The 41,137-nt window shown below is 39.8% G+C and carries 30 protein-coding genes; 11 read left to right on the top strand and 19 right to left on the bottom strand.

Going from position 1 to position 41,137, the window contains the following annotated elements:
- The 11 genes from AC23ME_RS20910 to AC23ME_RS20960 form a co-directional block, all read right to left on the bottom strand.
- Positions 1 to 3,356, bottom strand: a 3,356-nt coding sequence (locus AC23ME_RS20910; protein ID WP_487729670.1) for a hypothetical protein, incomplete at its 3' end; no start/stop codon positions are given.
- A gap of 429 nt (positions 3,357 to 3,785) precedes the next feature.
- Positions 3,786 to 4,403 carry a phage tail protein gene (locus AC23ME_RS20915; RefSeq protein ID WP_487729671.1) on the bottom strand — a complete coding sequence of 206 codons (618 nt, stop codon included), beginning with the start codon at positions 4,401 to 4,403 and terminating at the stop codon, positions 3,786 to 3,788.
- 29 nt (positions 4,404 to 4,432) lie between these two features.
- Positions 4,433 to 5,047, bottom strand: coding sequence for a phage tail protein (locus AC23ME_RS20920; protein WP_487729672.1), 615 nt, complete (start codon positions 5,045 to 5,047; stop codon positions 4,433 to 4,435).
- Positions 5,048 to 5,069: 22 nt separating this feature from the next.
- A complete protein-coding gene (locus AC23ME_RS20925) occupies positions 5,070 to 5,678 on the bottom strand; it encodes a phage tail protein (protein WP_487729673.1) in 609 nt (202 codons plus the stop codon).
- 18 nt (positions 5,679 to 5,696) lie between these two features.
- On the bottom strand, positions 5,697 to 6,626 hold the full coding sequence (locus tag AC23ME_RS20930) for a formyltransferase family protein (RefSeq protein ID WP_487729674.1): 930 nt from the start codon (positions 6,624 to 6,626) through the stop codon (positions 5,697 to 5,699).
- 1 nt (position 6,627) lies between these two features.
- The gene (locus AC23ME_RS20935; RefSeq protein WP_487729675.1) at positions 6,628 to 7,749 is read right to left on the bottom strand and encodes an ABC transporter substrate-binding protein; all 1,122 of its coding nucleotides are present in this window, start codon (positions 7,747 to 7,749) and stop codon (positions 6,628 to 6,630) included.
- Between the two features lie 10 nt (positions 7,750 to 7,759).
- Positions 7,760 to 8,434, bottom strand: coding sequence for a Fe2+-dependent dioxygenase (locus AC23ME_RS20940; protein ID WP_487729676.1), 675 nt, complete (start codon positions 8,432 to 8,434; stop codon positions 7,760 to 7,762).
- A 74-nt stretch (positions 8,435 to 8,508) separates the two neighbouring features.
- Positions 8,509 to 9,525 carry a phytanoyl-CoA dioxygenase family protein gene (locus AC23ME_RS20945; RefSeq protein WP_487729677.1) on the bottom strand — a complete coding sequence of 339 codons (1,017 nt, stop codon included), beginning with the start codon at positions 9,523 to 9,525 and terminating at the stop codon, positions 8,509 to 8,511.
- Positions 9,526 to 9,536: 11 nt separating this feature from the next.
- On the bottom strand, positions 9,537 to 10,736 hold the full coding sequence (locus tag AC23ME_RS20950) for an aspartyl/asparaginyl beta-hydroxylase domain-containing protein (RefSeq protein ID WP_487729678.1): 1,200 nt from the start codon (positions 10,734 to 10,736) through the stop codon (positions 9,537 to 9,539).
- 1,263 nt (positions 10,737 to 11,999) lie between these two features.
- The gene (locus AC23ME_RS20955; RefSeq protein WP_487729679.1) at positions 12,000 to 14,642 is read right to left on the bottom strand and encodes a carboxypeptidase-like regulatory domain-containing protein; all 2,643 of its coding nucleotides are present in this window, start codon (positions 14,640 to 14,642) and stop codon (positions 12,000 to 12,002) included.
- A 3-nt stretch (positions 14,643 to 14,645) separates the two neighbouring features.
- A complete protein-coding gene (locus AC23ME_RS20960; RefSeq protein ID WP_487729680.1) occupies positions 14,646 to 15,473 on the bottom strand; it encodes a GLPGLI family protein in 828 nt (275 codons plus the stop codon).
- Positions 15,474 to 15,727: 254 nt separating this feature from the next.
- On the opposite strand from AC23ME_RS20960, the gene AC23ME_RS20965 reads away from it, so the two are divergent.
- Positions 15,728 to 16,030 carry a hypothetical protein gene (locus AC23ME_RS20965; RefSeq protein ID WP_487729681.1) on the top strand — a complete coding sequence of 101 codons (303 nt, stop codon included), beginning with the start codon at positions 15,728 to 15,730 and terminating at the stop codon, positions 16,028 to 16,030.
- 103 nt (positions 16,031 to 16,133) lie between these two features.
- On the opposite strand, the gene AC23ME_RS20970 is transcribed toward AC23ME_RS20965, so the two are convergent.
- Entirely contained in the window at positions 16,134 to 17,435 is a 1,302-nt protein-coding gene (locus tag AC23ME_RS20970; protein WP_487729682.1) for a sensor histidine kinase, read from the bottom strand.
- Positions 17,436 to 17,603: 168 nt separating this feature from the next.
- Between AC23ME_RS20970 and AC23ME_RS20975 the strand changes: the two genes are divergently transcribed.
- The 5 genes from AC23ME_RS20975 to AC23ME_RS20995 all read left to right on the top strand — a co-directional run bounded on the left by AC23ME_RS20975 (position 17,604) and on the right by AC23ME_RS20995 (position 21,217).
- A complete protein-coding gene (locus AC23ME_RS20975) occupies positions 17,604 to 18,278 on the top strand; it encodes a response regulator (RefSeq protein WP_487729683.1) in 675 nt (224 codons plus the stop codon).
- A gap of 142 nt (positions 18,279 to 18,420) precedes the next feature.
- Complete coding sequence (locus AC23ME_RS20980) at positions 18,421 to 19,905, top strand: alpha-amylase (RefSeq protein WP_487729684.1); 1,485 nt, start codon at positions 18,421 to 18,423, stop codon at positions 19,903 to 19,905.
- A 70-nt stretch (positions 19,906 to 19,975) separates the two neighbouring features.
- Positions 19,976 to 20,116 (top strand): hypothetical protein, encoded by a 141-nt coding sequence (locus AC23ME_RS20985; protein WP_487729685.1) that lies wholly within the window; start codon positions 19,976 to 19,978, stop codon positions 20,114 to 20,116.
- Positions 20,117 to 20,369: 253 nt separating this feature from the next.
- A complete protein-coding gene (locus tag AC23ME_RS20990; RefSeq protein ID WP_487729686.1) occupies positions 20,370 to 20,627 on the top strand; it encodes a hypothetical protein in 258 nt (85 codons plus the stop codon).
- A gap of 77 nt (positions 20,628 to 20,704) precedes the next feature.
- Positions 20,705 to 21,217 (top strand): DUF892 family protein, encoded by a 513-nt coding sequence (locus AC23ME_RS20995; protein ID WP_487729687.1) that lies wholly within the window; start codon positions 20,705 to 20,707, stop codon positions 21,215 to 21,217.
- 247 nt (positions 21,218 to 21,464) lie between these two features.
- On the opposite strand, the gene AC23ME_RS21000 is transcribed toward AC23ME_RS20995, so the two are convergent.
- Positions 21,465 to 24,470: a glycosyltransferase family 117 protein gene (locus AC23ME_RS21000; protein WP_487729688.1), complete on the bottom strand. Its 3,006-nt coding sequence runs from the start codon at positions 24,468 to 24,470 to the stop codon at positions 21,465 to 21,467.
- A 314-nt stretch (positions 24,471 to 24,784) separates the two neighbouring features.
- On the opposite strand from AC23ME_RS21000, the gene AC23ME_RS21005 reads away from it, so the two are divergent.
- The 4 genes from AC23ME_RS21005 to AC23ME_RS21020 all read left to right on the top strand — a co-directional run bounded on the left by AC23ME_RS21005 (position 24,785) and on the right by AC23ME_RS21020 (position 31,933).
- On the top strand, positions 24,785 to 27,883 hold the full coding sequence (locus AC23ME_RS21005; RefSeq protein WP_487729689.1) for a DUF6493 family protein: 3,099 nt from the start codon (positions 24,785 to 24,787) through the stop codon (positions 27,881 to 27,883).
- Positions 27,884 to 27,887: 4 nt separating this feature from the next.
- On the top strand, positions 27,888 to 29,225 hold the full coding sequence (locus AC23ME_RS21010; RefSeq protein ID WP_487729690.1) for an SWIM zinc finger family protein: 1,338 nt from the start codon (positions 27,888 to 27,890) through the stop codon (positions 29,223 to 29,225).
- Positions 29,226 to 29,442: 217 nt separating this feature from the next.
- On the top strand, positions 29,443 to 31,098 hold the full coding sequence (locus AC23ME_RS21015) for an O-antigen ligase family protein (RefSeq protein WP_487729691.1): 1,656 nt from the start codon (positions 29,443 to 29,445) through the stop codon (positions 31,096 to 31,098).
- 70 nt (positions 31,099 to 31,168) lie between these two features.
- Entirely contained in the window at positions 31,169 to 31,933 is a 765-nt protein-coding gene (locus AC23ME_RS21020; protein WP_487729692.1) for a hypothetical protein, read from the top strand.
- Between the two features lie 99 nt (positions 31,934 to 32,032).
- Here AC23ME_RS21020 and AC23ME_RS21025 read toward each other — a convergent pair whose 3' ends face one another.
- From AC23ME_RS21025 to AC23ME_RS21040, 4 genes are all read right to left on the bottom strand, one after another.
- Complete coding sequence (locus tag AC23ME_RS21025) at positions 32,033 to 32,320, bottom strand: hypothetical protein (RefSeq protein WP_487729693.1); 288 nt, start codon at positions 32,318 to 32,320, stop codon at positions 32,033 to 32,035.
- An 81-nt stretch (positions 32,321 to 32,401) separates the two neighbouring features.
- Complete coding sequence (locus AC23ME_RS21030; protein WP_487729694.1) at positions 32,402 to 33,319, bottom strand: hypothetical protein; 918 nt, start codon at positions 33,317 to 33,319, stop codon at positions 32,402 to 32,404.
- The gene (locus tag AC23ME_RS21035; RefSeq protein WP_487729695.1) at positions 33,316 to 35,322 is read right to left on the bottom strand and encodes a KAP family P-loop NTPase fold protein; all 2,007 of its coding nucleotides are present in this window, start codon (positions 35,320 to 35,322) and stop codon (positions 33,316 to 33,318) included. The genes AC23ME_RS21030 and AC23ME_RS21035 overlap by 4 nt, the downstream gene beginning before the upstream one ends.
- Before the next feature lie 25 nt (positions 35,323 to 35,347).
- Positions 35,348 to 36,289 (bottom strand): HNH endonuclease, encoded by a 942-nt coding sequence (locus tag AC23ME_RS21040; protein ID WP_487729696.1) that lies wholly within the window; start codon positions 36,287 to 36,289, stop codon positions 35,348 to 35,350.
- Between the two features lie 192 nt (positions 36,290 to 36,481).
- On the opposite strand from AC23ME_RS21040, the gene AC23ME_RS21045 reads away from it, so the two are divergent.
- Positions 36,482 to 37,807 carry a hypothetical protein gene (locus AC23ME_RS21045; protein ID WP_487729697.1) on the top strand — a complete coding sequence of 442 codons (1,326 nt, stop codon included), beginning with the start codon at positions 36,482 to 36,484 and terminating at the stop codon, positions 37,805 to 37,807.
- A gap of 22 nt (positions 37,808 to 37,829) precedes the next feature.
- Here the strand turns inward: AC23ME_RS21045 and AC23ME_RS21050 are convergent, their stop codons facing one another.
- Entirely contained in the window at positions 37,830 to 38,249 is a 420-nt protein-coding gene (locus tag AC23ME_RS21050; RefSeq protein ID WP_487729698.1) for a hypothetical protein, read from the bottom strand.
- 422 nt (positions 38,250 to 38,671) lie between these two features.
- Positions 38,672 to 40,711 (bottom strand): sensor histidine kinase, encoded by a 2,040-nt coding sequence (locus tag AC23ME_RS21055; RefSeq protein WP_487729699.1) that lies wholly within the window; start codon positions 40,709 to 40,711, stop codon positions 38,672 to 38,674.
- Positions 40,712 to 41,137: the final 426 nt, after the last annotated feature.

Here is a 41,137-nt window from a genome sequence, read left to right on the forward strand (position 1 = left end):
CTGTTGCTGCCGGGCGCAGGTGTAGCAGGCGTGGCGTTCACCGTCACCGAGGTTGAGCCAGCAGCACTTGTACAGCCATTAACTGTCACCGTAACACTGTAGGTGCCGCCAGCAGCCAATGGTGCATTCGTTATCGTAGGGTTCTGGACACTAGACGTGAAGCCGTTCGGGCCTGTCCAGCTATAGGTAGCGCCCGCTACTGAAGCGGTGCTCAGGTTAATGGTATTCCCACTGCATACCGGACTGTTGCTGCCGGGCGCAGGTGTAGCAGGCGTGGCGTTCACCGTCACCGAGGTTGAGCCAGCAGCACTTGTACAGCCATTAACTGTCACCGTAACACTGTAGGTGCCGCCAGCAGCCAATGGTGCATTCGTTATCGTAGGGTTCTGGACATTCGACGTGAAGCCGTTCGGGCCTGTCCAGCTATAGGTAGCGCCCGCTACTGAAGCGGTGCTCAGGTTAATGGTATTCCCACTGCATACCGGACTGTTGCTGCCGGGCGCAGGTGTAGCAGGCGTGGCGTTCACCGTCACCGAGGTTGAGCCAGCAGCACTTGTACAGCCGTTGGTCGTTATCGTAACACTGTAGGTTCCGCCAGCAGCCAATGGTGCATTCGTTATCGTAGGGTTCTGAAGACTCGACGTGAAGCCGTTCGGCCCCGTCCAGCTATAGGTAGCGCCCGCTACTGAAGCGGTGCTCAGGTTAATGGTATTCCCACTGCATACCGGACTGTTGCTGCCGGGCGCAGGTGTAGCAGGCGTGGCGTTCACCGTCACCGAGGTTGAGCCAGCAGCACTTGTACAGCCGTTGGTCGTTACCGTAACACTGTAGGTTCCGCCAGCAGCCAATGGTGCATTCGTTATCGTAGGGTTCTGGACACTCGACGTGAAGCCGTTCGGGCCTGTCCAGCTATAGGTAGCGCCCGCTACTGAAGCAGTGCTCAGGTTAATGGTATTCCCACTGCATACCGGACTGTTGCTGCCGGGCGCAGGTGTAGCAGGCGTGGCGTTCACCGTCACCGAGGTTGAGCCAGCAGCACTTGTACAGCCATTGGTCGTTACCGTAACACTGTAGGTTCCGCCAGCGGCAAGTGCCACATTCGTGATCGTCGGGTTCTGGACACTCGACGTAAAGCCGTTCGGCCCCGTCCAGCTATAGGTAGCCCCCGCTACTGAAGCCGTACTCAGGTTAATGGTATTGCCAGCACACACCGGACTATTACTGCTAGGCGCAGGTGTCGCAGGCGTGGCGTTTACCGTCACCGACGTTGAGCCGGCAGCACTTGTACAGCCATTGGTCGTTATCGTAACACTGTAGGTTCCGCCAGCAGCAAGTGCCGCATTCGTGATCGTCGGGTTCTGGACACTCGAGGTGAAGCCGTTCGGACCCGTCCAGCTATAGGTAGCTCCCGCTACCGAAGCGGTGCTCAGGTTAATCGTATTGCCAGCACATACAGGACTATTACTGCTCGGCGCAGGTGTCGCAGGCGTGGCATTCACCGTCACCGACGTTGAGCCAACAGCACTTGTACAGCCATTGGTCGTTACCGTAACACTGTAGGTTCCGCCAGCAGCCAGTGCCACATTCGTTATCGTAGGATTTTGAACACTCGACGTGAAGCCGTTCGGCCCTGTCCAGCTATAGGTAGCACCAGCTACCGCAGCCGTACTCAGGTTAATGGTATTGCCAGTACACACCGGACTATTACTGCTCGGTGAAGGTGTTGCAGGCGTGGCGTTCACCACCACAGAGGTTGAGCCGGCAGCACTTGTACAGCCGTTGGTCGTTACCGTGACACTATAGGTTCCGCCAGCAGCCAGTGCCACATTCGTTATCGTAGGATTTTGAACACTCGACGTGAAGCCGTTCGGCCCTGTCCAGCTATAGGTAGCACCAGCTACCGCAGCCGTACTCAGGTTAATGGTATTGCCAGTACACACCGGACTATTACTGCTCGGTGAAGGTGTTGCAGGCGTGGCGTTCACCACCACAGAGGTTGAGCCGGCAGCACTTGTACAGCCGTTGGTCGTTACCGTAACACTGTAGGTTCCGCCAGCGGCAAGTGCCGCATTCGTTATCGTAGGGTTCTGGACACTCGACGTAAAGCCATTCGGACCCGTCCAGCTATAGGTTGCACCCGCTACAGCAGCCGTGCTCAGGTTAATGGTATTACCACTGCACACCGGACTGTTGCTGCTCGGCGAAGGTGTTGCAGGCGTGGCGTTTACCACCACGTTGACCGATCCTGCAGCGCTCGTAAGACCAGCAACCGTCACTGTTACACTGTAGCTACCAGCATTAGCCGAAGTGGCATTGGTTATTGTTGGGTTTTGTAAGGCAGAAGTAAAACTATCGGGACCAGTCCAGGCGTAGGTAGCACCAGCTACTGCAGCAGTAGATAAATTAATTGTATTACCGCTACATACAGGACTATTGCTTGATGGTGTTGGTGTAGCGGGTGGTGAACCGATTGTAAAACCCTGCATTGGGCTCGTAGGGGAACCAAAACCGTCTACAAAATTATAGCGTTCAGCGCCACTGCTCATTCCGGTGGTCGCCTTCCATCTTGAAGGATTGAGGATATTTGCTAACCAATCTGATTTAGTACCGGAAGTAATGTTAGGTACATATATCCTATTTGGATAAGTATTGGCAATTACTGGATCCGGGTCATTAGGATTGGTTATAAAACCAATCGAATAATTTTCTAGCCCTGGTGGCAATAAGCTGTACAAAACATTACCTACCATCTGCATGACTCCGGATGGGCCTGGCGTAGGGGTATACCATCCATTCACCGCATTAGATGTTGCTGTAGACCTCACATTATTAAATGCGAATATGAAGCTAGGTGCACTAGCGCTGCCCTGGTAGATGATCAATTGATCACCGGAGGAAGGATTCCAGGGGGCGGCAATACCTCCATTACCCCAGCCTACGGCGGTCAGCGTGGTTGTTGCCAATGGGCTCCCATCACCTTTGGTTACCGTTACATTCTTAACAGCAGTAGTCGGCGTGCTCAGCTTGAAAATCATAACCGTTCCGGCGGTAATGGTATTGGTAGGCACGAATGTAATCACACCGTCAAGCGCTTGTGTATTGAAAGCATCAGTCGGCCGTGCAGGTGTTGCGTTGGGGTCTGCCTGGACCCAACCACGATCTGTGATATAGATAACTTCCCCGGCAGCAATATTAGCGAGCGCCAAGATGGCGAACTGTCTGTCCGTAGTACCTTGGTCCGGGTCACCATTCATGCCGATTACAGCGAGATCACCCTTGGCCAACTGCGCTTTGGTCGACAAACCAATTAGGGCCAGAAAGGCGATCATTAAAAAATTAGTGTAAAATTGCTTCATAGAAACTCGTTTAAAAAATTGACGATAAATACTTTTCAAGAATTGAAATAAGTGGATGAGAGGAAATAGAGCGTTCGTCATTGATGACTATAATTTATAAAAAGTGTAATTTCAAGATCAATTAAATTGGGCACACGATTTGCCCGCAATACCATTTAAAGTTCGGAAGTATGCAGTATAGGTAGACTGGTACTTGGAACCCATATATCAAGGAATCAACAGAGTGGTGCCAATCGTCGAAACTTCTTGTGGAAGTCCTTAACATCGGCATGTTTGTTTAGTTTTTTGGTTCCAGCTTCAAACCTAACCAAATAATCTAATACGCAACAAATTATTTCATAATACCGTATTTATCGGGTAAAGGTGAATTTTATTTTTTGTTGTGATAGTGATCAGCCCAATAGAATTAATGGGCTGATCAACTTTTCATTAATTCCTAGTAGGAAAAACCCCTCTCATACAAATGATGTAATTGAGTACAAGGGACGGCTGCCTGTTATCGTGGGGCGAAGGTCCGCTGCCTGCGATACCCAATTGCAAGCCTGTCAATTGTGGCCCTGCGACATTGTTGACAACTAGCGAACCACCGGCCATAGAAACTGGTTGCAAAGCACTGCCATTAACATTATAGATGGACTGACCCAACCCATTTGGCGCCCCCATGAGATTTCCTCCAGGACCCTGAACGCCACTCTGGTCTGCTGACGCCTTGATGCTGATATCTGCAGTAACTGCACCAGGCACGACCGTAACTGGGTGAATGTGAGCGGGCATCGTGGAGTTATCGATCGTTACAGTTTCAACACCGCCCTTACTCCCTAATGCTTGTGCAGTCAGGCCCGCACCTTGGCCCGTTCCTATCATGGCACGTCCTTGCAAATCCGGTAGTCCAAACGTAGTCCTACCATCACCGCCAAAGTTATTTCCCAAAATAGAAAATAGTGTAGTATTTGAACTGATCGGCAAAGTTGCTCCATTGCAATATGCCCAGTACATGGGTGCAAAATTTGCAGCGAAAATTCTGATTTCGCCTATTGTACCTTCCATATGTTATTAGTTTAATCGTTAGTAAATAATTAGTTTCTAGAAGGAAAAATCCCTTCTAAACAAATGATGTAATTAAGAGCCAAATAAGGTTGCCTATTTTCGTGCGCTTGGCTCCCTCCTGCTACTCCAACCTGAACCATAGGCTGTGGCACAGTCAAACTATTCAATTTCGCCGAACCACTATTCAATGTTACCAAATTTGTCGATGTTGACGGATCTGCATATATACTTTCACCATTTTGTTCTTGCGCCAAATAATTACCAGCTGGTGAAGGTTGATCTGCAGCTGCATTGACACCATTTAGTGAAATAGTTGCGGCTGGCACTGTATTATTGAAAGTTGCATTTGGCATGTGTGTATGCGCAGGCATTTGTGAGCTCATCAGACTTACTGATTCCGTACCAATCATTTCACCTAGAACATAATTACTCAAACCAGGTCCTTGTCCAGTACCAACTACAATTCTACTTGCGGTATTGGGCAGTGCAAATGTAGTTTGTCCGTCTCCACCATAGTAATTGCCGATGATGGCATATAATGGCGTGTATTCGGCGATTGATAATAACTGCCCTTGGCAGAACATCCAACTCTGAGGTGCAAATGTACCCGCAAAACCGCGGATTTCTCCTATATAACCTTCCATGTTTTTTTTAGATTTTGATTGATTAATTTCTCGATGGATAAATACCCCTTAAACAGATAATATAGTTCAGTGCAATGGTAGGCATGATGTTATTATGGGGTACATTCCCTCCACTATTCCCTACCACCACTGTGGGATTAGCCATACTTAAATTACTCACTTCTACCGACTTATTGCTCATGGCTACTGGGGTACCAGCCGACACAAAATGTTGAGTCTGTTGGGTATCGTCCTCGCTGATAAATGCGTTCTGTCCGTTCCCACTATCACCCCCAATTGGTAAACCGTTCAGAGTGGCATTACCAGTGCCACTTGCAGAGTTTGGAGTCAAAGTCGTTTGGTGAGTATGTGCCGGAATTTGGTTCATGGTCAACGTCACCCCTTCTGTCCCAACAAATTGACCAATACTGTAAGCAGATAAACCAGCTCCCTGACCAGCTCCGATTACCGTTTTGCTCCTTAAGTCAGGAAGATTAAAAGTTGTTACACCATTGCCACCATAATAAGTACCTAATAATGAGTACAAGGCTTGATTAGTGCTGATTGGCATTAGCTGACCTGCGCAGTAAGCCCAGTTTTTTGGCTCGAACGGGCCGGCGAAGAGCCTGATTTCTGAAACTGTTCCTTCCATAGTTTATATTAATTTACGTTAAAAAAATTTTTCATTTAATTGTACGCCCATACTGAATAGTTTTATCCCAGAGAAATAGCCCTCTCGCATATGAACTAGATTGATCCTTAAAAATTGATTATCTTTGCAAGCAACGATAATCCCATAGATTGCATCGGCATAGGCTATTGTGCCGGGCGTTGCCACGACTCCTTCTGACAACTTCAATTCGATAGGCGAAACCTCCAAGATTCTCAACTCCGTTTGCCGATACCAAGTTGTTGCACCACCGTATTTTGGGTTGGTTGCATTTACCAACGATTCTATCTGCTTGGCCGAAGCGGTAGACCATTCAATTGTCAGTTTGTCTGTTCGAGGTCGTTTGGACCAACTGGCGTCACCATGATTACCAAACTGTTCCGTTATAATCTTTTGTTCCTCATGTAATAAATCTGGTAAAGATTCTTCAATTGATAAGCCAAGTCTTTGACATGCCATCCCATAATTTTCGCCCTGTATTGCGGGAACTTGTTTGCTTAACACCATCGGGCCGCTGTCCAGCTCATCTGTCATTACATGTACGGTAACTGTAAATTGCTTCTCCCCATTAACCATCTGCCAGAAGATAGGATCAGCTCCACGATATCTCGGCAGCTCTCCGAAATGAAAATTCAAAAAACCTTTCGGCAACGTTGAAATCAACTTACCAGGTATCATCCAAGGGAAGCCAAATACCCAAACCTGCTCTGCCTTTATCTGAAATAACCATTCCTCTAGTTGAACTTGCCAGCCATCCTTTTTCAAAGCGATTATGTTTTTTGTACCGATGCCCAATGTTGACAAGAATCCAGAGAACTGTTCTTTATGACGGTCCAGCATAGCTACGCCCGCTAAAAGATGCCTTTTTTGCAAAGACTGTATTGTCGGAAAAACAAGTGTGTCCGAGTTAGCTATAATGGCAATCTTCATTTTAAATTCCTAAATAGGGGTTCATCCAAAACGATGAGGGTTGGCTCGCAAGTTCTGTAACTACTTTATCATCGATATTTACTGTCGGAACTTCATCAATAAATGTCCGTCTCACGGCATTATTGTTTCCCATATAAATGTTTTTTAAGACGTACACCTTATTGTCATTGCCACTGGTCTTTGGCTCAATGCTGATCAGACCTCGATCTGATCTTATTTTAGCTTGTGCTAAGCCGTGTTTGAATGACCGACCACCAGTTTGCTGTAGTGCCTCCCCTATGAGCAAACCACTTTCGTAGCCGAACTGAGTATATGGATTCATCATCTGTTTGCATAAAGAGTCCATCTCTTCAACCTCTAGTCGGTGGTTAGCTGCTAGAGATGTATAAATTTCGATTGCTTCTGTTCCACTATAAGATTCCATAAGTGATGGAAGTCCGAGCAACGGAATCTTTCCATTTAAACCCTGATGGATATACTCTTCCAAAAAAATTCTTGCTTCTTTTCCGCAGAAGGTTGCCATGACGAAATCTGGCTGATATTTATGGATATGTTCGAAAACCGAACTTATGTCCGCCAAACCTTTGAGGTTTTCCGATTGGGCTATTGCAAATGGCATAGTTGCATCATTGGCGGCAGAAACCATGCCGGCGCTCAACATTCCCTGAAAGGAATAGCCACAATCGTAAAGTGAGGAAACATACATTCCGCGTTTCCCAAACCTTTTTACTGCCCATTTCCCCATAGACCAAAGCTGTTGCCAGGTGTGTGTTGAATTGAGAAAAACATGTTGTCCAAATTTGTTCATGTCCGGGAGATGTTCCCCAATATTGTTAATGAGCATAGGCCGCTCACTCTCATCCATTTTATCCGCCAAGTCCATGGCAACCTTGCTTGATAAGATGCCGGTAATAATATCGGAATCATCAAATCCTATTAGTTTATTAATTGCTTGTTCAGCCTGCTCGATAGAGCCCTGACCTATAAATTCAGTAACTACCTCCAACGCTACTCCTGTTTGCCTTATCTTTTCCAACCCTTGATTTAAACCCGTATTAAAGCTTTTGGCCATCGGGATGATAGTTGAATTCGTCAATATTACTCCTATAGTTAATTTTTCCATTTTAAACGTTTTAATTTGCCCACATTCGCATCAGGTTACTATAATTTTGTTGTAGCAAACCGTGCTCCTCTCCAAGGTTGTTGGTTTCATTAATTTTTTCATTGATTTGGTAAAGGTCAAAAAGAATCTTTCTGTGTTCCTGACTTTTTACGATGGATTCAATCCACGTTACGGCTACCTGACGTGTACCGTTTTCAACTTTTTTAACACGATGCAAGAAAGTGCAGGGATAGCAGATGGCGTCGCCCTTAGGCAATTTATACCTAACATCGCCCAAATCGGTACGTAATTCCAATTCCCCTCCATCATATTCGTCCGGTTCGTTCAAAAAGATAGTCATTGCGATATCAGTTCTCAACATATTACCCATGATTGGACTATCCACATGCCAACCATACTGCATATCCTTTTGATATTTGCTGATCAAAAAGGGATGAATCTGTTTCGGCAGAATGGCATTGCGAAAAATTTGGTTACGGTTCAATGCTGCAAGGATGATCTGTTGGATGGTAAAATGTTCCTGACTTTGATTCTCAACCTGAAGGTTTTCTTTTACCGCTTTTGCCGAGCTTGAAGCCGTCAGCTTACCGTTATCATAGCTTGCAGTTGCCATCAGGACTTTAATCTGTTTAGTTTCTTCTGAAGTGAGCAATTCTTTTATATGTAGGAAACTTCCCTGGATCATGATCTAATAGATATGTGATTATTAATTTATTTTGTTTAAGGGTACCAACATCCCGACATTTTTTCTGAAGTAGGTTAGATCCAAGTGGAGCTAACTTTCACGTCTGCTGGCTGATAGTTGATATATTGGACGAACCGTGGTTTCTCGGAGGTGTTCGCCTTGCTTCCGTGTGGTAAGGCTTGATGCCATATGATAAAATCGCCCGCTTCTCCTGCAATAGAATGGCTTCCGAGTTGGTGAAGATCGAGGTTTCGGGGATTGACATCTTCACCAATATTTTTCAACCACCTATCGATACGATGGTGAAATCCGGGCACAAGGGTAAATGCTCCCTGGTCCACTGTGGTATCCGCTAAATAGAGGATACCCTGAAGACCAAATGGTATTGGAGTATCCAGGCTGCAGTCCCAATGCAAATCTGGACCCGGAAATTTCCAATTGGGAGTTTCCGGTGGATTAAACCCTACCCTATCGGTAGTCACCCATATATCTTTTCTTTTCCATAGCGATTCGTAAGCATTACGAATGACGGATGCATTTCTATTTTTTTGAAGTATGGGATGTTGGAATAGTTGAACCATAATCCCCTGCTTTGCCTCATGGTGGCCATACCAAGTATTTGGATTATCTACTTCGACGCCAATAAAATCACAAATGATGTCAACTGAAGTTCTGCAGTCGTCCTTAGATACAGCATTTTTAAGTATCAAATATCCGTTTTGCTCCCAAAATTCCACCTGCTCTTTTGTGAGATTTTTATCAGGTTGTTCCACAACGAGTTTACCTTTAATCATTTCATTGAAGCGTTGGACGTTTTCAACAGCAGGAGTGCCAGCTGTTCTGAGTATCCAATCTTCAAAGGTTTCAAAATCTGGTGAAGTCTGAAAAAGATAGTTAATAGTCTGTTCCAGACCTAGGCCAAGGACATTAAGCAATGTGTGGTTGAGCTGCCATTCTCTTGTCCACTCTGGATTCTTGCCCCCATCTAACCGCTCCATGGAGACGCTCCAGAATTTCTTTAATTGCATGATTCCCAATCTTCCCAAATCATAGGTACTCACCGGATTTTCTAATATTTTAGTTTGTATCATTACAGTTAATTTTAATTAGATGAGTTCCCACAAAGCCATTTTTTCATTTTGGGAAACACATGATCTTGCATCCCGCCTCTTTTATCTTCCGTCATTCCTTTCCAAACCAATAGAGGAACACCGAAATATTGACCTGAATTGAAGTTGTCTAAAAGGTTTTGTGATCCATTTTTGTAACCATCTGCATGAAATACAATAGTTGGATCTAACCCTATGTGGAGACTCGCCGCATACGACCAAGCGATAGCGGCAAGTTCGCCCCCCTGATGTAAATCGGTCGACGGCAGTTCTCCATCCATACCGATTCTTTCTTCAGGTGTCATGCAGGCCAAATGACCGGCTTCATGAAGAATATCACCTGGGTATTTTAGTTGGTCAAGATCAATAACGAGGGTCCCCTGTCTCAATAGTAAACCAGGCAGAAACGTCTTTTCTGACACCGGTTCTAAATGGTATGAAATACCAATCAAGGAAAGAAAATTCAACATTTTATCGACAGCCTCATTATACTTAAGCTCTTCAGTTAATTGATCGGCCAAAGTTGTAGCGACTTGATTAGACTGGAGCCGCAATGAGTCAATAATTTTTTGGCTTTCAGTCACATTAATTCTGTTGAAGCTTATTTTCTTTTTGGAAACGCTGAACAAATCTTTTAACCATTGATTCACGAGGCAATCAACGACCAAATGTATTCTGTCTGATTTTCCATTATTGGCTACATGATGTTCTAAATTTGCATTGATGTACCAGCACTCTCCCTCAGCCATCCGAACTCTTTCGTTCAGCAAATAAAATTCAACTTGTTCATTGGTGAATATGGGAATATGTATCCTGGCTTCCCCTTTTTCAAAATTAAGCTCAATATCGGAATGCGGCTTGATGAACGCTCCTGCGCCCAGTTTCAATAATCTCACAGACATCTTTTCACATCGGAACTGTTCGAGCAATCTCTTGGTGTGAGGCAATGACTCTAATAATGAAGTATCTTTAAACATTGCTGAATCGACCGCTTGTGCATATGGCTTTGTTAGATCGCCATCAATTGACCTTAGTGATAACACAGTCCAATCACCTTCATAGTCGTATGTACTATAGTGTGCAATCCAGTTTGGACTTTCCAACAAGCTATTAATTTCAAATTTTAACGACTGGATATCAATATCACATCTAAGTTGTGCATACGAAATGAAGTAAGGTGACTGATTATTCAAAATACATTCCTTCCTGCAAAATTTTGTTTAAAAGAGACTGGTGGCAATCGTAAGTTTCAGACATTGTCATATTAGCAACATCCATTGATAACCCATTTTTTATGTTAACGTAAGTTGCACAACCCATAACTTAAATTGATTTGATATTGTTGCTTCTATTTGAAGCGAATGGAACTTATTTTAGCCACTATCCAAATTTCAAATAAAAGGCGATGTGATACACAAGGAGCTTTACGTAATTATATAATCACGTAAATTTACCCGACAGCCAAAGATTTTGTGACGGCGCTATAATGCTAATAATGTTCTTGGAAGAAGTTCGACACTACATTCGAATGATGACATCATAAATAACAAATTGCTATTCGTAAACTGCGAGCACTATCAGATACCTGGCCTCCCACTCAAACTTAGGATCGAAAATCGCAAACAAGCACAATACATATTCGTTAAAAAGAGTCAATCAGCGATGCTTATGGACAATTCAAACATAATAATCATCCTAAAAATGGCGGTCTACGTTATCATTCAAGCTTATAATTTTTAGGGGATTTGGTAATACAACATATAATTCAAGCTTTGTGAACAAACCGCAAACCATTGACCCCATCTCGCCGGAATTTAAATTTAAATTAAATCATTAATTATCTTGAGATTATAGATTTGTCCGCACGGGGTCAACTTAATTGGTTTTTCCACAGCAGCACTAAAAACTGAAATTCCAGTCAATTCAAAAGTTTCTTTATATCTGAAAAAGATGGGTTATATGATAAAAGTGAGTTCTTTGAATTAGTGCAATACTTTGGAGATGGTTTTGAAGATATTAAACCAAACGGAAAGCAAGCCGTAATTCCTGACACGGAACTCTTCTGGCAATTTGCAAAAACTATCTACACGAAAGGTTACATATATAAGCCAAAGGAAGACAAGAAAGGAATTAGGATTAGGAATATCGAACTATAAGATTTAAAATCACTAATAGTGAATTTCAAAGTTCACTATTAGTGATAAACTTGATTGAATTCCCCCGAAATTAATGCATGCGGAAAAAATGCGTTATTTCTGCAAATTCATACTGGCTAATTGAGGATCAATCTCCATCATCCTCTGCCTTAGTTGAGCCAACATGCCCAAATCGTACAAAAAATCCGAGGATAATAACATGTCCTTCCACCCATCGTTTTAAAGCAGTTCTGAAAAGAGCTGCTTTTTTTGTTTAGCAGCTTGGTTTGCTCCCCTTAATTCATATTCTTTTTTGCATTCCTAAAACTTAAAAAAAGCCGAAAGCATAAATTGTCTGGGGCGTAGGCCGAAGATAGTCTGGACTAACTGAGCGCTGTTCAGCGTCTGTTGTGCATAACCTTCATTTCCCAGTAAATTATAAATGCTGAAGTCAAGTGTAGTATTGAGCTGCTTTACCCGAATGCGATAGTTCAGATCCAAAAAATGCTGGTTAACCTGCCCTTCTATATCATTGATGTAATAGGACTGGTGCACGTGCAGGCTTTGGCCCTTGATTACATTTAGGTTCAGCGTCACAAAATAACTATTGAACCATATCCCGCTTGGTCTCTGGCCAGATATTCTATTGATATATCTCCCATATGTACCCTTGACCTCCCCAGTCACGTATTTGGAAGTATTGGATACTACCTCAAAACCGCCGCTATACCTTGAAGTATTGCGCCTATCCATAACCCCATTTATCAGCACATCATTTTCCGCCCAGCCGAGATTAGCGTTGAACCTTAGCATCGTCTTAATCGCCACTAAGTATTGCGAAATATCCCCCAGAAGGCTGTGGCTACTACCCTCACTATGTAAATCTGAAATCCCTGTGGTTATCCTTCCCTGCCCATCAATCCCAGTGGTAAAAATATAATCTCTCTTGTTAAAGGAATAGTTGTACCTAACATTGCCAAACCTGGCCTTGTTCGTATTCTTATAAGCATAGCCAAGATTGGCATTGACCCTATCGGTGCGCAATAGCCTTGATTCGTAACGGTTGATGGTCCGGTACTGGTTGACGATGAACCCATTATAGAAATCGTCCAGCTCCCCAAAGGCATTCCCAACGGAGACGGATGAATTGAAACTGCTCTTTGATGCTGGGCTGAATGCCACCCTAAATGAAGGATTAAAGGTTTGGCGCAGCGCACCATCAACGTTCTTGGCGTCGCCTTGTCTAACATTGAAGCGATATAGGTCATATGGAGTGGAAAAACCCAGATTCCACTTGTTAAGGTCAATGGCAGCATCCAATTTAAGGTTGAGGTTGAACCTAGTGCTCGTCATATCATTGATGTAACCTTCCCCCAGCTTGTTTGCGGATCCATTGTCCAGAAGTGCGATATCACTTCCGAGATGACTCCTGTCATAGTTGACGCCGATATACGGTGTAAACTTCCAAGCCCTATAAGTCCTGATGAAGCCAAGTCCATTATTTAGGCGAATGCTCTTGAAAATGACGTTTTGGATAAGTCCCCCGTATGGGTTACCATTGTTAAGGAGGTCTTGGAACTGGCCTGGAGATACCAATAGGCGCTGAGGGGTGTGGTGGTATTCTATTGTAGACTGGACATTTACCAGCTGTTTGCCAATGAATTTTGCAAATGACAGTGAATTCAGCAGCGCTTCATCGGTGTATTTTCGTTGTTGAGCTATGCTATCACCATTGTTGAAATCGATAGTGCCTATGTCCCTGTTCCAACGTTTGTGTAACTTTAGGTTGTTGCGGAGATATATTTTTTTGTCGTTTTTTTCTAGGATTAGACCTCCATCAAATACATTAACACGATAACGGTTATTAATTGCTTCTGAGGTAAAAATGACCTGGTCATTGGCAAGATACTGCGTAGCCGTAAATCCTTGCCGGAAACGTGTATCGTTATAGTAGGAGGCATTGGCCTTTAACTCCAAGCCATCCTTTAGCTTTTGAAGGGCATTTGTGCTGCCCACAAATATCTTGTTCTGCAACCATTTACGCTCTTCGAAATTAGGGCTGGTTACGTCACGTAACGAAAGAAAGCTTGTCCCATCGGTGAGCGAGGTGGTGCCGCCCAATGATAGACTGTTTGCGGTCAATCCCCGCAAATCCCGGGATACATCATTGCCAGTATTGTTGCTCTGTAATGAGTTAACCACCTGGAATGTTCTTCCAAAGCTCATGGGTGTCAATTTAACTTCCCAGAGTGCTGGGCTTACACCCGCACCAATGTTTCCCGTACCCGTTGTCATAAATTTCTTTAGTACAAGGTTAAGGGAAGCCCTATCAGAAAACACGACCGAATCAAGAATCTTGATCGGCTGATCATTCTCGATGACCTGTACCGACCTTACCGCATCGGCTGGCATATTATTGTTGATCAGACCATAACGTCCTTCCATGAGGTCTAAATTGTTGACCATATATTTCTGGATCGGCTTTCCCTGATATAGAATTTTGTTCCCGTCCATCTCTATTCCCGGAAGTTTTTTAATTACATCCGCAATGACACGATCTTGGGGCGAGACAAAAGCTTCTACTCTATAGTTGATCGTATCCTTTCTCTTGGTAATCGGATTCTCCTTGACCTTCACTTCATCTAATTGGCGAACCTTAACGGCAAGGACTACCATATGGCTAGAGGTCTTGTTGGCTGTAATAATGGACTTTTTCAAATAGCTCATGTGGTTGAAGTCGACCTGCAAACTGTCCGCACCTTCTAATTTTAGCTCTAGGGAGAACAATCCATCTTTTCCGCTTCTGGCAAAGCCGATCACACTCTCGGTACCGATCCTCTTATAGGTTATCGTCGCGTTGGATATAGGCACTTTCCAGGCATCCACCACCCTTCCCGAGATAACTGTCTGGGAAAGTGCTAAGAAAGGCTGTGCAAGCAATAGAAAGAGAATGTATTTTAGCATTGCCTATGGTATAATCTCAATCCAATTATTTTCGAAAAGCCCGCTCCTAGCTTTCGAATTATATGCTTTTCTGGCAGCTTCTGGATTAGGTGTTTTCACCTCTCTGACCATCGGGTTCAGCACAAGATCATAGGTATAGGGGTCGGCTGTTCGTTTCTCACGGTATTTAAAATAATCTTTCTTGGACATGGGGCTATGGTTTTTGGTGTTATAGAAATATGCCCAGGTTATGGAAGTTTTTACCTCTTCGAAACCGGTCATTACCCACATGAATTCGCCTTTCTCATCAGCAATCTTTACTACAAGCCCTGGTAAGCCATTGAATTTGTAAGGCCCCATAGAAAGTGGGATATCGAGCGTAAACCATGCTGTCCACGTTCTACCTCCGTAACCTGAAACAGCCTTTTGGCAAGTATATCCGTTAATAGTTTGTATATCCGACAAAACCTGCCACTTCAAATCAGGCTTTTCTTTATATGAGAACGACCTAGTACTAGGCCTTTCCAGAACAGTCACGCTTTTCCCCACCGTAAAAACGTAATGTTTTACTGCGGAACGCTTATAAGCGCCTGCTTGCGTCTGAGCGACTAGCTGTATCCCCTTACCAGCCGCTATTTCGCTGTTCATCTCAAAATTTTTCAGACTAGTAAAATAAAAATCCTTGTCCGAGCAGAACAAAATCACTTTCTCTAATATTTTAGCTGTATCAGATCTATTAGGCTTAAAAGTATAATTATAGAATACTTTATAATCATAATTAAATAGCGATTTTTGCTGTGCAAATAATGTTTGCGAATACACAAACAGGAGAACGTAAATTAAGATTTTCATAAATTAAATATATAACTAAACAATTAGTTGTACGTATATAAATGTAGAATATATCATTAATATTACAATACATTTCAAAAAGATAAGTAAGCATCTATTACAGTTTTAAAGCAGTTCTGAAAAGAGCTGCTTTTTTTGTTTATGAGCCTTTTGAAGAACCATCAAAGTATCTTTTTACGTAAATAAATATCATGGGTACTAAAATTGCGGTACACGTGAAGATGCAGTGAGTTATTGCCGACAAAAACCATATAATGCAAGTAGTTAAAAAACCAATTGCAACGCTCCACGAACAAAAAAACAACAATGAAAATCAACAAGTATTAATAAGGAAGAAAAACCGATTAATTGCCATCATTATGGCTATAGGTTTTATCTGGATAAGTGTTTTAGGTACAGTTTTATACTTAATGGGAAACGAATTTTGGCCCAAAACAATGGCAACTGTAATGGTTTCATCGATAGTTATGCTACCTTTTTATTTCAAAGTAAGACGTATAAATAGCAGCATTAAAAACACTGCTGTAGAAAATCAAAGTCAACACTTGTTGCCTTAAAGGGGTAAACTTCACCCCGATTTTGCTCACTGAGGCGAAACAGCATAGCGTTTTTCAGAATCTACATCGGCACTTACACCGAATTTGACATTTTTACAACAAATTAGCGTAAAGGTATAGCCAACGTAAATACCGTTCCTTCTCCAACTCGACTTTGAAAACTCATTTCAATGCCTTGCAAATCGGCAAATTCCTTACAAAGTGCAAGTCCTAAGCCTACCCCCTTTTCTCCGTCAGTACCAAAACTCGATTTGATATTTAGCGAATAGATATCTTGTTGAGCTTCTGCTGTAATACCGGCACCAGTATCACAGATATGTAACAGACAAACATCTGCATCAAGGCCGGCAGTAAGCGAAACGTTTCCGCCACTCGGCGTAAACTTTAAAGCATTGTCCATCAGGTTACGAACCATGAGCTGCAACATAGCCGGATTAACCTTCACCTCAGTTTCGCTTGGCAGTTTATTTTCAAAATTAATCATTTTAAAATTGGCTGCACGGGCAAAATTAGATAGTGTACCTCTTAAACACTCTGTTAAATTAACCGAAAGTAGCTCAACTTTTCCATCTTCCAAATGGTTCATCGTCCACGACAGTAGGTTATCTAACAATTGCTGTGTCTCTGTTGTGCTCTTTTCCAGTTCCATTTTTAACCTAGCTCTTTCATCACTGTCCAAATCTGTTCTTTTAAGGATATTTAAATAACCCTGAATGTTGCGCAGTGGCGTACGAAAATCATGAGAAATCATGGATATCAACTTACTTTTCTCCTCACTTAGGCGCTTCATAGCCATTTCATTTGCGCTGGCTACTTTCTTCTCCCGATCGTAATTGTTGATGATATAAGTTAGGCCTCCAAAAATAAGCAGCAAATCTACCGTGTACGTAGAAGCCACATCAATGAACTGACTACGTCTGCTGTTATATCGATTAAAAATAAGTTCGGGATGAAAATATTCATATGCAATAAGTGCTCCTACAACGGCAAGATTACCCAGCGTCCAAAACCAGTAATGTTGTCTTTTCGCAATTGCAATAATTAAAAAATAACTGATTGTAAATGAATGTAGCGCCGTACCCTGTATACCCGAAGACAGGTAGAAATTAATGGCAAAAAAGAAATGAATGATCACCGAATAGATGATCATGCTGGTATACAATTGATTTTTAAACCTAGAAAGATAATAAAAGAACAGTTGCAGCAGGAAAAGCAACGTAGACAAAATTGTCATTTGATATAACCCAACTACTAAGGAAAATGGAATATTATAAAAAATAACCACCATAGTGGCTACGCAAATAGAATGATAAATACGATGTTGCAGGGAGAACGTTTGGTCGGAGCCTTTAAGATATTCCCAAATGTTTCTTACTTGAGTAATTGTGCGAGCGATTATAGACATTTTATCTGCCTTAAGAATTTAGCTAATACTAATATCGCAAAGTTAACATCTTTGGGCGCTAAGAAAGTGTAAAATCTACAATATGTAAAATTTGGCAAAGCTTACCTTAAGCCTAAAAACAATGATTTATATTTGTATTTATATTTTAGCCCTATCCGAATTTACATTATGCAGATCAAAATTGCACTTACAGACGATCAATACCTTTTTAGAACGGGAATGGCCGCCATCTTGAATTCTTTAGAAAACATTAAAGTTATTCTTGAATGTGCTGATGGCCGAACATTGGTTGATGAACTTGCAAAGGCAAATGAAACTCCAGATTTAGTTATTTTGGATTTGATAATGCCAGAACCTGACGGTATCGCTACGCTAAAAATGATCAGAAAGATTTCGCCAACGTTACCTGTGCTTGTGCTGTCCTCGTATGAAGATCAAGATGCTGTGTTTGCAGCGTTAAGAGCCGGTGCCAATGGCTATCTATCAAAAAATGCCTCGGCAGAAGAACTACAACAAGCCATTAGCGATATCTGTAGAGATGGCTTTTATCTACAGCTTCCTAGCCCAGATCTTGGTCATTTAAAAATGAACATCGATTTAAATCATATCGATGCAGGTAAACTTCTGAGCAAGAGAGAACGGGAGACCTTGTTATTGATTTGTCAGCAATATACGAATGCACAGATTGCCGAAAAACTATCCATCAGCGAGCGCACAGTAGAGGGGCATCGAAACAACCTCATCAATAAAACAAATAGCAAAAATGTAATTGGATTATTGGTTTTTGCCCTTAAACACCGTTTAGTTAGTTTAAACGATATTCTAGGAAAGTCCAATTTTTAGCAGTTTCCTATATATTCCAAATCAGAGATAGCAAAGTTTAAAGTGTATTATTATATCCTGTGATTTTGTGTAAAACAATCCCTTGCAAATTGGTGTTTAATCGGGCGGAGCTTACCAAAATCAAAGCTTCCTCAAAATATCAATGGAAAACTATACCATGCTACAGTACTTTGAATGGTACTACCCTGCCGATGGCAGCTTATGGAAAAAACTAACTCAAGACGCAAATACACTAAAAGAAAAAGGCTTTGACACCATTTGGCTGCCTCCAGCACACAAAGGTATGGCTGGGGCAAATGCAATAGGCTATGATTCTTATGATCTTTACGATTTGGGAGAGTTTGACCAAAAAGGAAGCGTACGCACCAAATACGGTACTAAAGAAGAACTTATTGAAGCTGTAAAAGCAGCACAAAATGCAGGGTTAAAAGTATATGTTGATATTGTGTTGAACCATTTAGGTGGAGGAGACGAAACGGAAACGATCACTGTTCGCAAGGTGGACCCTGCCAACCGTAATGAGTTTATATCTGAACCCTTCGAAATTGAAGCATTTACTAAATTTCACTATCCTGCCCGTGCAGGAAAATATTCTAAGTTTCAATGGGATTTCCAATGTTTTAGTGGCGTAGATTACGATCATCGCAGTGGCGAAACAGCACTTTATAGCATCTTAAACCAATATGGCGAGGGCTGGGAAGATGTTTTGGACAAGGAAAATGGCAACTATGATTACCTCATGCTTTCTGATATCGACTTTCGTAACCCAGCTGTGAGGGAAGAGCTGAAAGCATGGGGCAAGTGGTTTTATGAAACTTTGGGCTTTGATGGTTTTAGGTTAGATGCCATTAAACACATGCCTGCAGATTTCTATAATGAATGGCTAGACTTTTTAAGAGGAGATTTGCAGCAAGATTTTTTTACCGTTGGCGAATACTGGGCTCCAGAAGATTTAGGAGGTCTTTTAGCTTATATTGATGCTACCGAGGGAAGAATGTCATTGTTTGACACCTGCTTACAAGCTAATTTTTCGAACGCCTCAAAAACTGGAAGCGACTATAACTTAGCGAGCATTTTTGAAAATACATTGGTAAGTACCAAGCCAGAATTGGCCGTTACCTTTGTAGAAAATCATGATACCCAACCCTTACAATCTTTGGAACAGGTGGTAGAGCCTTGGTTTAGGGCACACGCTTACGCCTTGATTCTTTTAAGAGAGGCTGGATATCCATGTGTATTTTATGCAGATTTATATGGATCTGCCTATACGGACAAGGGTCAGGATGGACAAGACCACGAGGTTACCATTGGACACCTACCGCAGCTGGAAACCTTACTTCAGCTACGCAAGCACCAAGCTTACGGCTTACAAAGAGATTATTTCGATCATCCCAACTGTATAGGTTGGACGAGAGAGGGCATCGAAGAGCGAGAAAACTCGGGCCTAGCTGTTGTACTTTCTAACGGAGAACAAGGCTATAAAAGAATGGAAATGGGTAGTCAATTTGCAGGAAGAAAAATGGTTGATGCCTTAGGGCATATAGATCAAGAAATTACAGTAGGCGATGATGGTTGGGCAGATTTTTCATGTGAGGCAGGATCTGTTTCTGTATGGATTGTGGTTTAAGCAATAAATAATTGCCCCTTGTAGATTTCAACATCATACTCCCTTTTAGAATATATCTTTAACTTTGCGTATGGCGAAGAAAGAGATAGGAGCAAAAGAAATCAGGGAAGTTTCTCCCAAAGATCTTCCCATCTACTTATCCGAAAGTGCCTGGCACCGCAACTGGAAAATGGCTTTTCCTTCAACATTAAGAGAGAACCTTTTTCAGTGAAGCTCAAAATTGTCAACATCGTGCTGATATACACACACCATGTGGCATCACTATTGAGTTTCAGCACTCTCCTATTTCTTTAAACGAACTACGCAGTAGAGAAGAGTTTTACCCCAACCTTATTTGGGTAGTTGATGGCAGCAAATTCAAAGGCTTCAAAATTTTAAAGCACCTGCCCGATGTTGATGATCCGAGGTTGGAGGGTTACGAGTTTTCACATAGCCAAAACCTTACCCTTTACGAGAAAAGCGATTTGGGAATTATAAAACCAAAGTTACTTACGCTTGCGCATCCTGAACTTTTTGGTATCAAGCTTACGGCCCATTATTTTTCGTTTGTATGGAAACATCCACACCGTGTTTGGTACGAAGCTAAATATCCAATGATCTTTGATTTGGGTGGTTATTTTGTGTATCAACTTAAACAAAGGCAACAAGCATCTGGCGCTTATGCCTATCTTCACATGATCCCCAGAAAGGATTTTATTGAAAGATATACCTCTATTGGTTAAAATCTTCCATTTTTAGGCGCTCCGAAGCAATTCACTACTAACGTAAACCATTTGCGCTATCGGCTGTTAAAAGCTACATGGATACAAATGAAACGCTGGTTAAAGAAAATATAGAAGTCTTCCGCACACTATTAAACGAGCTCGGTATTTTAGAAGAACAATCGCACAAATATTTCCGAAAGATAAGAAAGGCTGCGTTTACACCTGAATTGGCAAAGGCACTACACGAAGAGCAAACAGGCATAAACGATCATCTCAAACGATTGGATCTCATTGATCTTGAGCTTGGTAAAAGTGATGGTAGTCCTAAAACAAAATCAGCTCAAAAATTACCATCCTTAAGTAGTTATGGTAGAAAAAAGACAGCCGTAAGGGATCTCCTGATGATTTCTAGCGTCCAACAGGTCATCCTTTCCAAAAACGTCTATTACCGGCTGTTAACACGAATTGCCACGCAACTTGGTTTGGAAAATAGCGGTACATTAGCCAAGCAGTCTGTTACCGATAACGAGGCAACGTGTACTTGGCTAGACCGTATTGCACAACGTATTATTGCTAACGAGAAACTTATTTTAGAAGTTCCAGCGTAGTTTTTTATACTAGTTCTGCATCTATCTTGCTAGTTCTGAATCTAATGCGGTATGGGTATTTCCAACTCATCGCCGATATGGCTAGTACCTTTTTTCATTCTAAGTTGATGTTTTCAATTGTATTCAAGAATACTTCGCAGTTTGTGTTGATACAAAAGGCACCAAAAAATCAAGGCTGCATAAAATCTTCCTAAAAACTGCTATTTGCGCCAACTATAGAAAGTGCAAGCAGCTTCGAAAAAGCAACCTAACTCTCGGAAAATCGCGTTGTAAAGGTTTCAACTTTTCGTTTTAGCTGATTTGCCATCTTTTCTTGCTGATAGATTTTTGCGATTTCGCTAAAAGCCTGTAGCACATACATCCCCTGCCTTACCTCAAAAATGAGGTTATCACGTTGTTCGTTATGAAGAGAAAGTATGTAGTCCAATTCTTGGTCAATAAAACGTGTTGTGTCTTCTATAATGCGGTTAGCCTCATGATGATTTTTGATGGCATATAAATTTTGAACCAATGAGATTTTGTTGAGGGTATCGGAAATTGAACTATTAGTAAGTGGCAACTTATTTATGCTCATTTTAATTACTTTGGCTGCCTGTTGCATCTGATTTTTCTGGATCAAATTTGTACTCAAGGTATTTGCAAAGCCCCAAGTAGCATATAATACTCTCCTACTTTCCGGATCTAAATACTTCGCATTTTTAAAGCCATCTAACTCAAATTTTTGGTAATGCTGATAGGCCAAAGCGTCATTTGTTCGTTCCGATTTATCGGTGTTTACATCCAATTTTGATGTTAAAGGCAAAAGTCGGTAAGCGAACCCTTCTTGATATAAGTATTTATCAAGACCTATGTAGGTATCTTCCGATAGATTTGCAGCGAAGTAAATTGGTCTTTTCCATTGGTTGTTGGCTATGATATCCAACATCATTAACTCCCCTTTAAAGATATGGTTCTTGTTAAATTTCCATTCCAATTTATCTGCAATGAATTGTCTTTCATTTGCCGAAACAGTATTCGAGGCAATTACCTCATCAGCATTAATGCTTAACTTTAGGTTTTGAGAAGGTAAAAAGTTTTCATAACTGCCATCATTCATTTGAATTTTATCATCGTTATGATCTGAGGTTAAAATAGCTAACAAATCTTTGAGTTCTACGCTATCCTGTAGTCCATAATCAAAATAAGAAAGGTAATCTCTCACCCCCTCTTTATATTTTTCTTTATTAATGGTAATGGGTAAGGCATCAGATTTGTACTGCGTTCGCTTCATCTGATCTATATAAGAAGCGGTAGATAAAAACTGTAAGTTCACTACCCTTACATCTGTTCTAATTCCCTCTACTTCCTGTACATACCAAAGTGGATAAGTATCATTATCGGCATTGGTAAATAGAATTGCATTTGGTTCGCAGCTATTGAGGTAATTTTTCGCCATATCTAAGGCCGTTGTTTTTCCCGTTCTATCGTGGTCATCCCAACCTTGCAAAGCCATTAAAACCGGAGCCGCTAATAAAGTGACAACAGTTGCCATGATCAGACTTGTTTTACTTGCAAATAGCTTTTGCAAATAATGTTTTAGAGCGAATACGCTGATGCCGATAAAGATGGCAAAAACATAAAAGGAACCTACATAAGCATAATCTCTTTCTCTTACCTGCAGCGGGTCTTGGTTAATGTATAGAATAATAGCAATACCCGTAAAGAAGAAAAGTGAACCTAAAATGAAAGTAGCTTTTTTATCCCTTTGGTAAAGGTAAATCAAACCTAAAACACCAAGTAGTAAAGGTAAGCCGTAAAAAGAATTACGACCAGCATTTTCGGTGATACTTGGTGGCAACTGGTTCTGATTTCCCAATCGTAAGGCATCAATCGGTTTTATTCCGGTAGTCCAGTTACCTTCAGTAATAGAACCTTGCCCTTGTGTATCATTTTGTCTGCCAGAGAAGTTCCACAAAAAATATCGCCAGTACATAAAACCAAGCTGGTAGGAATTGAAAAAACTCAGGTTATTCCAAAAAGTTGGAGTTTGATCTGGTGCTAAACCCATCCAATTTTGATAAAATTTAACGTGGTTTGGTTTGTTGCTATAAATCCTTGGGAAAAAGGTATTCTTATCGTAAACATAGCTGTATTGCTTTCCTGAGACTTCGTAAGAATTGGCTTCACGTCGGTACGAAGTGCCTTTTTCTTTAACATCAACTGGTTTAGAATTGAAGAACTGACCATACAACAAAGGCTTTTCTTCATATTGCGTTCTACTTAAATAAGCATATAATGATATTGGTGTATCTGGACTAGAAAGATTGATATTTGGTTGTGCGTTAGCTCTAATGATGATCATGAAATATGAACTAAAGCCAAACAAAACTAAGATGGTGGATAGCAATGCCAAGTTAAGCTTGTATAATCCTTTTTTAATGCTGTAATGCACCGCAAAGGCCAAAGCAGCCACCACGACAAGCAGAAATATAAGCGCCCCATTACCAAAACCCATTTTTAATGAATTTACCGACCATAAATCTACCTTAGCGGCAAATAGCACTACATACTGAATGATACCAATTTGCACAACACCTAATATCAAACAGCCTATCAGAAATGCTTTAACCGCCCCAAAAAAAGTGGCTTCTTTAACTTTCTTAAAGTAGTACAACAAACTGATAGAAGGAATTATAAGAAGGCTTAAAAGGTGCATTCCAATAGAAAGCCCTATCATAAAAGCAATGAACAATAACCATTTATCGTTCATGTGGCTTTCCCACTTTAAAGCGGCCCAAAATACAATAGCCGTACATAAGGTAGAAATGGCATAAACTTCTGCCTCTACTGCCGAAAACCAAAAAGTATCAGAGAAAGTATAAGCTAGTGCACCTACTGTACCTGCGGCAATAACGGTGAACAACTGAATTCCGGTCATTTTGCCATTTTCAAGCTTAATTAACTTCAGTGCTATCGCGTTGATAGTCCAAAAGAGGAACATAATGGTGGCTGCGCTAGCAATCACCGAAACAAAATTGACCCAATAGGCAACTTTAGTCAAATCAGTACCCGCTAGCAGCGAGAACAATTTTCCTATCATTAGAAATAGTGGCGCACCCGGTTGATGCCCTACCTCCATCTTAAAGGCAGCAGCAATAAATTCGCCACAGTCCCAAAAACTCATTGTTGGCTCCATGCACAACCAATATACTGCCGTAGCGAAGATAAAAATTACAAATCCGGTGAGGTTGTTGATGCGTTTATATTTTTCCATGTTTGTTTTAGCTTAAGACAAAGCTAATTTCTGGAGCTAGGCGAAGTTGTTAAAGGCTTGTTAAAAAATGTTAAATAACTGTAGGACTGCAAATTCCAATTATCTAATTTTTAAACTTTATTACACTGCGTTAAGCTTCCCTGTTATCGCGGCACCAATCTATTTGATCTAGACTAACAAACAAAAGAACAAGTATTAACTAAGTATATATTTGATTTACTTGCGATACTCCATATATTTAACAGATGTATCGCGATAACATAATAGTCTACAGAAAAAATTAATAACTCTTCACTATCAGCTAGCTCAAGCAAATGAAAAAACACCTTAAATACATTGAAGGTAATTCTGACAAATTTTGGCAAATAACAGTACAAGGAAAAAGCTTTACCGTTACCTATGGTAAAAACGGCACGGCTGGCACATCGCAAACGAAAGAATTTGCTGATGAGGAAGAATGCCTAAAGGCAGCAGAAAAACTATATAACGAAAAGGTAAAAAAGGGTTACTCTGAAAGTGGCGAAGTGGTCACTACGGAAACCGTTTCGAAAAAAAACAATAATGAAAAGGCTACGAATAAACAAGAGATACTCGATGGTTATGACCACATCTTAAAGGCCAGAAGTATAAATAAGCTTTTACCATTTCTACAAACTTACGCTAAAGGAAACGCAGAACTGCTCAAAAAACACGTCAAAGCTCGCAAGCGCTTTTACATGACTTATGTAGATTTGAGCAAGGAGCCTGAATATCAAAAAAATCAATACCAATGGGGTACCCGTGGCGACGATAAGCAAAAGGACATTCTCACACTTAGTGCAATAGCCATATTTAACAAAACTGATTTATTAACTTGGGAAGAAGTATTTGACCAGCTGACGAAAGCAAAGCAGCCCGAAGTGCTTGAGATTTTGCAATGGGCAAAGCCAACCTGGATTGTAGAGTTTTTATTAGATCGTTTAAGGAAAAACGAATGGCGTAATATGCCTTATTTAACCTTGCGTTTTTTGGAAGATGAGCAACTGATTGAACACAGTCCTGAGCTTTACGCTAGAAGTATAAGCCAATTTAACCACTGGTCTGGCAACATGAAAATGCCCGCATACATAGACTTTATTGTAAATGACCAACTAGCTTACCAACGTGATGTGCCCATGGTTTTTGATTACGAAACTAATTTGCACAATCAGCATTTTAGAGTAGACGAGAATGCACCATACGATCAATATTACACATGGGATTTGATCTTTAAGCAATTACTGGAAAGTAAAAAGCTATCTCGAGAACATTTCATCACACAAAGCATTTTACTACAAACCAAAGAATGGAACAATAACCTTAAGTCTTTTTTCAGGAAGAGGCTAGCTGATTTAGCCATTACACCAGAAGAGTTATTGCCCAACCAAGAACAACTATTTAGTTGCTTGCAATACCCCTATCCTCCTGTTGTAAACTGGGCTACAGATTATTTGAAGAAAATGTATGAGCATTCAGATTTTGATGTGGCTTCATTTTTAGATTGGTTAGGTCCTTTGATGATGAGTAGCGACCATAAAAGCAGTATTAAAAGCTTGATACTTATCGTAGAAAAACTAGCAAAAAAACATCCAGAATTGGCACCAAAAATTGCTTCATTAATAGCAGATATATACACCATACCCGACTTAAACCTACAAGAAAGAGCCACCAAAGCTTTATTAAAAATAGCATCAACAGCGGATGAAGAATTGACTGATAAACTCTCGGCTTACGCAGGGCTGATGTTGGGAAATAACCAAAACCTTCTTGCAGCTTATTTACAGTCAGTAACGCTAACAGAAGAAGCACAAGAAAGTAATGTTCCATATCAGTACGACCCACAAAACGTAAATATTTTAACCGAACCAATAGCATCTCCTCAAAATTGGAATGAGGTTTTGTTCTTGTTCGGAAAATTTATTAGCTCTGATGAAGTTGCAGATACAGAACTGTTAATCAACACCCTAATTACACAGCGTGATTTATTTCCGGCAGATTACGAAAAACAATTAGCGCCTTATTTACAACAGCTAGAAAAAAAATATTTCGACAGCATACACAAAGCATATACCTCAAGTTTCTTAAGACAAAAGATTGCCGATTACCATGCTCGATTTAGGGTTAACGTGAGTACTTATCATAAAATCAAAACCTTATTAACAATTAGGCCTATTTTATATTCGGCGCAAATTTTAATCGATAATAATTTAAATCAGCCATTATTATGTTTCCCTACGCATTTACCGTATTGGGTGGCGCCTAAAGTTTTATTAGAACGCTTAATTAACCGTGTGAAATTAGGCATTGCAATAGATAAATTAGATCTCAGCATTGCCATTAGCCGCATGCCTAGGGAGCAAACAGCAGAGGCTTTGCCCTTACTAGAACAACTAACAGGCGACTTAAAAGATTTGATGGCATTTTGTTTGGGAGCTAACAAAGAAATTAAGCTAAAGCCCCAAAGTCTTTTCAAAAAACTACTTGGCAAAGTAAGTGGTCAGGATAAGGAAAATATAGATGGAATTTGGGCACAAGCAGCACGCACATATTATCCTCAAGAAACTTTTGAGGAATTTCATCATAGCTACCTAAAAGATATTCCGTTTGTAATTAAACCCCACCGACCAAAAATTACAATAATTGAGCGCTGGAACGAATATCAAAACTATATGACCAAACAGATGGAACGTAGTGATACTTGGCAAGAACTCAGCTATGAAGATACTCCATTTGTTGCCGCTCCCGACTATTTTCTATATGGACACGACCTTACCGGGAAGAAAAACACTTGGAACTATTTTTTAGAAAGTGAAGGAAACGTAGCGTATTGGCATAGTTTAATGCCACAAAACAATGATCCATTAGCTTGGTATCTACTGCGTTCGTCGTGCATTACGGCAAGCGGCGGTGCTGGCAACGATATGAGAGGTTTTCTAAACATTGTGAACAGCCCTAATTTTAGGTTCTCAGAATTATCGCTACTTACTTTTGCTTGTATCTGCTTTCAGGAAAAGAAAGAAATACGACTAATGGCTTCGGAAATATTAATTAATTTGGTTGAAGCACAATACATAGACATCTCGGCTTTCGCCAAGAAAATTGCGTTTTTGGTGTATCATAAGTATGGGCCGTTTTCTCGTATGGTTGAAAGTACCGAGGCCCTGAAAGATTTTTCTGGCTCGCACCAAATGGCATATTTACAAATGGTAGAAGGAATTTTGGAACACCTTAAAGTAGGCGATAAACTACCTACTAACTTTAAGAAAATGGTAGAACATTATGTAGATGTACTTTATAAAACCAAACAACAACCGGCTGCGCAAACCGTTGCTTTTTTTGAACATTGGAAAGACAACAGCTCGTTAAAAAATCTCATTAAACAAATTTTAGCCTAAAGAAATGACAGACCTACAATATAGCTATCCAAGCATATCAACCTATACCAAAAACAGTGGCATTAATAGCTTAGTGTTAGCGCACCAAACCGAAATTGAAACGGTTAATAACATTCCCTGTTTTTTCTGGGGAAACCTGACCGATCCTTACCTTACCGCAAAATGCTGGGGTACAATTGCTAAAGTGGTACGCAGCAGCTTCGGGCCTATTCCACCAAGTTTACGTGATCCCATTGTTTCTGCTGGAAGTGCAAAAATTAGGTTCGAAGGTTTTTCTTCGTGCAATGGCGTGTATGTGCGTTTAGATATGAAACCGGAAGCTATAGATGGCGAGTTTATTGCTAACGGCACTACCAATGTAGATTTTAATGAGCCTATGTTAAATGCCTTGAACGCGATACAAAAAAACGAGAGAGTAACCTTGTCTGTTGGGCAAAAGGATTTGCAGGTAATTACCAGCAAAACGAAAGTGGTAGAGAAAAAAGTGAGTTTACCCAATCGTTGGATCAAAGGACTTACCAGTGTGCAGCTTTATTTGGCCGATATGGATCTTAAGTTTCAACTGAGTAAAATTCAAACCATTCAATTATTTCAAGGCTTGCCAAAGGGAAACGTAAAAAGCGATTTCTTTGTAAGTAGCAGAGCTGGAAGGTTTACCTTTTCTACATTGGCCACTGCCGATGCGGTTAGAATTGGCGGCATACACAGGCTACGTCTGTTAGAGGGCCTCCTTCCATTGGTTGATCAGTTATTTATTTACGAGTCTGCTGATAAACAAACTGCAGCTTTTGTTTGTGAGTTTGGTAAAATGCAGTTATTAATGGCTTTTTCTCCTGATGCCTATCGCGGATTTTCGGGCGAAGGAAAAGCGTTGGAACAACTTACCGAAAAATTACCTGTAGAGTGGATTTATGGATTAAACGGGTTGTTAAAAGCCAACGAAACCTTTGATCCTACGCTATTGTCGATAGATCACGATATTGACTTTGGTACCATGGAACAACTGAGCTCTAGTTTATCATCCATTGGTTTATTGGGTTACGATGTGATGGATCGCCAACATTTTTATAGACAGTTGCCTTTTAAAACAGAACGGATTTTAAGTTTAAACCCTAGACTTAAAAATGCGAAAAAGCTACTGGCAGATCAGGATGTGAAAGTGTTGAGGAAAGAAATTAATTTAATAGAAGCCGAAGTAAGAGGTACAAATGTTAGCCATAAGGTTTTAATTACAAACGAAAGTCAGCAGTGCACTTGCGAATGGTTTACCACTTACCAAGGCAAAAGAGGGATATGCAAACATATTTTAGCGGTAAAAATGCTAGAAAGCGCAAATTCTTAAGCCACTTTATATCCTTGTACCAGTTGCATTTACATTAAGCTTTGTAAGAGGAAACCTATTTAATAAGCACTAAAATTGTTGCCAATACGCTAATTATTAGATAAGATAAAAAATAGAGTACCATCCTACCAAGATAAGGTATCTTTGTTTATAGTAAGAGGAGAGAATTTAAGAACTAAATTATCTGAAAAAACGGTAAAGCTTAAGCCATTTTGATATGTGGAACAACATTGTCTTCAAAAACATCCAATTTAGTAATACAAAATTAACACTAATATTAATACTCATCTCAATAGTAGCCATTGCGTTATATCAGCAGCCTACCGTGTATCAGCAATATCGTTTGCAAGCAGTGATGTTAGCTTTCATCCTATTTTGGGCGACGCTTCTAGTCAGTATGTTTTTAGGATTTGAGTTTAAAGTTAATAAATTTGAGGCTACCTTGATACTTACTGCAAATATCTTAGCAGTGTCCACTATACTAAGATATGAAAATGGAAGTGATATCGATATGATAGAAGGTATTGCCTATAGTTGTATTCTTTACTTCCCCTTAAAATCAGCGATAGCAAAATTGGGACAGCAACTAAATTCAAACCAGCTTGCTTTATTAATAATCTCTCTTTTAACTGCAATCATAATTAAAGCCTTTTTATTTCTAAATGATTGGAATAACATTACTGGGGGGCTTTTTAATTCAACTTACTTTTCCAATTACCTAGCACTTTTTGTTCCATTATTGTTTTATGTAAGCAAGAACAAACATAACCATCCATTTTTAAAAAATTATCTATTGGTGCTTATTGCTTTGATAACGTTAGTATGCATTATGAATAATGCTAGAGCTAGTCTTTGTGCCATTTTTATATATTTTATCTTTCACGTTCCTTATCTACGAGTTAAGAACTTGTTTTTTTTCCTCCCTATTGCTTTGTTCGCACTTTCAGTTTTCGTCTATGGTTTTTTTGTTAAACTAGGCTCAATAAAAGGACGGTTATATATATGGAAAAATTGTATTGGTCTCATTAAAGAAAAAGTGTTCGGAATTGGAATTGGAAATTTTAAATCTGATTACACGTTGTATCAATCACAGTTATTAGCTAAGAACTCTACTGAAGAAACATTTCTTTTGAGTGACGTGAATGATTATGCATTCAATGATTTACTTCAATTCACCATTGAAGGTGGGGTTATAATACTACTACCGATACTATATTTAGCCTATTTATTATTTAAAACTAAAAATCGCTTATTGATCTCTTTTGCGGCTCTCGTTTTTATAGTGAGTTCCAGTTCCTATGTACTACATACATTTCCAACCTTAGCTGTAGTTACATTTAGTTTTATCGTCTTTACCAAAAATCTACCTAACCGCCCCGTGCGCTTAAAGTTTGCACCAATATTATTGAATTTTTGTGCATTAATTTGGTTGAGTATAATTTTTCTTAGTTACCGAAATCCTAATACCAAATCGGAGCTACTTTTATCGTATCAAAAGCTTGACAGTAAGTTATTGTATGATAAAGCGTTTATAGCTTTTGATAAAAAAGCATATTCAAAAGCTATTGATTTGTTAAACAATTCGGGAATGGACAATTTTGATATCGACGCCAACCTACTGTTAGCCTTTGCTTATCAGCAAATTGGAAAAACACATCTTACAGAGATTCATTTGTTAAAAGCCAATACCATATTACCAAGAATGTTCAAACCTAAATATTATCTACTGAGATATTACCTTGACGAGAAAGACTTATCCAAAGCAAAAAGAATAGCTGTCGATATACTTAATACACCTATAAAAATATCCTCTAAGGAAATTATAGAACTTAAAGATAGGGCGAAAGGCGTGCTACTGATAGAAGAGCTTTAAAGCAGAATAAAATAATTTGTTCGATATGTCTTAAATTGTTAACTTAGCTAAACAACAAATTAAGATTTCAATGAACCTAAAAAGAACGCTTTCTATTAAATTATTCTTAATTATACCAATTGTGTTTTTATTCCTAATTTCCTGTAAGAAAGATGTTATAGAGGAACAGGAAGAAATGAAGATTTCAACGAAAGATGCATTCGGTCTTAAAAAAATGGCAACCACTTGTAGTGGCACAGAAACTGTTTATGACCATATTTTAATAACCTTTGATCCATTTGTGGCGACTTTATTTACAACGTATGAATGTGACGGTATTTGGATCTTTGGAAAGGATAGGACAATTGATTGGCCCGAATTGCAGGGTGATCCAGATCCAAATGATACTCCTCCGCCCCCAACAGGTTCTACTATGTACGGTATTTGCTCTAGCGTAATACCTTTTGACGTTAATAATATTATACACTACAATCCTAACACTAGCTTTGCGCAACGAGAGGTTATTCGACAACTTTATGACGCTGTAAATAATTATAGTGAAAATGATTACGATGGAACTTACGTATTGGCCGATTTGGACATGTACGGTTATGGTTCAAGACGCAAATTAGTAAGCGCAACATTTGGTTATCTTTGTAGTTCGTTTTTAGGGACAAGTAAATTTACAAATATGGTAATGAATGTGCCAGCCGGCTTTGCAGCCTATGAATCATGCAATGAAATCCCTTATAAAAACGCGTGTTATGCTGGAGCAAGCTATACTTCTAGCCAACAAATGTCAATGGAAGTAGCATTTGCATATTTCCTAAATGAAATTGCAGCTTATAGACTTTAGAGCATATAAAATTTTAAGAGAAGACGGTTTTCACAGAGTATGCGAAGATAGCAAAACTCAATAGATACGGCGAACTCACGATCATCTCATGTGGAAAGTTTAGCGGTTTTCGTCCATGAGTGACATCGTAAACTCATAAATAGTCCCGCTACTGTAACCGTCTTTAATAACAACAAAATCACACTCTAATTCTGATCCCATCTTTAGTTTAGAGATAACCAGACTTTTATTATAATCGCTAAAGAAAAAACCAGCATGTTCAGCTAGGAAACTCTGATAAAATCGTTCTGCTTTGTTTTTATCCAAAAGGTACTGCCAATCTTTGGATAGTTGCTTAATAAGAAAGCTATATTTATTGTTAATGTTTCTCCAATCGTATAGTTCCATGAATATCTATCTTTTAAAAAATAAATGGTATTGATAAAAATTAAAGAAGCCAACATATATCCCGTAGAGCTTCAGAGGCAATCATTGCCTATCTCGTAACTTTTTATCAAATAAATCTTCATAAGCTATCATTAACTTTTGCGCAGTGGCTTCAAATTTCTCAATTATGGCCATACAATAAGTCTTAGTGTTTTTAACAAGCTTATTTAAAGACTCAATATCACTTATTGCTTTATGAATTTTCTTATGATAATAAAAAAACTCTTTCTCATCCATTATTAAATCTAATGAACTTCTATGTCGAGTTTCAAATTCTAATACGGATAAGAAATATGTTATTATTTCATTCAAATCATCAGGATCGCCTTTTGCAAAACAATTTTCATAAAACTTTCTTCTTACGTTAAGCCAAGTCGTTAATTCGCGATTAGGCGGTTGCTTTCGTAACTTCATATCTACGTCACCTGTTGCTTCGAATGCTTCGTTTAAGCTAAGATTTAATTTATCCATTATTCTCATGGCTTCAACTGGAAAGCTTGCCACAATCGGAAACATTTTTTCTTGCTCAATTTTAATGGTTGATAAGGAATGATACAATTTATCAAAAGCCCCTATTCGCTTGTTTCTTCCCCAAAGCCTAATATTTTCGAAACCGACAAAAAAAGCTTTAAAACTATTGTTGTAGGAGATATCATTAAAATGACCTAACGCAGAACATGGTTGCACATGCGCATTGAAATTTGGACTACCTTTGGTTGTAACTAGTCTCTCAAAATTTCTTAAACTTTCAGCTTGCTCAATCAAATAGCCTTGGAAAATAAAGTAATTTCTTCGAACAATTTCTCTTACGGCTTTTCTTTCCCTATATCTCGCTACCCCTTTAATTGTTTCATTAATTACAATACCTAGGCAAAAAACAGTCAACGATACAATAATAGTTGCGGTAGGTGTCTTTTCAATTCCTAGGTATTTGGATAGCCAGTTAATAAATTCACTCATAACATAATTTTAGTTTTAATGTTTTCAGCAAAAAATTTCAGCGCCCTATATTGATTTTCTGGCAGCACCGTGCCTGACATCTCTTTGATATTAACAATGGCCTTGTCTAAAGTATTGCTAGGAAATAGCATTTCAGTACTTCGACCACTCAAAGCCCCAACTTTATCTTCTGTTTCATACATATAAAAGTTGCTAGCTATAAAACTTAAAACTTGAGGATTAGAGATATTATTATTTAGCTGCTCCAAATATAAATCAGGAAGATGACAAGCAAGTGAATGAATGAAATGTTGCTCAATCCAATCTGCCATTCCTTCTCTGATCTTCAAAAAATAAAAGCCATGTTGGCTGTTCAAATAATCTATGAAATATTTAGTCAGAGGAGTTAAATGGAGCATAATTTGACCTTTATCATCATGGTTAGGTGATGGTATTTGTTTTAATAAAATAAAATGGGTGATAATCATTTTTATTTTATTAGAGTCACTAGACGTCATCATTAGATTTCTGACAGCCTCCCTTGAGCTCTCATAAGTATCTGAAAACAAATTTATAAACTTGAAATACACATCAATGATTAAAGCTTTAAAATCAGCTGGTATTTTATAGGCGAGGCTTTCCCAAAAACCAGTGTATTTACGAAAAATACCTAGATCATTTAACAATAACTTTTGCTCCTCATTCATACTCTTAACTTTCTGCAAGAAGTTCATCATTTTACCTTCACGATAAATTTGCCTCATAATAGACTGCTTATCCGATTCCTCAGCAAAGAAACTGGAAAAGGTTTCTTCAGAAATATCAGAATGCGGTATACTCAAGGAAAAGTATCTCTCAAAATATGATCTATTCCGAAGTCTTTTGTCTGAAATTGACTCGGCTTTGTTTTTTTGTGCTAAAAATAAAAAGTTCAATATAGCGTTAGTGGTTTCATTCCTATATTTACTTAGGAAGCTTTCATCAATGTCGATAGACATCCATATTTGCTTTCTATTGATAAGTGGCACGTCGACATAAAGATCATTATATGCCTTATTGTCGAAAGTTCTAATTGCTTCGACCAATAGAAAATCTTTTAGATCAATATCTGCACCGATATTTGGCAAGCTGAATACGAGATTATTAAAGTATCTGTTTATACTTCGAATGGATTTAAAATATTCGTTAAATCCGTACAGTTTCCAAATTGACATTAACTCGGGCAGGTTAATATCTATATTCAACTGAGCAGTAATTATTTCTAGTCTCTCAAAGAATATATCACGCAATTGGTCTTTTAAAATCGCCGGGATAGCAAAATCAATTTGTATAATTTTTTCTAAATATTTCTCTCCATCAAAATTATATTCATTTGCTAGCGCATTTATAACCACTTCCTTGTCATATGCAATAACAAAAACAGTATTTAATAGATTAAAATTAACTTTCAAGACTTTAAACAAAGTCGTTATTTCCTTTGGAGTTAGCCTATCTAAGTCATCAATTAATATAAATAACTTGACGGAATTTTCATCAAGTAAAGCATTAACTTCTTTCTTAATATCCTCTAAGGTGATTTCTGTGTTTAAATACTCATCAAGCCCTTCATACAAATTTTTTACTACTGGGTGTATATTCTTTAAGAATTGTGTTTTTTTGAGATATTTTAAATATTCTTTAATCTTTGAATCAGCTTTTCGAACTTCACTTTTAAAGCCAAACTCACTTACTGTTTGTAATATTTTTTCAAGAAATTTTCGTTCTATATCGTCTTCTCCAGAGTTGCCCCAAGAATTAAATCTAAGAACTTTGAACTTACTATTATTTTTACTGTACTGTTCAATTATTTCATTATTAATATACTCTAAAAGCGTAGATTTCCCGCACCCCCAACTACCAGATATTCCCACAACTATTCCGTCGTGTTTATCGTGAAAAGACTGTTGTAGACTATAGACTATTTGCTTTGCGAACCTCTTTCTACCTAATAAATCTTGAGAAGTTTTTGAATCTGTAACTAGCATAGACTAATATTTAAACACCTCTCCCCTATGCCACTCCAAAGCTTCCCGTGCTGGGTAGTGGTTTTGTTGTTGAGGTAATATGATTTTTTTTTCCTTTCAGCGATACAAGCGCATAAGGATGGTCTTTATCTTCTGTTAAATGTTCAGATACTAAGATGCGGTAATTATCATCTATACTGAGCAAGCCACGATCAAAAGCACGGTGCATGTTGGGGCAAAGGGCAATGCCATTGGTAACGCTATCGTTTTGCGTGCGGCTAAAAGGCACAATGTGGCAGGCATCTGTAAAGCTATGTTTGTACATACTGCTGAGGCTCATGCCTGTGAAGCTGCATTGTTGTTGGTAGAGTTTGGGCACTAGGCGTTTAAACAGTCCATTGCGCACAAAAACATCTTCTTCGGTGTATTTACTAATGTGCTTTAATTTGGCTTGAGGTTCTTCGAGCAAATCGGAAGTTTGATCGTTAAGGTAGCCCTGTCCCTGCTGCTTGGCATTGAGCAGGTTATTTTTGGTTGCTGCGAAATAGGTATCTAGCAGAACTTGCCTTAAATAGGTTCGGCTTACGGCATCATTTAACAAGAGCCATAGCTCGGTAGCGAGGTAGCCATATTCGCAAACGCTGGCCAATACACTTACAGATTTGATGTGGGCATTGATTTGGCAGCCGGGCATAGGCTGTAAAAACCAATAGCCTTGGCCTTCTACCCTTTCGTTTTGTAGGTAGTAGAATGGTTGGGTAAAATCTTCTTGGAGTGCGGTGTTAACCAACAACAACCAGTTCTCTTTGAAAGTGCCTACCAGTTGGGCATCTACCAATACTCGGTTATCGGTTACGATGCCTTTTTCGATAAGTTCGATGAGGGTTAACAGCAAAATAGGTTTATGCGGTGCCGCACCGTATTTGGTACCACCTCGTTTGAGTTTGGCAAAAGCTTTAGCGTATGTGGAAAGCGTTGGGTTGAGCAAGTTAATTTTTGTTAGCAAAAACTAATATACAACCTGCGTACGACAAAAACAAAAGTATAAAACATGTCAAGTTGTGAAGACAACCTATAGTAATTAGCTAATAAAATACTGGTTTTCAAGTATTTCATCAACAATTCAATTACTATAATTTTGAGTAGTTAAGCATATGTAAATTAGTTATAACAGAATGATATGAAAAAGTTATTAGCGATAATTTTTTATTTCCCATTGATTTGCGCAGCTCAAAAACTAGAGCTGAATTTCAATGGAAAAACCTTCAAATTAGAAAATGGCAAAGCAACGGAATTAAAAGTGAGTGAGCCGACTAGCGCAGACCAAACATTCTTTTTAAATTTTAAAGTGGAGGATAATAATGATCAAAAGAAAATTGTCTATAAATTTCAGGACAGGAACGATGGCACAGCAAGTATAAACAAAGATTATGTTTATACAGACAATTCCTTAACTACTAAAACCATTGATAAGAATATTTCTGCTGCCTTTACCATAAGCGTAAGATTATTGGCAGACATCATTCCAGAAGTTGACGAATATATTAACTTGAGCGTATTTCAGGAAATTGATGGGGAGATCATTACCTACCCAATAAAGCTTGTGATTAGTGACGCTACCGACCCATCTAAAGCTAAAGCAGATACAGCCAAATGGGAACTTAGAATTGTAACAGGTAGTAACTTTGATTTTTTTGAAGCACCTACGTTTAAAAATTTTGCTGGCCAGATTAATCTTTTCGTTCCTAACATTTGGAACGATCTTAAACTTTTTAAATCAAAAACAAAATTGGGCTTCCAATTTGGAATTTATAATTTTAGATATTTCGAGGCAGATAGTAGTAAAGGCTATACAAGAAGAGAGAGGTATCTTGAAAAACCTAATATAAGTAGTTTAGAAGTAGGGTCTAAATATATAGAGGAAACATACGCCTTGGACACGAAGACCGATCAGAATTTATGGGGATGGTATTTAAACCCGATGATTGCGATAGATGAGTCAAATTGGTTCTCAGTTTACCTCAACCTACATCTGGAAGGTATGGTAAGAACCACAACAGTTAAGCCTACCAAAGCGAACCGTAGGATTGATACGTTGACGGTAACCCAAGCTGATATTACACAGAACATTACACTTAACAGAATACCCATCCAACAGCGTCAATATAGTAAAAACGTAAGCTATGAAAGTTATTTAGGTTTGGGGCTTCCGCTTAGGTTAAATGTAAAGGAAAAAAAATTTGCCTTTAACGCGGACCCGACCTTGGGCGCCGCATTTTTTGACAACACATTCAGCAAAACAGTAGTTGAAAATGGGATAATCAGGCAGCTTTTCACTACGAAGAGGAAAACCACACCATTTTTTCTTTTTAAGGGTCAGCTACTCACCAAAGTTGCTCCCGTTGATCTTGCATTGGGTTGGGAGTTGAGAAAGGTGATAAATTATGATACGTACTTAGCGATGTATCTGGGCGCAACACTATCCTTAGATAAATTGAAGAAATGATAATTTTACCTGATACAGTAAGTTAGTTTAATTTATTTAGCTCCTTCAGTTTTTCCTCAATAGGGGCAAAATAAACATCGTGGTCTATATGGGCACTGCTGGGTTGCGGGAAACGTTTAATTTTACCCTCGTCATTTAGCTCAAACCTCCCTATATCTTTACCATCTAGGTTGATATGAAAGTGCAATCCGCTCTTTGTGACAATCACATGCGCTAATTTCTCGTTAATCAGCACATCAACGATGATTTTTTCACCTTTATTAGGTGGCGAGCTAATGGAAATTGGAGCCTGTTGACTAGGCTCGTTACTGCTTTGCTCCGTTTTTATCACAGAACCTTTGTAAGCATCGTCGCTTAATGAATCATAACCTTGAGTACCTGTATTGTCTAACCCGTCTTGAGGAGAAGGTTGTCCGGTAATTTTATGAGTTGTATTTTCCATACTTTATGTTTTAGCTATCTGCTTAACAAATGAGCAGTAAATATGTTTAGTTGGGGTATTTGAGCGTTGTTTACTCGATGATTTGCTTCCCGAAGTGTCGGGATTAGTTTTGCAAACTCAACATTCTGCCCGGCGGTTTTAACCCGGGGCTAATGGGTGGGTTAATAGATCCTTCGCTGCACTCTGGATGACAGGGCGTAGAGCGTATAATTAAATACTACCGCATTAAGATCCCAGACTAAATCTGGGATGACGGCAATAGGAAAGGATGACGATAACATCATGAGGACAGATGATGAACGATGAGCAGATGATCGGTTTATTTCCCGAAGTGTCGGGATTTACGTTGTAGAGCCCTTCGGGGTTTAGCTTTGCAAACTCAACATTCAGCCCTGCGGTTTTAAACCGGGGCTAATGGGTGGTTAGCTCAACACTGGAAGTTCTACCAAAAAGATGGTGCCTATAATGTGATTAGGTTCATGCCATATCTTACCTCCGTGTGCCTCGATGAGTTGTTTGGCAACGGTTAGGCCAATACCATGGCTGGCCTCTCCCGCCGTACCAGTACGTCCAGTAGTTTCTTGAAGGATAAACAATTTCTCTGCAATTTCTGGAGGAATGCCAATGCCCTGATCTGCAACGCTAATTAAAGCGGTGTTTTCTTTGGCTTGTAGCTGTACAGTAACCATCCCTCCAATAGGACTAAATTTAATGGCATTATCTAACAGATTGCCCACTACCCGCCAAAGGTGTTCGGCATTTATCAATGCTTTTAGCGCCGATCCTTTTAACACCAATGACACTTGCTTTTCTTTAGCACGCGGGCGCAACTGCTCTACACAAAATTGCAACACTTGCAGTAGATCTTCTTCCTTACGCTCTACCTCCTGTTTAGCACCGGCATCGAGCATGTTTCCAACCAATGCTAAGCTTTGCTGGGAAGAACGAGATACGATCTGGAGCATTTTTCTCATCTCTTCTGACAAGTCTTCTTGTTCTAGTGTCATCTGCGAAAGCAATTGTATGGCCGAAAGAGGATTACGTAGGTCGTGTGCGGCAATGCGCACCATCCGCTTATTTTCTAGCCTGCTTTGCTCTAACACACGTAGCGCCTGTTCTAATCTGTTCACCTGTATGTTGCTACGTTTCAAGTTTTTCCACACCATCCATAAGATGATTCCGACTAATATCAATAGCAGCACTGCCGCCAGCAGATAGAATAACCTTAACTGACTGTCCCGTTTGCTGAGCTCCAAAGTATTTGACTGTGCCGCCAAACGGAATGAAGCCTCCATATCCGATCCAAGCGATTGGCCTTCTGTTATGGCTAGTGAATCGGCCTGCAATTGGTACCGCTTCCACAAGCCAAGCCCCAAAGCTGGATTTCCTTGCCGCTCTGCCAATTCTGCCTTAAGTCGCAACAATTCTAATTCTAGTTTTCTTTTGGCTCCATTCTCCGACTCAACTTGAGTAAGTCTTTTGGTTATTTGGTTCAAATGCTCCTCGGCCAGGTTTAAGCGTCCGCTTGCGAGATAAAGTTGTACCAATTTCTTTCTGGCCGTTAGGGCATCTTCTCTAGCATATCCCTTGCGATCGTTTAAAGCTACGCTCTGTAGTAGGTAGGGCTCTGCCGAAATGAGGTTGCCCATCTTTAAATAGGTTCCCCCAAGGTTACCATTAAACACTCCAAGTGCAGTTTCGATATAAGCAGCTCGATCTGGAAAGCGCAACCGACCCTTTTCAACATAGTTAATTCCTTGGCGATAAAAATAAAGGGCACTATCCACCCTACCAGCTTTCTCATAGCTTAGCGCAATATTGTTGTAGATAGATTGAGGTAAAACAAAACCAAGCTCGAAATCTACCAACTCGGAGCAAGTACGTTGCTCTGCAAGCGCCTGTTTAAAATACCCCACAGCCTGCAGGTATTGCTTTTGCCCGTAACGGATTAAACCTAGTCTGTTGGTAAAAACTGTCCATAAACAAGTGTCTAGCCGCTCTTTTGCTAAAGTTCGTCCGCGGTAATAATGTTCAAAAGCAGCGCTCCATTGTTTACGTCCACGCAGTACATCTCCCTGAGCGAACAAGGTATTAGAATAGGCTTCCGGGTAACGATCTTTGTAATCTTCTAGCATGAGCGCCATACTATCGGCATAGCGGCCTGCACGATCTAAATCTACTCGATAGTGCAAATAGAAATTATTTAGGAAGTTTAGTCTTTTCCAACGATCTATACTTCCCTGATTGGACATGCGCCCATAAGCAGAGTCTAAATAGGAAAGCGATTTAGAAAGTTCGCCAGCATTGAGGTAAGCATTGGCGCTGTCCAGAATAGTGTCCGAGACGGAAGATCTGCTTGCCATTTCGCTGTCGTGATTACGGCAAGCAAAAAACAACATTAAAAGGAAAGAAATGGATAAAGCAGGATAGCGAAGTATATAGATCGGCTTAGATGTGGGCATAAAATAGATGTTTTAGTGAGCTACAACTAATAAGAATGCAAATCGCCTGCCAAAATTTGCATGTATGGGATTAATTGGCCTTACAGGTCTATTGGGATTATGGTTGGTTCATTAGTTCATTGGTTTATTTGATAGTGTGATATAAGTCCTTGCCCTAACTTCCGAAAATACGGAATAGGTTATCGGGAATAGTTGGGATAAATTTTCGGAAGTGCGATGGGTACGGTTTGATTACTACCACTTTAAGACCCCCCAATCGAGTTGAGGATGACGTACTATGATGGTGGGTTTAGTTCCCGAAGCGTCGGGATTTACGTTGTAGAGCCCTTCGGGGTTTAGCCTTGCAAGCTGTAGATTTCGGTAAAAGTAACCACTCTATTTCGTTCCAAACTGACCAGCTCAACTAGTACTCAACTTTTTTTAGCA

The organism is Pedobacter sp. T50_32 (genome assembly GCF_057652195.1).

What these genes read in the sequence shown, in the direction of transcription:
- AC23ME_RS21045 (WP_487729697.1), top strand. Translation starts at nt 36,482, where the DNA reads ATGAAAAAGTTATTAGCGATAATTTTTTATTTCCCATTGATTTGCGCA.
- AC23ME_RS20940 (WP_487729676.1), bottom strand. Translation starts at nt 8,434, where the DNA reads ATGATCCAGGGAAGTTTCCTACATATAAAAGAATTGCTCACTTCAGAA.
- AC23ME_RS21010 (WP_487729690.1), top strand. Translation starts at nt 27,888, where the DNA reads ATGACAGACCTACAATATAGCTATCCAAGCATATCAACCTATACCAAA.
- AC23ME_RS21005 (WP_487729689.1), top strand. Translation starts at nt 24,785, where the DNA reads ATGAAAAAACACCTTAAATACATTGAAGGTAATTCTGACAAATTTTGG.
- AC23ME_RS20935 (WP_487729675.1), bottom strand. Translation starts at nt 7,749, where the DNA reads ATGGAAAAATTAACTATAGGAGTAATATTGACGAATTCAACTATCATC.
- AC23ME_RS21000 (WP_487729688.1), bottom strand. Translation starts at nt 24,470, where the DNA reads ATGGAAAAATATAAACGCATCAACAACCTCACCGGATTTGTAATTTTT.
- AC23ME_RS20995 (WP_487729687.1), top strand. Translation starts at nt 20,705, where the DNA reads ATGGATACAAATGAAACGCTGGTTAAAGAAAATATAGAAGTCTTCCGC.
- AC23ME_RS20915 (WP_487729671.1), bottom strand. Translation starts at nt 4,403, where the DNA reads ATGGAAGGTACAATAGGCGAAATCAGAATTTTCGCTGCAAATTTTGCA.
- AC23ME_RS21015 (WP_487729691.1), top strand. Translation starts at nt 29,443, where the DNA reads ATGTGGAACAACATTGTCTTCAAAAACATCCAATTTAGTAATACAAAA.
- AC23ME_RS20945 (WP_487729677.1), bottom strand. Translation starts at nt 9,525, where the DNA reads ATGATACAAACTAAAATATTAGAAAATCCGGTGAGTACCTATGATTTG.
- AC23ME_RS21020 (WP_487729692.1), top strand. Translation starts at nt 31,169, where the DNA reads ATGAACCTAAAAAGAACGCTTTCTATTAAATTATTCTTAATTATACCA.
- AC23ME_RS21055 (WP_487729699.1), bottom strand. Translation starts at nt 40,711, where the DNA reads ATGCCCACATCTAAGCCGATCTATATACTTCGCTATCCTGCTTTATCC.
- AC23ME_RS21035 (WP_487729695.1), bottom strand. Translation starts at nt 35,322, where the DNA reads ATGCTAGTTACAGATTCAAAAACTTCTCAAGATTTATTAGGTAGAAAG.
- AC23ME_RS21030 (WP_487729694.1), bottom strand. Translation starts at nt 33,319, where the DNA reads ATGAGTGAATTTATTAACTGGCTATCCAAATACCTAGGAATTGAAAAG.
- AC23ME_RS20985 (WP_487729685.1), top strand. Translation starts at nt 19,976, where the DNA reads ATGGCGAAGAAAGAGATAGGAGCAAAAGAAATCAGGGAAGTTTCTCCC.
- AC23ME_RS20970 (WP_487729682.1), bottom strand. Translation starts at nt 17,435, where the DNA reads ATGTCTATAATCGCTCGCACAATTACTCAAGTAAGAAACATTTGGGAA.
- AC23ME_RS20980 (WP_487729684.1), top strand. Translation starts at nt 18,421, where the DNA reads ATGGAAAACTATACCATGCTACAGTACTTTGAATGGTACTACCCTGCC.
- AC23ME_RS20920 (WP_487729672.1), bottom strand. Translation starts at nt 5,047, where the DNA reads ATGGAAGGTTATATAGGAGAAATCCGCGGTTTTGCGGGTACATTTGCA.
- AC23ME_RS20975 (WP_487729683.1), top strand. Translation starts at nt 17,604, where the DNA reads ATGCAGATCAAAATTGCACTTACAGACGATCAATACCTTTTTAGAACG.
- AC23ME_RS20930 (WP_487729674.1), bottom strand. Translation starts at nt 6,626, where the DNA reads ATGAAGATTGCCATTATAGCTAACTCGGACACACTTGTTTTTCCGACA.
- AC23ME_RS21050 (WP_487729698.1), bottom strand. Translation starts at nt 38,249, where the DNA reads ATGGAAAATACAACTCATAAAATTACCGGACAACCTTCTCCTCAAGAC.
- AC23ME_RS20925 (WP_487729673.1), bottom strand. Translation starts at nt 5,678, where the DNA reads ATGGAAGGAACAGTTTCAGAAATCAGGCTCTTCGCCGGCCCGTTCGAG.
- AC23ME_RS21025 (WP_487729693.1), bottom strand. Translation starts at nt 32,320, where the DNA reads ATGGAACTATACGATTGGAGAAACATTAACAATAAATATAGCTTTCTT.
- AC23ME_RS20965 (WP_487729681.1), top strand. Translation starts at nt 15,728, where the DNA reads ATGCAAGTAGTTAAAAAACCAATTGCAACGCTCCACGAACAAAAAAAC.
- AC23ME_RS20955 (WP_487729679.1), bottom strand. Translation starts at nt 14,642, where the DNA reads ATGCTAAAATACATTCTCTTTCTATTGCTTGCACAGCCTTTCTTAGCA.
- AC23ME_RS20960 (WP_487729680.1), bottom strand. Translation starts at nt 15,473, where the DNA reads ATGAAAATCTTAATTTACGTTCTCCTGTTTGTGTATTCGCAAACATTA.